This is a genomic window from Zeimonas sediminis, assembly GCF_023721795.1.
GTDB classification, from domain to species: Bacteria; Pseudomonadota; Gammaproteobacteria; order Burkholderiales; family Burkholderiaceae_E; genus Zeimonas; species Zeimonas sediminis.
Map to the genome: position 1 here is coordinate 1 of NZ_JAMQYE010000001.1, position 55,126 is coordinate 55,126.

The 55,126-nt window shown below is 70.9% G+C and carries 53 protein-coding genes and 1 tRNA gene (1 of these 54 cut by a window edge); 30 read left to right on the plus strand and 24 right to left on the minus strand.

Translation table 11 applies throughout. From position 1 onward, the window contains the following. The first annotated feature begins 358 nt into the window (after positions 1–358). A complete protein-coding gene (locus M6I34_RS00005; RefSeq protein ID WP_272483671.1) occupies positions 359–673 on the plus strand; it encodes a hypothetical protein in 315 nt (104 codons plus the stop codon). 75 nt (positions 674–748) lie between these two features. On the opposite strand, the gene M6I34_RS00010 is transcribed toward M6I34_RS00005, so the two are convergent. Beyond that, positions 749–1,684: a DMT family transporter gene (locus M6I34_RS00010; protein WP_272483672.1), complete on the minus strand. Its 936-nt coding sequence runs from the start codon at positions 1,682–1,684 to the stop codon at positions 749–751. Between the two features lie 149 nt (positions 1,685–1,833). Between M6I34_RS00010 and trxC the strand changes: the two genes are divergently transcribed. Then, positions 1,834–2,283 carry a thioredoxin TrxC gene (gene trxC, locus M6I34_RS00015; protein ID WP_272483673.1) on the plus strand — a complete coding sequence of 150 codons (450 nt, stop codon included), beginning with the start codon at positions 1,834–1,836 and terminating at the stop codon, positions 2,281–2,283. A 17-nt stretch (positions 2,284–2,300) separates the two neighbouring features. Here trxC and M6I34_RS00020 read toward each other — a convergent pair whose 3' ends face one another. The 3 genes from M6I34_RS00020 to M6I34_RS00030 all read right to left on the minus strand — a co-directional run bounded on the left by M6I34_RS00020 (position 2,301) and on the right by M6I34_RS00030 (position 5,913). Continuing rightward, the gene (locus tag M6I34_RS00020) at positions 2,301–2,732 is read right to left on the minus strand and encodes a DUF1850 domain-containing protein (protein WP_272483674.1); all 432 of its coding nucleotides are present in this window, start codon (positions 2,730–2,732) and stop codon (positions 2,301–2,303) included. 72 nt (positions 2,733–2,804) lie between these two features. Continuing rightward, a complete protein-coding gene (locus tag M6I34_RS00025) occupies positions 2,805–4,865 on the minus strand; it encodes a TRAP transporter permease (protein ID WP_272483675.1) in 2,061 nt (686 codons plus the stop codon). Positions 4,866–4,959: 94 nt separating this feature from the next. Next, positions 4,960–5,913, minus strand: a complete 954-nt coding sequence (locus tag M6I34_RS00030) for a TAXI family TRAP transporter solute-binding subunit (RefSeq protein ID WP_272483676.1) — start codon at positions 5,911–5,913, stop codon at positions 4,960–4,962. Positions 5,914–6,210: 297 nt separating this feature from the next. Between M6I34_RS00030 and M6I34_RS00035 the strand changes: the two genes are divergently transcribed. After that, entirely contained in the window at positions 6,211–6,648 is a 438-nt protein-coding gene (locus tag M6I34_RS00035) for an RrF2 family transcriptional regulator (protein ID WP_272483677.1), read from the plus strand. Here M6I34_RS00035 and M6I34_RS00040 read toward each other — a convergent pair whose 3' ends face one another. Together M6I34_RS00040 and M6I34_RS00045 are read right to left on the minus strand one after the other, a co-directional pair. Beyond that, a complete protein-coding gene (locus M6I34_RS00040; RefSeq protein ID WP_272483678.1) occupies positions 6,649–7,104 on the minus strand; it encodes a hypothetical protein in 456 nt (151 codons plus the stop codon). 10 nt (positions 7,105–7,114) lie between these two features. After that, on the minus strand, positions 7,115–8,347 hold the full coding sequence (locus M6I34_RS00045; RefSeq protein WP_272483679.1) for an SEL1-like repeat protein: 1,233 nt from the start codon (positions 8,345–8,347) through the stop codon (positions 7,115–7,117). A 165-nt stretch (positions 8,348–8,512) separates the two neighbouring features. Between M6I34_RS00045 and M6I34_RS00050 the strand changes: the two genes are divergently transcribed. Continuing rightward, positions 8,513–9,139: a sigma-70 family RNA polymerase sigma factor gene (locus M6I34_RS00050; protein ID WP_272483680.1), complete on the plus strand. Its 627-nt coding sequence runs from the start codon at positions 8,513–8,515 to the stop codon at positions 9,137–9,139. A 58-nt stretch (positions 9,140–9,197) separates the two neighbouring features. Beyond that, positions 9,198–9,494 carry a DUF4148 domain-containing protein gene (locus M6I34_RS00055; protein WP_272483681.1) on the plus strand — a complete coding sequence of 99 codons (297 nt, stop codon included), beginning with the start codon at positions 9,198–9,200 and terminating at the stop codon, positions 9,492–9,494. 80 nt (positions 9,495–9,574) lie between these two features. Here the strand turns inward: M6I34_RS00055 and M6I34_RS00060 are convergent. Both M6I34_RS00060 and M6I34_RS00065 read right to left on the minus strand, forming a co-directional pair. Then, positions 9,575–9,650 (minus strand) — tRNA-Asn (locus tag M6I34_RS00060). A gap of 74 nt (positions 9,651–9,724) precedes the next feature. Next, the gene (locus M6I34_RS00065) at positions 9,725–10,933 is read right to left on the minus strand and encodes an amino acid aminotransferase (RefSeq protein ID WP_272483682.1); all 1,209 of its coding nucleotides are present in this window, start codon (positions 10,931–10,933) and stop codon (positions 9,725–9,727) included. A 283-nt stretch (positions 10,934–11,216) separates the two neighbouring features. Here M6I34_RS00065 and uvrB point away from each other — a divergent pair, with 283 nt between their 5' ends. The 12 genes from uvrB to M6I34_RS00125 all read left to right on the plus strand — a co-directional run bounded on the left by uvrB (position 11,217) and on the right by M6I34_RS00125 (position 21,272). Further along, positions 11,217–13,304 (plus strand): excinuclease ABC subunit UvrB, encoded by a 2,088-nt coding sequence (gene uvrB / locus M6I34_RS00070; RefSeq protein ID WP_272483683.1) that lies wholly within the window; start codon positions 11,217–11,219, stop codon positions 13,302–13,304. Positions 13,305–13,390: 86 nt separating this feature from the next. Next, positions 13,391–13,882: a low molecular weight protein-tyrosine-phosphatase gene (locus tag M6I34_RS00075; protein WP_272486561.1), complete on the plus strand. Its 492-nt coding sequence runs from the start codon at positions 13,391–13,393 to the stop codon at positions 13,880–13,882. 300 nt (positions 13,883–14,182) lie between these two features. Continuing rightward, the gene (gene iscR, locus M6I34_RS00080) at positions 14,183–14,713 is read left to right on the plus strand and encodes a Fe-S cluster assembly transcriptional regulator IscR (RefSeq protein WP_272483684.1); all 531 of its coding nucleotides are present in this window, start codon (positions 14,183–14,185) and stop codon (positions 14,711–14,713) included. Positions 14,714–14,726: 13 nt separating this feature from the next. Continuing rightward, complete coding sequence (locus tag M6I34_RS00085) at positions 14,727–15,935, plus strand: IscS subfamily cysteine desulfurase (protein WP_272483685.1); 1,209 nt, start codon at positions 14,727–14,729, stop codon at positions 15,933–15,935. A 31-nt stretch (positions 15,936–15,966) separates the two neighbouring features. Then, entirely contained in the window at positions 15,967–16,389 is a 423-nt protein-coding gene (gene iscU / locus M6I34_RS00090) for a Fe-S cluster assembly scaffold IscU (RefSeq protein WP_272483686.1), read from the plus strand. Between the two features lie 17 nt (positions 16,390–16,406). Next, positions 16,407–16,730, plus strand: a complete 324-nt coding sequence (gene iscA, locus M6I34_RS00095; RefSeq protein WP_272483687.1) for an iron-sulfur cluster assembly protein IscA — start codon at positions 16,407–16,409, stop codon at positions 16,728–16,730. Positions 16,731–16,806: 76 nt separating this feature from the next. Next, the gene (hscB, locus tag M6I34_RS00100; protein WP_272483688.1) at positions 16,807–17,325 is read left to right on the plus strand and encodes a Fe-S protein assembly co-chaperone HscB; all 519 of its coding nucleotides are present in this window, start codon (positions 16,807–16,809) and stop codon (positions 17,323–17,325) included. Further along, the gene (gene hscA / locus M6I34_RS00105; protein ID WP_272483689.1) at positions 17,325–19,229 is read left to right on the plus strand and encodes a Fe-S protein assembly chaperone HscA; all 1,905 of its coding nucleotides are present in this window, start codon (positions 17,325–17,327) and stop codon (positions 19,227–19,229) included. Before hscB ends, hscA begins: the two co-directional genes overlap by 1 nt. Positions 19,230–19,299: 70 nt before the next feature. Further along, entirely contained in the window at positions 19,300–19,638 is a 339-nt protein-coding gene (gene fdx / locus M6I34_RS00110) for an ISC system 2Fe-2S type ferredoxin (protein ID WP_272483690.1), read from the plus strand. Between the two features lie 25 nt (positions 19,639–19,663). Beyond that, on the plus strand, positions 19,664–19,858 hold the full coding sequence (gene iscX, locus M6I34_RS00115) for a Fe-S cluster assembly protein IscX (protein WP_272483691.1): 195 nt from the start codon (positions 19,664–19,666) through the stop codon (positions 19,856–19,858). Between the two features lie 75 nt (positions 19,859–19,933). Further along, a complete protein-coding gene (locus M6I34_RS00120; RefSeq protein ID WP_272483692.1) occupies positions 19,934–20,935 on the plus strand; it encodes a sodium-dependent bicarbonate transport family permease in 1,002 nt (333 codons plus the stop codon). A gap of 34 nt (positions 20,936–20,969) precedes the next feature. Further along, entirely contained in the window at positions 20,970–21,272 is a 303-nt protein-coding gene (locus tag M6I34_RS00125) for a P-II family nitrogen regulator (protein WP_272483693.1), read from the plus strand. Here the strand turns inward: M6I34_RS00125 and M6I34_RS00130 are convergent. The 5 genes from M6I34_RS00130 to M6I34_RS00150 all read right to left on the minus strand — a co-directional run bounded on the left by M6I34_RS00130 (position 21,253) and on the right by M6I34_RS00150 (position 28,170). Continuing rightward, positions 21,253–22,518, minus strand: coding sequence for an MFS transporter (locus tag M6I34_RS00130; RefSeq protein ID WP_272483694.1), 1,266 nt, complete (start codon positions 22,516–22,518; stop codon positions 21,253–21,255). The genes M6I34_RS00125 and M6I34_RS00130 overlap by 20 nt on opposite strands. Positions 22,519–22,525: 7 nt before the next feature. Then, positions 22,526–24,121, minus strand: a complete 1,596-nt coding sequence (gene lysS / locus M6I34_RS00135) for a lysine--tRNA ligase (protein WP_418953406.1) — start codon at positions 24,119–24,121, stop codon at positions 22,526–22,528. A gap of 4 nt (positions 24,122–24,125) precedes the next feature. Then, positions 24,126–25,230, minus strand: a protein-coding gene (gene prfB / locus M6I34_RS00140; RefSeq protein ID WP_272483695.1) for a peptide chain release factor 2 whose coding sequence is annotated in 2 segments (ribosomal slippage) — positions 24,126–25,148 and positions 25,150–25,230 — 1,104 coding nt in all. Because the reading frame shifts where the segments join, the coding sequence is not laid out codon by codon here. 37 nt (positions 25,231–25,267) lie between these two features. After that, on the minus strand, positions 25,268–27,019 hold the full coding sequence (recJ, locus tag M6I34_RS00145; protein ID WP_272483696.1) for a single-stranded-DNA-specific exonuclease RecJ: 1,752 nt from the start codon (positions 27,017–27,019) through the stop codon (positions 25,268–25,270). Continuing rightward, positions 27,016–28,170 carry a hypothetical protein gene (locus M6I34_RS00150; protein ID WP_272483697.1) on the minus strand — a complete coding sequence of 385 codons (1,155 nt, stop codon included), beginning with the start codon at positions 28,168–28,170 and terminating at the stop codon, positions 27,016–27,018. The genes recJ and M6I34_RS00150 overlap by 4 nt, the downstream gene beginning before the upstream one ends. Positions 28,171–28,224: 54 nt before the next feature. On the opposite strand from M6I34_RS00150, the gene M6I34_RS00155 reads away from it, so the two are divergent. The 4 genes from M6I34_RS00155 to M6I34_RS00170 all read left to right on the plus strand — a co-directional run bounded on the left by M6I34_RS00155 (position 28,225) and on the right by M6I34_RS00170 (position 33,735). Beyond that, on the plus strand, positions 28,225–29,481 hold the full coding sequence (locus tag M6I34_RS00155; RefSeq protein ID WP_272483698.1) for a lipoprotein-releasing ABC transporter permease subunit: 1,257 nt from the start codon (positions 28,225–28,227) through the stop codon (positions 29,479–29,481). Then, the gene (locus tag M6I34_RS00160) at positions 29,474–30,154 is read left to right on the plus strand and encodes an ABC transporter ATP-binding protein (RefSeq protein WP_272483699.1); all 681 of its coding nucleotides are present in this window, start codon (positions 29,474–29,476) and stop codon (positions 30,152–30,154) included. Before M6I34_RS00155 ends, M6I34_RS00160 begins: the two co-directional genes overlap by 8 nt. Before the next feature lie 62 nt (positions 30,155–30,216). After that, positions 30,217–31,011, plus strand: a complete 795-nt coding sequence (locus M6I34_RS00165) for a TatD family hydrolase (RefSeq protein ID WP_272483700.1) — start codon at positions 30,217–30,219, stop codon at positions 31,009–31,011. A 120-nt stretch (positions 31,012–31,131) separates the two neighbouring features. Next, positions 31,132–33,735: a DNA internalization-related competence protein ComEC/Rec2 gene (locus M6I34_RS00170; protein ID WP_272483701.1), complete on the plus strand. Its 2,604-nt coding sequence runs from the start codon at positions 31,132–31,134 to the stop codon at positions 33,733–33,735. 75 nt (positions 33,736–33,810) lie between these two features. Here M6I34_RS00170 and M6I34_RS00175 read toward each other — a convergent pair whose 3' ends face one another. Then, on the minus strand, positions 33,811–34,593 hold the full coding sequence (locus tag M6I34_RS00175) for a 3-hydroxybutyrate dehydrogenase (protein ID WP_272483702.1): 783 nt from the start codon (positions 34,591–34,593) through the stop codon (positions 33,811–33,813). Positions 34,594–34,712: 119 nt separating this feature from the next. On the opposite strand from M6I34_RS00175, the gene M6I34_RS00180 reads away from it, so the two are divergent. Both M6I34_RS00180 and M6I34_RS00185 read left to right on the plus strand, forming a co-directional pair. Beyond that, positions 34,713–35,600 carry an alpha/beta fold hydrolase gene (locus tag M6I34_RS00180; RefSeq protein ID WP_272483703.1) on the plus strand — a complete coding sequence of 296 codons (888 nt, stop codon included), beginning with the start codon at positions 34,713–34,715 and terminating at the stop codon, positions 35,598–35,600. A 2-nt stretch (positions 35,601–35,602) separates the two neighbouring features. Further along, positions 35,603–35,950 (plus strand): RidA family protein, encoded by a 348-nt coding sequence (locus M6I34_RS00185; protein WP_272483704.1) that lies wholly within the window; start codon positions 35,603–35,605, stop codon positions 35,948–35,950. Between the two features lie 124 nt (positions 35,951–36,074). Here M6I34_RS00185 and M6I34_RS00190 read toward each other — a convergent pair whose 3' ends face one another. Further along, a complete protein-coding gene (locus M6I34_RS00190) occupies positions 36,075–37,130 on the minus strand; it encodes a Fe(3+) ABC transporter substrate-binding protein (protein WP_272483705.1) in 1,056 nt (351 codons plus the stop codon). A 148-nt stretch (positions 37,131–37,278) separates the two neighbouring features. On the opposite strand from M6I34_RS00190, the gene M6I34_RS00195 reads away from it, so the two are divergent. Beyond that, complete coding sequence (locus M6I34_RS00195) at positions 37,279–37,602, plus strand: DUF2325 domain-containing protein (RefSeq protein WP_272483706.1); 324 nt, start codon at positions 37,279–37,281, stop codon at positions 37,600–37,602. Here the strand turns inward: M6I34_RS00195 and M6I34_RS00200 are convergent. Continuing rightward, a complete protein-coding gene (locus M6I34_RS00200) occupies positions 37,575–38,159 on the minus strand; it encodes a C40 family peptidase (protein WP_272483707.1) in 585 nt (194 codons plus the stop codon). The two genes, M6I34_RS00195 and M6I34_RS00200, sit on opposite strands and share 28 nt — an antisense overlap. A 159-nt stretch (positions 38,160–38,318) precedes the next feature. On the opposite strand from M6I34_RS00200, the gene M6I34_RS00205 reads away from it, so the two are divergent. The 4 genes from M6I34_RS00205 to M6I34_RS00220 all read left to right on the plus strand — a co-directional run bounded on the left by M6I34_RS00205 (position 38,319) and on the right by M6I34_RS00220 (position 42,995). Then, positions 38,319–40,265, plus strand: coding sequence for a propionate--CoA ligase (locus M6I34_RS00205; RefSeq protein ID WP_272483708.1), 1,947 nt, complete (start codon positions 38,319–38,321; stop codon positions 40,263–40,265). A gap of 7 nt (positions 40,266–40,272) precedes the next feature. Continuing rightward, a complete protein-coding gene (locus tag M6I34_RS00210) occupies positions 40,273–41,142 on the plus strand; it encodes a YdcF family protein (protein ID WP_272483709.1) in 870 nt (289 codons plus the stop codon). A 79-nt stretch (positions 41,143–41,221) separates the two neighbouring features. Next, positions 41,222–41,632, plus strand: coding sequence for a GlcG/HbpS family heme-binding protein (locus M6I34_RS00215; RefSeq protein ID WP_272483710.1), 411 nt, complete (start codon positions 41,222–41,224; stop codon positions 41,630–41,632). 67 nt (positions 41,633–41,699) lie between these two features. Further along, positions 41,700–42,995, plus strand: coding sequence for an MFS transporter (locus M6I34_RS00220; RefSeq protein WP_272483711.1), 1,296 nt, complete (start codon positions 41,700–41,702; stop codon positions 42,993–42,995). Here M6I34_RS00220 and M6I34_RS00225 read toward each other — a convergent pair. The 3 genes from M6I34_RS00225 to M6I34_RS00235 form a co-directional block, all read right to left on the minus strand. Continuing rightward, positions 42,983–44,509, minus strand: coding sequence for an amidase (locus M6I34_RS00225; RefSeq protein WP_272483712.1), 1,527 nt, complete (start codon positions 44,507–44,509; stop codon positions 42,983–42,985). The two genes, M6I34_RS00220 and M6I34_RS00225, sit on opposite strands and share 13 nt — an antisense overlap. 61 nt (positions 44,510–44,570) lie before the next feature. Continuing rightward, the gene (locus M6I34_RS00230; protein WP_272483713.1) at positions 44,571–45,338 is read right to left on the minus strand and encodes a type III pantothenate kinase; all 768 of its coding nucleotides are present in this window, start codon (positions 45,336–45,338) and stop codon (positions 44,571–44,573) included. Positions 45,339–45,363: 25 nt separating this feature from the next. Next, complete coding sequence (locus M6I34_RS00235) at positions 45,364–46,872, minus strand: M81 family metallopeptidase (RefSeq protein ID WP_272483714.1); 1,509 nt, start codon at positions 46,870–46,872, stop codon at positions 45,364–45,366. A gap of 132 nt (positions 46,873–47,004) precedes the next feature. Between M6I34_RS00235 and M6I34_RS00240 the strand changes: the two genes are divergently transcribed. Together M6I34_RS00240 and M6I34_RS00245 are read left to right on the plus strand one after the other, a co-directional pair. Beyond that, a complete protein-coding gene (locus M6I34_RS00240; RefSeq protein ID WP_272483715.1) occupies positions 47,005–48,447 on the plus strand; it encodes an amidase in 1,443 nt (480 codons plus the stop codon). A gap of 22 nt (positions 48,448–48,469) precedes the next feature. Next, the gene (locus tag M6I34_RS00245; RefSeq protein ID WP_272483716.1) at positions 48,470–48,871 is read left to right on the plus strand and encodes an NINE protein; all 402 of its coding nucleotides are present in this window, start codon (positions 48,470–48,472) and stop codon (positions 48,869–48,871) included. Positions 48,872–48,982: 111 nt separating this feature from the next. On the opposite strand, the gene M6I34_RS00250 is transcribed toward M6I34_RS00245, so the two are convergent. From M6I34_RS00250 to M6I34_RS00270, 5 genes are all read right to left on the minus strand, one after another. After that, positions 48,983–49,558: a TMEM165/GDT1 family protein gene (locus tag M6I34_RS00250; RefSeq protein WP_272483717.1), complete on the minus strand. Its 576-nt coding sequence runs from the start codon at positions 49,556–49,558 to the stop codon at positions 48,983–48,985. A gap of 642 nt (positions 49,559–50,200) precedes the next feature. Continuing rightward, complete coding sequence (locus M6I34_RS00255; RefSeq protein WP_272483718.1) at positions 50,201–51,883, minus strand: ABC transporter ATP-binding protein; 1,683 nt, start codon at positions 51,881–51,883, stop codon at positions 50,201–50,203. A gap of 4 nt (positions 51,884–51,887) precedes the next feature. Beyond that, positions 51,888–52,829: an ABC transporter permease gene (locus M6I34_RS00260; RefSeq protein WP_272483719.1), complete on the minus strand. Its 942-nt coding sequence runs from the start codon at positions 52,827–52,829 to the stop codon at positions 51,888–51,890. Continuing rightward, a complete protein-coding gene (locus tag M6I34_RS00265; protein WP_272483720.1) occupies positions 52,829–53,770 on the minus strand; it encodes an ABC transporter permease in 942 nt (313 codons plus the stop codon). The genes M6I34_RS00260 and M6I34_RS00265 overlap by 1 nt, the downstream gene beginning before the upstream one ends. A 144-nt stretch (positions 53,771–53,914) precedes the next feature. Further along, positions 53,915–55,126, minus strand: the 3' portion of a protein-coding gene (locus M6I34_RS00270) for an ABC transporter substrate-binding protein (RefSeq protein WP_272483721.1). It continues 381 nt past the right edge of the window; 1,212 of the gene's 1,593 nt are visible here — the last part of the coding sequence; the start codon falls outside the window, past its right edge; the stop codon is at positions 53,915–53,917.

The following is a 55,126-nucleotide window of genomic DNA, read 5'->3' on the forward strand; positions in this document are numbered from 1 at the left end:
AGTAGGACATCGTCAGGCACTCCTCTCCGACGCAAAAAAGCCACCCCACAGGGTGGCTTTTTTGCTTTCCGGGCGCGTTGCTTTCGGGGTGCCTCGGCCACCGGCAGCGACACGCACCCGATCGAGGGTGGGGCAGGGGGTGGGGCAGGGGGCGGCTGATCGGCGGCGCGGGTTCGATCGGCCAGTCTCGCTCGATCGACTCCTTGGGCGTGCCAGCGGCCGAGTGTGGCGGGTCGAGCATCTGTAGTTAGTTCATCACCGGGAGTGATGACGGACATCCAGATTATTGATTGGAAATATGTATCGGCCGTCTCCATAATTCGGGTTATTGCAATGCAGCACGAATATGGAGTCCCAAATGAGCACGCTGGTTACCCATCACGACGGTCTCGATCGCGTTCTTCGCGGCGTGCAAGTGGTGGTCGAAGGGCTTTATGCCGGCTTTCGTGGTCCGGTCGGCGCGACCTCTGCCAGTGCGAATGCTGCTGTGCAGCATCCGGTCGGTGCGAGCGCGGAGCCGGCGCCTGTCGCCAAGCCGGGCGTCCTTGCCCGCTGGATCGCCGATCGGAAGCGCCGGCGTCAGGAACGCGAGTTCGAAGCCCTGCTGATGGCCGATCCGCGGATGCACAACGAGTTCATGGCCGCCAAGGCGCGGTCCGAATGGCAGGCCTGAGGCCTGTTCACTGAATTGCGGGGGCCGGGAGCCGACCCCCGAACCGATGTCTCCTCCTCCACCTCTCCGGTGGATTCAGCCCGAACCTTCCCGGTTCGGGCTTTTTTTATGGCGCGCTGCCGCGCCGGAGGTGACCAGCCAGATGCCCGGCAGCAGCAGGGCGGTGCCGGCCCAGTGGTACCAGTACGGCTGCTCGCCCAGCAGGAGCCACGTGGCCGCCGTCGCGTAGGGCGGGCCGAGATAGAGGACGACGCCGGCCCGAGCGGGGCCGAGCTGCTTCTGGATGAAGGAGTAGGCTTGGTAGGCGCCGAAGCCCGGAAGCAGGCCGGCCGCGACGACGAGCACCAGCGTCTTCGTGTCGAGCTTCGGCGGTCCGAGGACGATCGCTTCGGCGATCGTGAAAGGTGTGAGCACGACGAGGCCCGCGATGACGATCGCCGTCAGGCGCGCGAACGGGTCGAGCACGGTCGGCCTGGCCTGCAGCATCAGCGAGTAGACGGTCCATGCGCTGGCCGCAGCGACGATCCACAGGTCGCCGGGCGTGAAACGCAGCGAGAGCAGGGCGCCCGGCGAGCCCTTGAGGATGATCAGCAGCACACCGGCCACGGCGATCGCGAGTCCCAGCGTCTGGCGCGGCGAGAGCCTGTCGCCGAGCCACAGGACCGACGCGACGGCGATCAGGACCGGCGAAATCGCGTAGATCAGGCCGATGTTCATGCCGGTGGTGGTCTTCGCGCCGATGTAGACGAAGGCGCCGCAGATCCACATGCCGAGCGCGCCGAACACGAGCAGGTCGCGCCACTCGCGGCGCCAGGCAGGCCAGTTCGCCCGCAGGGCCGGCCACGCGATCGGGAGCATCGCGAGCAGGGCCACCAGCCAGCGGAAGAAGGCGAGCGCGTGCGGCTCGATGACGCCCACCGCAGACCTGGCGATCACGTAGTTGGCCGCCCACAGCGACGGGGCGACGAAGACCAGGACGTAGGCGATTCGGAGGCGGGTTTCGGGGCGCATGGCGCGGGCAGGCGGAGTCGCGGGCAGGCGGAGTTCGTCGCGGATGATGTCACGAGGCGGGGCCTTCAACGCGGCTTGAATTCCGTGATTCGGCTGCCATCTGTGAAACTGGAACCCCGGCGGAACCGGAACCCAACCAGGATCGGATCATGAACACGCAAGGCGCCTCGACGACCCAGGTCGTCTGTCCCCACTGCAATGCGGTCAACCGGGTGCCGGCCGACCGGCTCGGCGACGGACCGAGTTGCGGGCGCTGCGGCAAGCCCTTGTTCGCCGGCTCGCCGGCGGAGCTCGACGCGGAAGCCTTCGAGCGGCACGTCGCGCGCAGCGAGATCCCGGTTGTGGTCGACTTCTGGGCGCCCTGGTGCGGCCCGTGCCGGATGATGGCGCCGGCCTTCGCCCAGGCTGCCGCGCAGCTCGAGCCCTCGGCGAGGCTGGCCAAGCTCGACACCGAGCAGGCGCAGGCGGTGGCCGCCCGCTACGGCATCCGCAGCATCCCGACGATGATCGTGTTCCGCGGCGGCAGGGAGGTCGCGCGGACCGCGGGCGCGATGAGCGGGCCGGACATCGTGCGCTGGGTGCGCGGCGCCTTGCGCTGAGGCCGCGGGCGCTCGGGTCAGCCGCGTCGCTGGGGGCGATCGGGTCGCCCGGTGCGGCAGGGCAGCAGTTCGATCGTGCCGGTTGCCGGCGTTCCGGACGTCGACCGCGGAACGTAGGCGCGCAGGGGCCGGCAGCCCTGTCGCGTGCAGAGCCGCCAGTCGTCGGTGTAGTCGGATAGCGCAAGCCTGAGTCGCGAGACCTCGAGCCCCGTGCCTGATGCGTGCCAGACCCCGTCGCGCAGGACGGCGCCTTCGGGCGGTTCCATGCCGGCCCCCGAGCCGCGCAGGCGCGACTCGACGAGGCGCAGCGTTCGGCGCGCCGGGTCGATCCGCCAGTCCTCTTCCCAGCGGACCTTCTCGATCGAGTGGATCCAGTCGAGCGTGAACCGATCGACCGGAAGCGAGGCGACGATCGTCGTCGCGACCGCGAGGCACAGGCCGATCGTCACGGGCGGCTTGCCGGTCGCATCACCGGGCTCGCGCGCGGCTCGTCGCCGCGCGCGCGTGGCTGACGGGGAGGTTCACCGCCGGCGCGCGCGGAACCAGTGGACGCCTATCGCGGCCGCGCAAAGCGCGAAGCCGATCTCGTCGGTGATCGGCAGCGCGACCACCAGCATGAAGGCCCCGGTCGCCGCCAGGAGTCGCTCCGGCCACGACAGCGGCGCCCACAGGTAGCCGATGCTGGCGGCGCCCCACAGGCCGATCGCGAGCAGGGCCTTGAACAGCACGTAGGCGGTGTCGAGAAGGGTTCCGGACTGCAGCATCAGCGCCGGGGCGTAGACCGCCATGAAGGGCACGACGAAGCCGGCAATCGCGATCCGCATCGCCTGCACCCCGATCGTTAGGCCGGGCGCGCGCGCGATCGGCGACGCCGCGTAGGCGGCCAGCGCGACCGGGGGCGTCAGGTCGGCCATGATCCCGAAGTAGAAGACGAACATGTGCGAGACGATCAGCGGCACGCCCATCTCGAGCAGCGCCGGCGCCGCCAGCGAGCTGGTGATGATGTAGTTGGGGATCGTCGGGATGCCCATGCCCAGCACCAGGCAGGTCAGCATCGTGAGCAGCAGCGACAGGAACAGGCTGTGCTTGCCGAGCTCGATCACGTAGCTGCCGAAGGAAGTGGCCGCGCCGGTCAGCGTCATGACGCCGATGATCACGCCGACCAGCGAGCACGCGACGCCTACCGACAGCGCGTTCTTCGCGCCCTCGGCGAGCCCGTTCAGGGCGAGCCTGAGCACCTCGCGGCCGCTGTGCATCCAGAGGTTCGCCGCGATCAGCAGGCCGATCACCACGAACACCGCGGTGATGCCCCAGCGCAGGAACGAGGACGAGAGCAGGCCGAGCCCGATCCAGAAGATGATGCGCAGCACGGTGTTCGGCGCCCGCGAGATCGCAGCGGCGCCGAAGATCAGGATCACGGTGGCCGCAAGGCCGACCGTGCCGGAGAACAGCGGCGTGTAGCCGGCGAACAGCAGCCAGACCAGCGCTGCCAGCGGCAGGATCAGGTACCAGCTGCGCTTCACCGCAGCCCAGGGATCCGGGCATTCCTCCTTCGGTATGCCGGTCAGCCCGAGGCGGCCCGCCTCGAGGTGGACCATCCAGAAGGCCGTGGCGAAGTAGAGGATGGCCGGGATCAGGGCGGCCTTGACGATCTCGAGATAGGGAACGCCGATCGTCTCCGCCATGATGAACGCCACCGCGCCCATCACCGGCGGCATGATCTGGCCGCCCATGCTCGAGGTGGCCTCCACGCCGCCGGCGAACGCGGGCCGGTAGCCGAAGCGCTTCATCAGCGGGATCGTGAACTGGCCGGTGGTGACCACGTTCGCGACGCCCGAGCCGTTGATCGTGCCCATCAGGCCCGACGCGACGACCGAGACCTTCGCCGGTCCGCCCCGGGTGTGGCCCACGGTACCCAGCGAGAAGTCGGTGAACAGCCGGATCATCCCGGCCTGCTCGAGAAAGGTGCCGAACAGGATGAACAGGAAGATGTAGGTCGACGAGACGTAGGTGGGGATGCCGTACACGCCCTCGGTGCCGAAGGACATCTGGTTGATGACCTGGTCGAGTCCGTAGCCGCGATGCGCGAGCGCGCCGGGCAGGTGCTGGCCGAACATCGCGTAGGCGAGAAAGGTCGCGCAGATCAGCGGCAACGCGGGCCCCATGACCCGCCGGGCGGCCTCGAAGACCAGCGCAAGCACCGCGATGCCGACCCACAGGTCCATGGTGGTCAGTTCGCCGGAGCGCAGGATCAGCTCTTCCTCGAAGATCCACTGGTAGAAGCCGAGCGCGAAGCCCGCGATGCCCAGCGTCCAGCCGAACCAGTGGCTGCCGCGACCGCCCCTGGACCAGGTCGGCAGCGCGGCGAAGGCCAGCAGCATCAGGAAGCCCACGTGCAGCGAGCGCATGACCAGGCTCGACAGCGGCGCGTAGGCCGCGGTGTAGACCTGGTAGGCCGAGAAGGCGACCGCGATCCAGAAGATCGTCCGGGTCGCCCTGGGCGAGCGGTGGCCGAAGATGTTGTGGGGGTCGTCGGCTGCGGGGCTCGCGGCCCCGGTCGCCTCGCTGGCCTGAGCGGACATCGGGAGTCTCCGGACGAAACGAAAAGAGGGACGCGGCTGCCGCGTCCCTCGCAGGACTGCGCGGGCCCGCGCGGGGCGCGGGCCCGGGGGCACCTTACTTCAGGACGCCCTTCTCACGGTAGTACTTCTCGGCGCCGGGATGCAGCGGCAGGGGCATGCCCTTGACCGCGTTCTCGAGCGAGATCCGCTTGGCCGCGGCGTGCGCCGAAACCATCTGGTCGAGGTTCTCGAACAGCGACTTCGCCATCTTGTAGGCGATGTCGTCGCTGACGCCGGAGTGCGTGACCAGGAAGTTGTTGATCGCCGCGGTCGGCACGTCGGCCGCCTGGCCCTCGTAGGTGCCCGCCGGGATCATTGCCGACTGGTAGGCCGCGTCGCCGATCTTGGCGACGACGTCGGCCGGCACCGGGATGACGACGATCTTGATCGCGGTGGCCAGGTCGCGGATCGACGCGACACCGAGGCCCGCCGACTGCAGCGTGGCGTCGAGCTGGCGGTTCTTGATCAGCTCGACCGACTCGCCGAAGGGCAGGTACTCGACCTTGGAGAAGTCCTGGTAGCTCATGCCGGCGGCCTTGAAGACCGCGCGCGCGTTGAGCTCGGTGCCCGAGCGCGGGGCGCCCACCGACACGCGCTTGCCCTTCAGGTCGGCGAGCGACTTGATGCCCGAGTCGGCGCTGGCGACGATCTGCACGTAGTTCGGATAGATGGCCGCGATGCCGCGCAGCTTGTTCAGCGGCGCCTTGAAGCCGACCTCGGCATTGCCCTTCCAGGCGTCGGACAGCGAATCGCCGAGCGTGAAGCCGATCTCGCCGCGACCCGCCTGCAGCAGGTTCAGGTTCTCGACCGAGGCCTTGGTCGACTGGACCGAAGCCTTTGCCTCGGGGATCGTCTTGCCGTAGATCTGGGACAGCGCGACGCCGAGCGGATAGTAGATGCCGCTGGTGCCGCCGGTGAGGACGTTGATGAATTGCTGGGCTTGCGCGACGCCGCTCAGGCCGAGGCCGATCGCTGCGGCCGCGATGAAGCTGCGGATGTGACGCTTCATGGGGTCTCCTGTGGTCCGGATGTCCGTGTCTTGGGGCATTCATTCTCTCAAATTTTTCGCCGCCTTCCCGACGCGGCTTCCCTTCGCGTGCCCAAGGAGCCGTCCTTGCCGAGGAGATCGCGGCGGGTGCCGGGGGGATGCGCCGGGCGCAGGGGGAATCCACCGGGCGCAGGGGGGATCCACCGGGCGCAGGGGATGCACCGTCCGACGCGAGTTCCTGCGATTCGGCTAAGCTAGCGAAGGCAGCGGCGCATTGCGGGCCGGGTGCCGCCCTTTCGGTCCACCTGACAGTTCCCGATGCGCATTACCCAGCACACCGATTACGCCCTTCGCGTCCTGATGTACGTAGGCGGGAATCCGGGCAGGCTCGTGACGATCGCCGAGGTCGCCGAGCGCTTCGGAATCTCGCGCACCCACCTGATGAAGGTCGTCAACCGCCTGGTGCGCGACGGCTTCCTCTACGGCCAGCGCGGGAAGGGCGGCGGGCTGAAGCTGGGCATGCAGGCCGAGGAGATCAGCGTCGGCGAGATCATCCGCCGCATGGAGCCCGACCTGAACTTGGTCGAGTGCTTCGAACGGCGGGGCGCCTGCCTGGTCGACCGGGGCTGCCGGCTCAGGCGGGCCCTGAACGAGGCGCTCGACGCCTTCCTGGCGGTTCTGGACCGCTACTCGCTGAAGGACCTGCTCGACAGTCCGGCCACGCTCAGGCTGGTGACGGTGGCGCGGCCGGATTGATCAGCGCCGCCGTCCGAACATCAGGCCGAGCAGCGCGCCCGCGATCGCGTCGAGCAGCACGATCGCGAGCGCGGCGCGCAGCATCGTGCCGGTCAGAAGGCTGGTGACGTCCCGGCCTCCGACGTCGGCGTCGTAGACGGCTCCCCCGGGAGCGAGCAGGCCTACCAGCATCACGTAGTCGAACAGCCAGTAGCCGAGCAAGCCGAGGAGCAGGGCGAGAACGGCGACCCGGATGCGCACGTCGAGCGTGCAGCCTCTTCGCTGCGACGTGGTCCACGCGGCCGCCGGGGCGGCGACGAGCGCCCCGATGTCCGGTCCGCCCAGCGGCCACCAGAGCTGCCGTGCGAACAGGTAGCCGAGGCCGACCGCCAGCGCGGCAGCCAGCGCCGCCGCGACCAGGCCGGCCAGCAGGCCGCTCCCGAACGCCGTGCCGGGGGGCACCGGGCTCGACGCCATCAGGGCGCCGCTACCTTGCCGCCGGCCGCGCGCCGCCGGCGGCCTCGAACCTGCCGCGCCATTCGCGCGCCAGCGCCTTCGCCTGGTCGATCTGCCTGGACGTCATCGTCGCCTCGAGCGACTTCAGCGGTTCGGCCGCCTCGGCGTGACCGGCCGCCTGCGCGAGCGCGAGCCACTGGTGCGCCCGCACCGGGTCCTTCGCCACGCCTTCGCCCTGCAGATGCGCGAGGCCGACCCGGTATTGGGCGCGCGGGTCGCCCTGGTCGGCAGCCTTGCGAAGCCACCAAGCCGCCTCGAACGGATCCTTGGGCACGCCCCGGCCCTCGGCATGTCGCACGCCCAGCAGGTACTGGGCCTCCCGCGAGCCGTGCTCGGCGGCCTTGCGCCACCAGACGATCGCCATCGACTCCGACTGCGGCGTGCCACGGCCGGCCGCGTACATCTCGCCCAGGTGGAACTGCGCTTCCGCGACGCCCTGCCGGGCCGCCTGCTCGAACAACCGGAAGGCCTCGGCCTCGTTGCGGGGGGTGCCGCGGCCTTCGGCAAGCATCAGGGCCAGCTCGCTGGATGCCTGGGTGTGCCCCTTCTCCGCTGCGAGCCGCAGCCATCGGATCGCTTCCTCGTCGTTGCGGGCCTGCATCGAGGTTGCTGCGAGCAGGGTGCCGAGCTTCCACTGGGCCTCGACATGGCCCTGTTCGGCCGCCTTGCGCAACCACGCCAGTGCCTGGGCCTCGTTCCTCGGCACGCCGGTCCCCTGCAGGTGCATCTGGCCGAACTCGAACTCGGCGCGAGGCAGGCCTTGCGCGGCGGCCTTGCCCAGCCACTCGGCCGCCAGAGCCGGGTCCCGCTGCAAGCCCTTGCCTTGCGCGTACATCCGGCCGAGATCGGCCTGTGCTTCGTGGTAGCCCTGCTCGGCGGCGCGCCTGTACCAGGCGACCGCCTCGGCCTCGTGACCGTGGGACTCGTTCCAGCGGCCGACCATCAGCTGGGCCTGCAGGTCTCCATCCTGGGCGAGCCTGGTCAGCTCCTTGAACGCGATCTCCCCGAAGAGGCGTTCCCAGAAACGGCGCTGATAGTCGGCGGCGTCGCTTCGCGCCCGGCGCGCCGCTTCCTCGCGCGCCAGTTCCTCTTCGCGGATCGCGCGCTCGATCAGGCCGCGCAGCGAGGTTTGCGCGTTCGCGAAGGGCGCGGCAAGGATGGGAATCGCCAGTGCGGCAGCGAATAGCAGGGCTGGCCAGCGCATCCGGTTCTCCGGCCCGAGATGGTTGCGATCCTGCCTACTCTAAGCGATTCGGCGGGCCCGATGCTTGCGCTGGCGCATGGGCGCGGATCGGCGCATCATCTATTTTTGCGCGTGCGACTCGCCGCGGGGCCGCGGCGGGGCGTCGCGCTCGGGGCGGGCCCGAAGTTGGGGCAGTCTGACAAGCAGGTTTCCGGGGAGCTGGCGCTGCTGCGGGCGCGCCTGGTTCGATACGCGCGCCTGCTGACACGCGATGCCGCCACTGCCGAGGATCTCGTCCAGGACACGCTCGTCGCCGTCGTCCTGCGCCGCTCGGCACCCAGGGGCGAGGCCAGCATCACCACCTGGGCGATCGGCATCCTGAAGCACAAGGCCGCCGACTGGTGGCGCTCCCGGGAGAGCCGCTGGGCGACCAACCTCGAGGTCGAGGATGGCGACGAGCCGCTCGACGCGCTGTGTCGCGACTGCCAGCATCTCGGCTTCTGCGTGTCGCTCGCGGCCGAGCCCGAGGCTGCGCTCGAGCGCCGCGAGCTGGCGGCAGCCATCGCGCGTTGCGCGTCGCGCCTGCCGGCGGTGGCTGCGCAGGTCTTCATCCTGCACGAGTGCCTCGGCTTCGACACGGTCGAGGTCTGCGCCCAGCTGGGGTTGTCGCCGGCCAACTGCCGGATGCTGTTGCATCGCGCGCGAACGACGCTGCGCAAGTGCCTCGAGCACGACTGGCAGCCCGGGCACGGTCGCTCGGCGGAACGGTCGTCACGACTGCCCGCGGCGCAACGACCAACACCGCGACGGTAAGGCGCGATGCCGAAGGGCCGGTCGCGCACGTCGACATCCATCCCTGAGGAGAATGATGATGAGAGCGCTGTTGTTCACCGCGCTCGTCGCGGTGTCGTCCACGGCGTCCGTCGTGGCGCAGGAGATCGTGGAGTTCGAAGACCACTTCGTGTCGCGACTGACGCGGGCCGAGGTGATCCAGGACCTCGGCCGCGCGAGGTCGCATGGCGAGATGGTCACGGCGGGGGAGATCTCCGCGTTCGCGGATGACGAGGCGCGCGCGCCGCGCGACGTCGCCGCGGTCCGCGCCGAGGCAGGCGAGGCTGCCCGCAGTGTCGCCGCGGGAACCGTCTACAGTGCCGAGAACAGGAACTGAGGCGGCCTCCGGGCCGGGCCAGACGTCCGGGACCGGGCAAAAGAAAAGGCCGCATCGCTGCGGCCTTTTTCCCTGCAATCTGGCTCCCCGACCAGGGCTCGAACCTGGGACCTGCGGATTAACAGTCCGTCGCTCTACCGACTGAGCTATCGGGGAACAGCCGGTAATTATAGCCAGACTTTCCGGTTGCTGTCGAATCGCATTCCGGAACCTCGCGGCGCTGTTGCCGCTTAGCCTGCCACCACCTTCGCGATCGCGTCGGCCACCGCGTCGATGTTCTTGCTGTTCAGCGCGGCCAGGCAGATCCGGCCGGTGCCGATCGCGTAGATCCCGAATTCCTCGCGCAGGCGGTCGACCTGCGCCGACGTGAGCCCCGAGTACGAGAACATGCCCCGCTGCCTGGTCACGAAGGAGAAGTCCTGCTTCACGCCGCGCTCCTTCAGCTTCGCGACGAGCTGCTCGCGCATCTGCCGGATCCGCTCGCGCATGCCGGCGAGTTCCTGCTCCCACAGCTTGCGCAGTTCGGGCGTGGACAGCACGGCCGCGACGATCGCGGCGCCGTGGGTCGGCGGGTTCGAGTAGTTGGTGCGGATCACCCGCTTGACCTGGCTGATCACCCGGGCGGTCTCGTCGCGGTCGAGCGTGACGATCGACAGCGCGCCGACCCGCTCGCCGTACAGCGAGAACGATTTCGAGAACGAGCTCGAAACGAAGAAGGGCAGGCCGGAGTCGGCGAACAGTCGCAGCGCAGCCGCGTCCTCTTCGATGCCGTCGCCGAAGCCCTGGTAGGCCATGTCGAGGAAGGCGACGAGCTCGCGCGCGCGAACCGCCTCGACGACCTGCTTCCACTGCTCGAGCCCGAGATCGACGCCGGTCGGGTTGTGGCAGCAGGCGTGCAGCACCACGATCGAACCGGCGGGCATCGCGTTCAGCGCGGCGAGCATGCCGGCGAAGTTCACGTCATGCGAGGCGGCGTCGTAGTACGGATAGGTATTGACCTTGAAACCGGCGCCCTCGAACAGCGCGCGGTGGTTCTCCCAGCTCGGGTCGCTGATCCAGACCTCGGCGCCCGGATTCAGCCGCTTCAGGAAGTCGGCGCCGATCTTCAGGCCCCCGGTTCCGCCGAGCGCCTCGAAGGTCGCGACCCGGCCGGCGGCCAGCAGCGGCGAGTCCTTGCCGAACAGAAGGTGCTGCACCGCCTGGTTGTAGGCGCCGAAGCCTTCGATCGGCAGGTAGCCGCGCGCCGGAGCGGTTTCGAGGCGGGATTTCTCGGCTTCCCGCACCGCGGCGAGCAGCGGCAGCTTGCCGTTGTCGTCGTAGTAGACGCCGACGCCGAGGTTCACCTTGTTGGTGCGCGTGTCGGCGTTGAAGGCTTCGGTCAGTCCCAGAATCGGGTCACGAGGGGCCAACTGGACGGCGGCGAACATCGACTGGCTCATGGCGATCGACCAAGTTCCTGATTGTTAAGGTTTTTTACGTAATGAAACACAAGTATCTGCACAAGAAATGTGCAGGGCACTAGCTTTTTGGGGGGCGGGAAGCGATAATTCGTCTTTGGCTGAGCGGCGGCGAAATCGCCGATTGGCCGGGATGAAAAGCCCTTGCCGGCTCGTGGTTTGCTGCCGGATTCCGCAACGCCGGGAATCCTGCGATGTCATGCGGCGGCGCAGCAAGCGCTCTATTTGTCAAGTCTAACACGCTGCCTCCGGAAACCTCGCCCAGATGACCGATCTCGCGCTCGACAGCACGAAGTTCGTCAGCTTCCCGGGAAGCCCTTTCCGGCTGTACCAGCCCTTTCCCCCGGCTGGCGACCAGCCGGAGGCCATCGCGCGCCTGGTCGAGGGCATCGAGGACGGCCTGAGCTTCCAGACGCTGCTCGGCGTGACCGGCTCGGGCAAGACCTTCACGATGGCCAACGTCATCGCGCGGCTCGGGCGCCCCGCGCTGGTGCTCGCGCCGAACAAGACGCTGGCGGCGCAGTTGTACGCGGAGATGCGGGAGTTCTTCCCGAACAACGCGGTCGAGTACTTCGTTTCCTATTACGACTACTACCAGCCCGAGGCATACGTGCCTCAGCGCGACCTGTTCATCGAGAAGGATTCGTCGATCAACGAGCACATCGAGCAGATGAGGCTGTCGGCGACCAAGTCGCTGCTCGAGCGCCGCGACACGGTGATCGTCGCGACCGTGTCGTGCATCTACGGCATCGGCAATCCGAACGACTATCACGCGATGGTGATGACGCTGCGCGTGAAGGACCGGATGTCGCAGCGAGACGTGCTGCAGCGGCTGGTGTCGATGCAGTACAAGCGCAACGAGACCGATTTCGTGCGCGGCAGCTTCCGGGTGCGCGGCGACACGATCGACATCTTCCCGGCCGAGCATGCCGAGCTCGCTGTGCGGGTCGAGCTGTTCGACGACGAGGTCGAGAGCATCCAGCTCTTCGACCCGCTGACCGGCCGGGTGCAGCAGAAGATCCCGCGCTTCACCGTCTACCCGTCGTCGCACTACGTGACGCCGCGGGCAACGGTGCTGCGGGCGATCGAGACGATCAAGGAGGAGCTGCGCGAGCGGCTGGCCTTCTTCAACGCGCAGGGCAAGTTCGTCGAGGCGCAGCGCCTCGAGCAGCGCACCCGCTTCGACATCGAGATGCTTCAGGAGCTCGGCTTCTGCAAGGGCATCGAGAACTACACGCGGCACTTGTCGGGTGCGGCGCCCGGCGAGCCGCCGCCGACGCTGGTCGACTATCTGCCGTCCGACGCGCTGATGATCGTCGACGAGAGCCACGTCACGATCGGCCAGCTCGGCGGCATGTACCGCGGCGACCGCTCGCGCAAGGAGACCCTGGTCGAGTACGGTTTCCGGCTGCCCTCCGCGCTGGACAACCGGCCGCTGACCTTCGAGGAGTTCGAGTCGAAGGTCCGCCAGTGCGTGTTCGTTTCCGCCACGCCGGCCGACTACGAGGCGCGCCAGTCGGGCCAGGTCGTCGAGCAGGTGGTGAGGCCCACCGGCCTGGTCGATCCCCTGGTCACGGTGCGGCCGGCGACCACGCAGGTCGACGACGTGTTGTCGGAGATCCGGGCCCGGGTCGGGCAGGGCGAGCGGGTGCTGGTCACCACGCTCACCAAGCGCATGGCCGAGGACCTGACCGACTACCTGGGCGAGCACGGCGTGAAGGTCCGCTATCTGCACTCGGACATCGACACGGTCGAGCGGGTCGAGATCATCCGCGACCTGCGGCTCGGCACCTTCGACGTGCTGGTCGGCATCAACCTGCTGCGCGAGGGGCTCGACATTCCCGAGGTCTCGCTGGTCGCGATCCTCGATGCCGACAAGGAAGGGTTCCTGCGTTCGGAGCGCAGCCTGATCCAGACGATCGGCCGGGCGGCGCGCAACCTGAACGGCACGGCGATCCTCTACGCCGACCGGGTCACCGACTCGATGCGCCGCGCAATCGACGAGACCGAGCGCCGGCGCGCGAAGCAGGTGGCGTTCAACGCCGAGCACGGGATCGTGCCGCGCGGCGTCAGCAAGCAGATCCGCGAAATGATCGACGGCGTCTGGGACCCGCAGCAGGCACGCCAGGAGCTGAAGGCGGCCGAGCAGCAGGCCGGCTACGGGGTGATGTCGGAGAAGGCCGCCACGAAGGAGATCAAGCGGCTCGAGAAGCTGATGCTCGAGCACGCGAAGAACCTGGAGTTCGAGAAGGCCGCGCAGGTGCGCGACCAGCTCGCCGCATTGAAGGAGCGGTTTTTCGGCTCGGACGGAGGAAGCAACGTCGTTCCGTTCGTGGCCGGCAAGGCCGCTTGAATGGCGCCCCGGAAGGGGCGCGAAGAAAGAATCCTGTTTTCGAGTCTGGAGCTGAAATGGCAAAACGTGAACCGATCTCGCTGGCAATGAACACCCGCATCCTGTTCGTCTGCATGGGCAACATCTGCCGCTCGCCGATGGCCGAGGGGGTGTTCCGCCAGATGGTGCGGCAGGCGGGCCTCGACGAGGTGGTGCAGGTCGCATCGGCCGGCACGCACGCCTTCCACGCCGGCGAGGCGCCCGACAAGCGCGCCCAGGTCACCGCGGCCAAGCGCGGTTACGACATCTCCGACCTGCGCGCCCGCCGGGTCAAGGACAAGGACTTCGAGGATTTCGACATGATCCTCGCGATGGACTGGGACAACCTGGCCCTGCTGCAGCAGATGGCCCCCAAGAGCGCGCACCACAAGCTGCAGCTGCTGATGCGCTTCGCCAGCGACCACGAGTCGGCCACGATTCCCGACCCGTACTACGGCAACCAGCAGGGCTTCGAGCAGGTGCTCGACTACATCGAGGACGCCTGCAACGGCCTGCTCGAAGTCGCCAAGCGCCGCGCCACGCAGGTTGCCGCGGCCTGACATTGCGGGCCATGTGTGGCCCGCAATGTCAGTCCCGGATTGCACCGCAATCCGGCGGCGGCAAGCGGCCTGACTCTGCAGGCCCCGAGCGACCCGGCACGCCGGGTCGCTCGCTCCTCGGCGTTGCGCGCGCTCCTGTAAGGCACGCCGGTCGGCATCGACGATACCCGAGTGGAGCGGATGGGTTTTTGTCCACGACAAACCCCCTTCCATTGCCACCAAATCTCGACTAAAATACTCGGAATATCGCAGCCGCGATGGTCCGAGGCACCGACTGGCCTCTACCTCACTGGAGCAAGCATGAGACTGACCACCAAGGGACGTTTCGCGGTCACCGCCATGATCGACCTGGCGATGCGTCAGCATCAGGGTCCCGTCACGCTGGCCGGCATCAGCCAGCGCCAGAAGATCTCGCTGTCCTACCTCGAGCAACTGTTCGGCAAGCTGCGCCGGCACGAGCTCGTCGAGAGCACGCGCGGGCCGGGCGGCGGCTACACGCTGGCGCGTCCGGCCAAGAGCGTCACCGTGGCCGACATCATCTTCGCGGTCGACGAGCCCCTCGACGCGACCCAGTGCGGCGGCAAGGAAAACTGCAACGACGACGGCCCGTGCATGACGCACGAGCTCTGGTCGAACCTGAACAAGCGGATGATCGAGTACCTCGACTCGGTCTCGCTCGGCGAACTGGTCGAGCAGCAGCGTGGCCGCGAGGCGCAGAACCGCCAGCCGCGCGAGATCTCGGTGCTCAAGGAGCATCGCGCCGCGCTCGAGTTCCCGACCTCCACGCTGCAGCCGATCAAGCTCGACAACGGCCGCATCACGACCATCTGATCAACCGATCGCCATGCGACTCCCGATTTACCTTGACTATTCCGCAACGACGCCGGTCGATCCGCGTGTCGTGGACAAGATGGTTCCCTGGCTGTACGAGCACTTCGGGAATCCCGCCTCCCGCAGCCATCCGTACGGCTGGGAGGCGGAGAAGGCGGTCGAGGAGGCGCGAGGCCAGGTTGCCGCGCTGGTGAACTGCGATCCGCGCGAGATCGTCTGGACCTCGGGGGCGACCGAGTCGATCAATCTCGCGCTGAAGGGTGCCGCGCACTTCTACAAGGAGCGCGGCCGCCACCTGGTCACGGTGCGCACCGAACACAAGGCCACGCTCGACACGATGCGCGAGCTCGAGCGCCAGGGCTTCGAAGTCACCTATCTCGAGGTTCGGCCCGACGGCCTGATCGACCTCGACGCGTTCGTGGCGGCGCTGCGGCCCGACACGATCGTCGCGTCGGTCATGTACGTGAACAACGAGATCGGGGTGATCCAGGACGTCGCCAGGCTGGGCGAGATCTGCCGCGAGCGCGGCATCGTGTTCCACGTCGACGCGGCACAGGCCACCGGCAAGCTGCCGATCGACCTCGGCGCGCTGAAGGTCGACCTGATGTCGTTCTCGGCGCACAAGACCTACGGCCCCAAGGGCGTCGGAGCGCTCTACATCCGGCGCAAGCCGCGCGTGCGGATCGAGGCGCAGATCCACGGCGGCGGCCACGAGCGCGGGTTCCGCTCGGGCACGCTGCCCACGCACCAGATCGTCGGCATGGGCGAGGCCTTCCGGATCGCCCGCGAGGAAATGGCCACCGAGAACGAGCGCGTCCGCATGCTGCGCGACCGTCTGCTGAACGGGCTCTCGCAGATCGAGGAGGTCTACGTCAACGGCGACCTCGAGCAGCGGGTGCCGCACAACCTGAACATGAGCTTCAACTACGTCGAGGGCGAGTCGCTGATCATGGCGATCAAGGACATCGCGGTGTCCAGCGGATCGGCCTGCACCTCGGCGAGCCTGGAGCCGTCCTACGTGCTGCGGGCGCTCGGTCGCAGCGACGAACTGGCGCACAGCTCGATCCGCTTCTCGGTCGGCCGCTTCACGACCGAAGAAGAGGTCGATTTCGCGGTCGACCTGATCCGCAAGCGCGTCGGCAAGCTGCGCGAGATGTCGCCGCTGTGGGAGATGGTCCAGGAAGGCATCGACCTCGACACGGTCCAGTGGGCCGCCCACTGACAGGAACGAAACGAAGTCCGGAGATTCGGCAATGGCCTACAGCGAAAAAGTCATCGATCACTACGAGAACCCGCGCAACGTCGGCGCGCTCGATCGCAACGACCCTCAGGTCGGCACCGGCATGGTCGGCGCGCCGGCCTGCGGCGACGTGATGAAGCTGCAGATCCGCGTCAACGACGCCGGCATCATCGAGGACGCCCGCTTCAAGACCTACGGCTGCGGCTCCGCGATCGCCTCGTCGTCGCTGGTCACCGAATGGGTCAAGGGCAAGTCGCTCGACGAGGCGATGGCGATCCGCAACACGCAGATCGCCGAGGAACTGGCGCTGCCGCCGGTCAAGATCCACTGTTCGATCCTGGCCGAAGACGCGATCAAGGCCGCGGTCGACGACTATCGCCGCAAGCACGGCGAGGCGGCGCCGGCCGCCGAGGCCGACGGCCGCCAGGCGGCCTGAACGAAGGAGGAACGCACATGGCTGTCACGCTCACCGAAGCTGCCGCCCGGCACGTGTCGGGCTACCTGGCGCGCCGCGGCAAGGGCATCGGCCTTCGCGTCGGCGTGCGCACCACCGGCTGCTCGGGCCTCGCCTACAAGCTGGAGTTCGCCGACGAGGCCGACCCGACCGACCTGTCCTTCGAGAGCCACGGCGTGAAGGTCTTCGTCGACCCGAAGAGCCTTCCGTACATCGACGGAACCGAGCTCGACTTCGCTCGCGAGGGCCTGAACGAGGGCTTCAAGTTCAGGAACCCGAACGTCGCGGCCGAGTGCGGTTGCGGCGAATCGTTCACGGTCTGAGCAGGACCACGATGGCGGCCTTCCGGGCCGCCTCGCTACCAGGGGCGGCCTGACAGCCGCCTCTTTGTTTTGTCCGATGGAAGCGCTGCGCCGCAACTACTTCGAGCTGTTCTCGCTGCCCGCCTCGTTCGCGCTCGACCCGCCTGCGCTGGAGTCGGCCTGGCGCGCCCTGCAGGGCGCGGTGCATCCCGACCGCCATGCCGGCGCGCCCGAGTCGCAGCGCAGGCTCGCGATGCAGCTCGCCGCGCACGTCAACGAGGCGGTGCGCACGCTTCGCGATCCCTGCCGGCGGGCGGAGTATCTTTGCGCGCTGAACGGCGTGTCGGTCGAGGCCGAGTCGAACACCTCGATGCCGGCGGCGTTCCTGATGCAGCAGATGGATTGGCGAGAGCGGCTCGAGGAGGCGCGCGACGCAGGCGACGAGGTCGGACTGCAGGCGCTGCGCGTCGAGCTCGGCAACGAACGCGAGCGCTTGCTCGAGGGCCTGGCCGATGCGATCGACCGGCGCGGCGAGTTCGTGGCAGCGGCGGGCCTCGTGCGGCAGCTGATGTTCGTCGAACGCTTCGGCCAAGGCATCGATTCGATGGATTCCTGATGGCTCTCCTGCAGATTTCCGAACCCGGCATGTCGCCCGAGCCGCACCGGCGGCGACTCGCGGTGGGCATCGACCTGGGCACGACCAACTCGCTGGTGGCCGCGGTGCGCTCCGGCGCGGCCGACGTGCTGCCCGACGCCGGCGGCGGCGTGCTGCTGCCCTCGGTCGTGCGCTACGGCCCCGACGGCGCGGTGTCGGTCGGGGCCGAGGCCGCCGCCCAGGCGGCGGCCGACCCGCGCGACACGATCGTCTCGGTCAAGCGCTTCATGGGCCGCGGGCTCGCCGACGCGCAGGCGCTGCGCACGCCCTACGAGTTCGTCGACGCGCCGGGCATGGTCAGGCTGCGCACGCGGGCCGGCGACCTGAGCCCGGTCGAGGTTTCGGCCGAGATCCTCCGGGTGCTCAGGGCGCGGGCCGAGGACACGCTCGGCGGCGAGCTGGTCGGCGCGGTCGTCACGGTGCCGGCCTACTTCGACGATGCGCAGCGGCAGGCCACCAAGGACGCGGCCCGGCTGGCGGGCCTCGAGGTGCTGCGCCTGCTGAACGAGCCGACCGCGGCGGCGGTCGCCTACGGTCTCGATGCGGGCGCCGAGGGCACCTACGTCGTCTACGACCTCGGCGGCGGCACCTTCGACGTCTCGATCCTGCGCCTGTCGCGCGGCGTGTTCGAGGTCGTCGCCACCGGCGGCGACTCGGCGCTCGGCGGCGACGATTTCGACCGCCGCATCGTCGAGTGGGCGCTGCGCGAGACCGGCCTCGCGCCGGCCGACAGCGCATCGCCGATCGACGACGCCTTGGCCGCGGGCAGTCTGTCGGCGGGCGACCTGAGAGCGATGGCCAACGAGGCGCGGCGCGCCAAGGAAGCGCTGAGCGAGGCCGAGGCGGACACTTTCTCGGTGCAGTTGTCCGACGCGACCCGCGTGCGCCTGCCGCTGGCCTCGGCGCGCTTCGAGGCGCTGACGGCCGACCTGCTGGAACGCACGCTGGCGGCGACGCGCCGGGCGCTGCGCGACGCGAGGCTCGCCGCGGCCGACGTCGACGGCGTGGTGCTGGTCGGCGGCGCGACCCGCATGCCGCAGGTTCGGCGGGCCGCTGCGAAGCTGTTCGGCCGCGAGCCGCTCGACAGCATCGACCCCGACCGCGTCGTGGCGCTCGGCGCGGCGATGCAGGCCAACCTGCTGGCCGGCAACGGCGGCGACGACTGGCTGCTGCTCGACGTGATCCCGCTTTCGCTCGGCCTGGAGACGATGGGCGGGCTGGTCGAGAAGATCGTGCCGCGCAATGCGACGATCCCGACCGCGCGCGCGCAGGACTTCACCACCTTCCGCGACGGCCAGACCGCGCTGGCGATCCACGTGGTGCAGGGCGAGCGCGAGCTGGTGTCCGATTGCCGCTCGCTCGCTCGCTTCGAGCTGCGAGGCATTCCGCCGATGGCTGCCGGCGCCGCCCGGATCCGGGTCACCTTCCAGGTCGACGCCGACGGCCTGCTGTCGGTCACCGCGCGCGAGCAGTCGAGCGGCGCGGCGGCCTCGGTCACGGTCAAGCCCTCGTTCGGGCTGTCCGACGAGGAGATCGCCTCGATGCTGCAGGGCTCCTTCGCCGCGGCAGGCGACGACATGAGGCTGCGCGCGCTGCGCGAGCAGCAGGTCGAGGCCGAGCGCCTGCTCGAGGCCACACTGGCGGCGCTGGCCGCCGACGGCGACCTGCTGTCTGCGCCCGAGCGGGCCGACGTGGAGGCGCTGATCGCACGGCTCGGCGCCGCTCGCGAGGGCACCGACACCGCCGCGATCCGCAAGGCGATCGAGGCGCTTGCCGGTGGCACCGAGGCCTTCGCGGCGCGCCGGATGGACCGCGCGATCGGTCTTGCCCTGACCGGCCGGCGGCTCGACGAGATCGGCCGCTGACCCTGCCTGCAGCGAGACTTCCACCCCACGGATCACCCCTTGCCGGCCGCCCCGCGCGGCCATCGAAGAGATGCCCAGGATCACCGTTCTGCCCCACGAAGCCCTTTGCCCGCAGGGCGCCGAGTTCGACGCCGAGCCGGGCGCCGTGCTCTGCCGCGAGTTGCTCGATCACGGCATCGCGATCGAGCACGCCTGCGAGCTGTCCTGCGCGTGCACGACCTGCCACGTGGTCGTGAAGCAGGGCTTCGCCTCGCTCGACGCCTCGGAAGAGGAGGAGGACGACATGCTCGACAAGGCCTGGGGCCTGACGGCACAGTCCCGCCTGTCCTGTCAGGTGCGCGTGAAGGCTGCCGACCTGACCATCGAGATCCCGAAGTACACGATCAACCACGCCCGCGAAGAGCACTGAGCCTCCCGGTGCCAGGAGCAGCGACATGAAGTGGACCGACGTCCAGGCGATCGCGATCGAGCTCGCCGAGGCCCACCCCGACATCGACCCGAAGTCGGTGCGTTTCACCGACCTGCACCGATGGGTGCTCGAGCTGCCCGGCTTCGACGACGACCCGAAGCGCTCCGGCGAGAAGATCCTCGAAGCGATCCAGCAGGCCTGGATCGACGAGGCCGATTGAGGACGGAGCGGGGCCGGTGAGCCTGGGGCCGGTTGCGCCGGTCCCGGACGATCCGCCCGCGAGGCGAGACCCGCGATGACGCTCGACCCGGTCGTCCTGTTCTTCCTGCTCGGGGTGGGTGCCCGGCTGGCGCGCTCCGACCTGCGCCTGCCCGACGCGCTCTACGAGACGCTGTCGATCTACCTGCTGCTGGCGATCGGCCTGAAGGGCGGGGTGGAGCTCGCCCGGCAGGACCTGCTCGCGCTGCTGCCGGTCGCGGCCACTGCCTTCCTGCTGTCGGCCGCGATCCCGCTGATCGCGTTCCCGCTGTTGCGCGGCCCGGTGCGGCTCGCGCGTCCCGATGCCGCTTCGATCGCCGCCCACTACGGCTCGGTTTCGGTCGTGACCTTCGCGGTCGCTCAGAGCGTGCTCGCGCGTGCCGGCGTCGAGGCGCCGCCCGAGTTTGCCGTGCTGGTCGCGATCATGGAGGCGCCCGGCATCGTCGTCGGGATCATGCTCGCACGGGGCCTCGGCAGCCGGCGAGCGGCCGGCGCGGCCGGCGCGGCCGGGGCGGCCGGGGGCGACGCGGCGACGGCCGGTGCGGGAATGCGCTGGGCACCGCTGCTGCACGACGCGATCTTCGGCAAGGCGGTCTACCTGCTGCTGGGCGGCCTGGCGATCGGCGCGCTGGTCGGCGAGGCCGGGCTCGCGCCGCTCAAGCCGGTGTTCGGCGACCTGTTCCGCGGCGCACTCGCGCTGTTCCTGCTCGAGATGGGGCTGGTCGCGGGCGGCCGGCTCGGGGACCTGCGCCGCGCCGGTCCCAGGCTGGTGAGTTTCGCGCTGCTGGCGCCGCTGCTGTTCGGCTCGATCGGCCTGCTGGCCGGCAAGCTTCTCGGGCTCGGCGTGGGCGGCATCACGCTGCTGGCCACGCTGGCCGCTAGCGCCTCGTACATCGCGGCGCCGGCGGCGATGCGGGTCGCGGTGCCCGAGGCCAACCCGGCGCTGTCGATCGGCGCCTCGCTCGGCGTCACCTTCCCGTTCAACGTGACCGTCGGCGTCGGGCTGTACCTTTTCATCGCGCAACGGCTCGCGGGGTAGCGCCGGAAGCGGGGCGAGCGGAGGACGAGGATCGATGGACAAGCACCCGAGGAAGCTGCTGGTCGTGGTCACCGAGGCGGCGATCGAGAAGGCCGTCGTGCAGGACGCCCGCCGGCTCGGCGCGCACGGCTACACCGCGTCGGCGGTGCGCGGCGGCGGGCTGCAGGGCGAGCGCGAAGGCGCCTGGGAAGCCGACCGGTCGGTCGAGCTGAAGATCGTCTGCGGGGTCGACACGGCCGAGCGGATCGCCTCGCACCTTCTCGCCACCTACGCGCCGAACTACGCGATGACGGTCTGGCTGGCAGACGTCCAGGTGTTCAGGGCCGAGAAGTTCTGATCGTCGCGTCCTGCGGGCCCCAGCGGCGAGCGACGAGGGCCAGCGCCGCGATCGCCGCGAGCGCGCCGGCCGACAGCACGGCGAGCAGCCAGAGCCCGGCTCGCGGCCCGAACGCCTCGACCAGCGCCGAGAAGGCGACCGGCGCGGCCGCCGCCACCGCGAACGCCGGGCCCGCCACCGTGCCCAGCAGCTCGCCGTAGCCGCGGCTGCCGAAGACCGCCAGCGGCAGCGAACCGCGCACGATCGTCATCAGGCCGTTGGCGCAGCCGTAGAGGATCACGAACAGCGCCGCGGCCGCGCCCGAGCCCGGCCAGGCCAGCGCCACGACGAAACCGGCCGGCACCAGCGCGACCGAGGGCGGGGCGGTCGCGAGCGCGCTGAAGCGGCTCTGCAGCAGCATCTCGACCAGCCGTGCGGCGACCTGCGCCACGCCCATCAGCGCGGCCGCCGACACGACCACCGCGGTGCCGAGGCCGAGCCCGTCGAGCAGGCCGGGCAGGTGGGCGGCCATCGTCGAGGCCACGAACGCGTGCAGCGTGAAGGTCGAGCCGATCAGCCACAGGGCGAGCCTGCGCTGCGGATCCGAGAGTCCCATGCCCGGGTGAGGCCGGGGCGGATTCGGGGCGCCGCCGCCGGCGCCCGCCGCGTCGTGCCGGCCGCCGGCGAAGCGCCAGTGCAGCGGCAGGCAGACCGTGAGGTTCAGCACCGCGTAGGCGACCAGCGTGGCCCGCCAGCCGAACTGCGCATCCAGGAAATGCCCGATCGGCCAGAAGACGGTCGAGGCCAGCCCGCCGAGCAGCGTCAGCAGCGAGATCGCGCGGCGCGCGCCGGCTCCGGCCAGCGCGGTCAACGCGGCGAATGCGCCGTCGTAGAGGATCGAGCGCAGCGCGAGCCCCAGCAGGGTCCAGCCGGCGAGCAGCCCGACCAGGCCGCGCGCCGCGGCGAGCGCCAGCAGGCCGGCGGCCGCGATCGCCGACGCGGCGCTCATCACCTTGCGCGCGCCGAGCCGGTCGATCAGGCGGCCGGCCGGACGGGCAGTGAGCCCGGCGACCAGCAGGCCCCAGGAGAAGGCGCCGAGCACCGTGGTCTGGCTCAGCCCGAGGCCGTCGGCGGTGGGCGCGGCCAGCACCGCCGGCATGTAGTGGGTGGTGCCCCAGCCGACGATCTGCGTGGCGCCGAGCGCCGCGATGACCGGTCCGAGGGCCGGGTGCCGGTCGTCGGCCTGCGGCGCCCCGGCATCGGCCATCGGCGTCTCAGTCTTCGCGCTTGAGCGCCGGGAACAGCACCACGTCGCGGATGCTCGGGCTGTCGGTCAGCAGCATGACCAGCCGGTCGATGCCGATGCCGCAGCCGCCGGTGGGCGGCATGCCGTATTCCAGCGCGCGGATGTAGTCGGCGTCGAAGTACATCGCCTCCTCGTCGCCGGCGTCCTTGGCGGCCACCTGCGCGTGGAAGCGCTCGGCCTGGTCCTCGGGATCGTTCAGCTCGGAGAAGCCGTTGGCGATCTCGCGGCCGGTGATGAACAGCTCGAAGCGCTCGGTGATGCCGGGCCGCGAATCGGAGCTGCGGGCGAGCGGCGACACCTCGACCGGATAGTCGATGATGAAGGTCGGGTCCCAGAGCTGGCCCTCGGCGACCTCCTCGAACAGCGCGAGCTGCAGCGCGCCGAGCCCGGCGTTGGCGAGCGGCGGCAGGTCGACCGCCGCGCCCAGCCGCTTCAGCTCGCCGCGCAGGAAGCCGGCGTCCTGCAGCTGGGCCGGCATGTACCGAGGCGCGTACTTGGCGATCGCGCCGGTGATCGACAGTCGCTCGAAGGGCCGGCCCAGGTCGATGCTGCGTCCCTGGTAGCTGACCGTGGTCGAGCCGGTGGCCGCGCGCGCCGCGTCGCGGATCACTTCCTCGGTGAAGTCCATGATCCACCGGTAGTCGGTGTACGCGGCGTAGAACTCCATCATCGTGAACTCGGGGTTGTGCCGCGGGCTGATCCCCTCGTTGCGGAAGTTCCGGTTGATCTCGTAGACGCGCTCGAAGCCGCCGACGATCAGCCGCTTCAGGTACAGCTCGGGCGCGATCCGCAGGAACATCTGCTGGTCGAGCGCGTTGTGGTGCGTGACGAAGGGCCTGGCCGCCGCGCCGCCGGGGATCGGGTGCAGCATCGGCGTCTCGACCTCGAGGAAGCCGTGCGAGGCCATGAAGCTGCGGATCGCGCCCATCGTGCGGCTGCGCGCCACGAAGGTGTCGCGCGACTCGGGCGTGACGATCAGGTCGACGTAGCGCTGCCGGTAGCGCAGCTCCTGGTCCGCGATGCCGTGGAACTTGTCGGGCAGCGGCCGCAGCGACTTGGCGAGCAGCCGGATCGACGTGCAGCGCACCGACAGCTCGCCCTTCATCGTCTTGAACAGCACGCCCTCGCAGCCGACGATGTCGCCGAGGTCCCAGTGCTTGAAGGCCTCGTGCACCTCGGCGCCCACGCCGGCGTCGTTCAGCCACAGCTGGATGCGGCCGTCGGCGCCGGCGCTGCTGGTGGCCGAGCCGTCCTGGATCGTCGCGAAGCTGGCCTTGCCCTGGACGCGCTTGAGCACGATCCGTCCGCCCAGCGTGACCGCGACGTTCTCGGCCTCGAGCTGCTCGCGGGTCTTGAAGCCGTAGTGCTGGTGCAGGGCCGCCGCCCGGTGCGCCGGGCGGAAGTCGTTCGGGAACGCGATGCCGCCTTCGCGCAGCCGCGCCAGCTTGGCGCGGCGCTCGGCGACGATCGCGTTGTCCTCGTGCGCCGGCGGCGCGGCCCGGTGCTCGTCGCTCTCCGGAGAGGCGGGGGCCGTGGAAGGCTGCTCGTGCGTGGGGGCGGTCAAGGCGTCAGACTCCCTGCTTCAGGCTGGCGGTGATGAAGGCGTCGAGGTCGCCGTCGAGCACCGCGCGGGTGTTGCTGATCTCGACGTTCGTTCGCAGGTCCTTGATCCGCGAGTTGTCGAGCACGTAGGAGCGGATCTGGTGGCCCCAGCCGATGTCGGCCTTGCCGGCCTCGATCTTGTCCTGCTCGGCGCGGCGCTTGCGCATCTCGTGGTCGTAGAGCCGCGCGCGCAGCATCTTCATCGCCGAGTCGCGGTTCGAGTGCTGCGAGCGGTCGGTCTGGCACTGCACGACGATGCCGGTCGGGTTGTGCGTGATCCGCACCGCCGACTCGGTCTTGTTCACGTGCTGGCCGCCGGCGCCCGAGGCGCGGTAGACGTCGATGCGCAGGTCGGCCGGGTTGATCTCGACCTCGAAGGAGTCGTCGACCTCCGGGTACACGAACACCGAGGCGAACGAGGTGTGCCGCCCGCCGCTGGAGTCGAACGGCGACTTGCGCACCAGCCGGTGGATGCCGGTCTCGGTGCGCAGGTAGCCGTACGCGTACTCGCCGGAAACCTTGATCGTGGCGCCCTTGATGCCGGCGACGTCGCCCTCTGACTCCTCGAGCACCTCGGTCTCGAAGCCCTTGCGCTCGCAGTAGCGCAGGTACTGGCGCAGCAGCATCGAGGCCCAGTCCTGCGCCTCGGTGCCGCCGGCGCCGGCCTGGATCTCGATGAAGCAGTTGCTCGGGTCGGCCGGGTTGGAGAACATGCGGCGGAACTCCAGGTCCTCGACCTGGCTCTCGACCGCCTGCACGTCGGCCTCGACCGCCGCCAGCGTGTCGTCGTCGTCTTCGCCGCGCGCCATCTCGAAGAGCTCGCCGCTGTCGGCGAGCCGCGCGTCGATGTCGATCAGGCGCTCGACCACGCCTTCCAGGGACTTCTTCTCCCGGCCGAGCTCCTGCGCCCGCGCCGGGTCGTTCCAGATGTCCGCGCTCTCGAATTCGCGGTTCAGGACCTCGAGCCGGTTCTTCTTCCGGTCGAAGTCAAAGATACCTCCGGAGTTCCGCGGCCCGCTCGCGCAGGTCGCCGATCAGGGAATCGATCTGATTCAGGCGTTCGGCTTCCATGGCGTGCTCCTTTCTGCAATTCGTGAAAAACCCGACATTATAGGGCCGGCGCGACCGCCTCGATCACCAGCTGCACCCGGGCGCGGCCCTGCCAGTCGTCGCGCAGCAGGCGGTAGGCGAGCAGCGCATCGGACGGCACCGGCTCGGTGCGCCCGAAGGCGATCGCGTCGAGCCGCTGCGCGCCGTGGCGCAGCGCGAGCTTCAGGTGGCGCTCGCCGACGATCGTCTGGCGCTCGACGACGAAGCGGTCCGAGAACAGCGGCTCCGGGAAGCCCTGGCCCCAGACCTGCGCCTCGATCTCCTCGAGCAGGTCCAGGCCGATGCGGCCGGGCTCCAGGCCGCCGTCGGTGGCCAGCACCCTCGCGAAGCAGGCCGGATCGGCGAGCTCGGCGAGCGCCTCGTCGAAGGCCGCGGCCAGCCGCGCGACGCCGTCGGCTCGCATCGACAGCCCGGCCGCCATCGCGTGGCCGCCGAATCGCAGCAGCAGGCCCGGCTCGCGCTTGTCGACCAGGTCGAGCACGTCGCGCAGGTGCACGCCCGGGATCGAGCGGCCGGAACCGCGCAGCACCGCCGGATCCGCGCTCGACGGCGCGAGCGCGATCGCAGGGCGGTGCAGGCGCTCCTTGACCCGGCTGGCGACCAGGCCCACGACGCCCTCGTGCCAGCCCTCGCGGAACACGACGACGCCCAGGCCGCCTTCGGCGAGCGAGTCGAGGTCGGCCATCGCCTCGTCGCGCATCGTGGCCTCGATCTTCCTGCGCTCGCGGTTCATCGCGTCGAGCTCGCTGGCGAGTTCGTCGGCGCGGGCCTCGTCGTCGGTCAGCAGGCATTCGATGCCCAGCGTGGCGTCGGCCAGGCGCCCCGCGGCGTTGATCCGCGGGCCCAGCGCGAAGCCGAGGTCGGCGCTGACCGCGCGGCGCGCGTCGCGCCCGGCGACCCGGAGCAGCGCGCGGATGCCGGCGCAGGCGCGACCCGCGCGGATCCGCCGCATGCCGGCCGCGACCAGCAGGCGGTTGTTGCGGTCGAGCCTGACCAGGTCGGCGACCGTGCCGAGCGCGACGAGGTCGAGCAGGTTCTGCAGCGGCGCGTCGGCCGGGCTGGCCCGGCCGCTCGCGCCGGCCGCTGCAGCCGGCCCCGCGGGCTGCGCCGCGGCGCGCCGGCGCAACTCGGCCCGCAGCGCGATCAGCAGGTAGAACATCACGCCGACACCGGCCAGGTTGCGGCTGCCGAAGCCGCAGCCGGGCTGGTTCGGATCGACGATCGCGTCGGCCTCGGGCAGCTCGGGGCCGGGCAGGTGGTGGTCGGTGACGATCACCCGCATGCCGCGCGCGCGCGCCGCGCGGACCCCGTCCACGCTGGCGATCCCGCTGTCGACGGTGATCAGCCAGTCCGGCTTGCCCAGCCGCGGGTGGGCGGCTGCGAGTTCGACGACCGCCTCGCCGAGTCCGTAGCCGTGTTCGAAGCGATTCGGCACCAGGTAGTCGACCCGCGCGCCGAGCATTCGCAGCCCGCGCACCGCCACCGCGCAGGCGGTCGCGCCGTCGCAGTCGTAGTCGGCGATCACGCAAAGGCTCTCGCCGGCGGCGATCGCGTCGGCCAGCAGCGCGGCCGCCTCGGCGAGCCCCTTCATCGTGTCCGGCGGCAGCAGGCCCTCGAGCCCTTCTGAGAGCTCGGCCGGCGCGGCCACGCCGCGCGCGGCCAGCAGCCGCGCCAGCACCGGGGAAAGCCCCGCGCCCACCAGGCTCGCATAGGCCGGCTGCGGGACCGGCCGCACCTCGATCGCGGTCATCGGCAGCCGGCCAGCAGGCCGGCGAGCGATCGCCGGCGCCACACCGCCCAGCGATCGGCCGGGCCGGGCGCGAACTCGAGCAGGTCGCGCTCGCCGGCGAGCACCAGCGCCTGGACCCGCTCGCCCGCGGCCGCCAGCCGTCCGACCAGCGAATCGAGCCGCAGCCAGGCCTCGCGCCAGGCCTCGGCATCGGCGCGGGCGACCGCGACACGCCACCAGCCCGGGTCGAGCAGGATCGCCTCGGCGTTCTCCTGGATCGCCACCAGGCGCGCGAAGTCTTCCGGCGGGGCGAGCGGATCGAGCGCGCTGACCTCGCTGCCGGCCGACAGCGAGAGGCCGGCGACCGCGTCGTCGGCGGTGACCACCGCGTCGAACGCGCGCCTGCCCGCCACTCCCGGACTGCCTTCCAGCCACACGCTGTTCAGCGCGGGCCGGCCGTCGGCTTCCCGGGCCAGGTTGACCGGGTGCTCGAACCACAGCATCTGCAATTCGTTGACGATCGCGCGCCACTGGCGAGCGGCCTCGCCCTCGGGCTGCCAGGCGTCGATGTTGCGTCCCGAGGCAAGCCTCGCACTGCGGCAGGCCAGCCCGGCCAGCGCGTTCAGGCGGGCGCGACCGGCCTCGCTGGCCGCTTTCAGCGTCCAGGCGTGCGGCGCCTCGGGCGACCAGACCAGCCCGTCGTCGGCGAACAGCCGGTTCGCCGCGCCGGCGAGCGCCGCCGCTTCGTCGGCGCCGATCTCCCCGGCCTGCGGCGTGGCGAGCACCAGATGGTCCAGGCCAACGTGCAGGTGCACCGGCCGGACCAGCAGCGTCGGCGAGTCCGGCAGGACCGGGGGAGCCGCCAATGCGCCGGACGCGGCGGGCGCCGCGCCGCGGACCGCGTCGCCGCCGGCCAGCGCGTGCGCCGCATGGGCGGCGATCGTGGTGCCGGGCGCGGCGGCGAAGCGCGCGCGCAGCCAGGCTTCGTCGGGCAGCTCGCTGGGGGTCAGCGAGTCGTCCCGGAGGCGCTGCGCCGCGCGGGCGCGCGCGAGCAGGCGCGCCGCGGCGCCGTCGTCGGGCGGCGCGTGGCGGGCGAGCAGGGCAGGGCGGGCATCGTCGTCGGCGCCGCCCGGCAGGGCGAGCGCGCCGGCGCACAGGATCGTGATCGTCACGACCGCATTTTAGGGCCTCGCGCCAGGGCGCTGTGGCAAACTGCCGCGTCCGTCATGCATACCCCCTACGAACTCTTCATCGGCCTGCGCTACACGCGGGCCAGCCGGCGCGCCGGGCGGCGCAACGGCTTCATCTCCTTCATCTCGGCGCTGTCGGTGGCCGGGATCGCGCTCGGCGTGGCTGCGCTGATCGTCGTGCTGTCGGTGATGAACGGCTTCCAGAAGGAGGTCCGCGATCGCATGCTGTCGGTGCTCTCGCACGTCGAGGTGTTCGCCGGCCGCGAGCCGCTTCACGACTGGCAGAAGGTGCTCGCCGACGCGCGCAAGCATCCGAGGGTGATCGGCGGCGCGCCCTACGTGGCCGGGCAGGCGATGCTCACCGTGGACGACAGCGTGCGCGGCGTGCTGGTGCGCGGCATCGACCCCGCGCTCGAGCCACAGGTCGCCGAATTCGCGGCGAAGATGGATCGCGGCGCGCTTTCCGAGCTCAGGCCCGGCGAGTTCGGCGTGGCGATCGGCCGCGAGCTGGCCAGCCAGCTCTTCCTCGACGTCGGCTCGAAGCTCACGCTGATCGCGCCGCAGGGCACCGCGACCCCGGCGGGCCTGGTGCCGCGGCTGCGCCAGCTGACCGTGGTGGCCGTGTTCGCGGCCGGGCACTTCGAGTACGACTCGAGCCTGCTGCTGATGAACATCGACGACGCGGCCAGGCTGTTCCGGGTCGACGGCGTGACCGGCGTGCGGCTGAAGACCGACGACATGATGCAGGCGCCGCGGGTGGCCGCCGACCTGACGCGGATGCTGACCGGAGACCTGTACGTGCGCGACTGGTCGGCCGAGAACCGGAACTGGTTCGCCGCGGTGCAGATCGAGAAGCGGATGATGTTCATCATCCTGACGCTGATCATCGCGGTCGCCGCGTTCAACCTGGTGTCGATGCTGGTGATGACGGTCACCGACAAGCAGGCCGACATCGCGATCCTGCGCACGCTGGGCGCCTCGCCCGCCTCTATCATGAAGATCTTCGTGGTGCAGGGCGCTTCGGTGGGCCTGCTCGGCACGCTGTCGGGCGTGCTGCTCGGCGTGCTGCTCGCGTTGAACGTCGGGCAGGTGGTCGGCTTCGTCGAGTCGCTGTTCGGCTTCGAGGTGCTTCCCAAGGGCATCTACTTCATCAGCCACCTGCCGAGCGATCTGCGCGCCGAGGACGTCGCGCGGATCGGGCTGACCGCCTGCGTGCTGGCACTGGGCTCCACCCTGTACCCGAGCTGGCGCGCCTCGCGCGTGCGGCCCGCCGAGGCGCTGCGCCATGAGTGAGACGGCGGTCCTGGCCTGCAGCGGCCTGCGCAAGACCTACCGGAACGGCGAGATCGCGGTGCCGGTGCTGCACGGCATCGACCTGGCGATCGGCGCCGGCGAACGCGTTGCCGTGGTCGGGGCATCGGGCTCGGGCAAGAGCACGCTGCTGCACCTGCTCGGCGGCCTGGATGCGCCGAGCGAGGGCGAGGTGCGCTGGCTCGGCGAGCCGATCGCGGGCCTCTCGCAGGCCGAGATCGGCGCGCGGCGAAACCGGCTGCTGGGCTTCGTGTACCAGTTCCATCACCTGCTGCCCGAGTTCACCGCGCTGGACAACGTCGCGATGCCGCTTCGGATCCGGCGGATGCCGCCGGGGCAGGCCCGCGACGCCGCCCGCGAGATGCTCGGCCGGGTCGGGCTCGCGGCGCGGGTCTCGCACGTGCCGGGCCAGCTGTCGGGCGGCGAGCGGCAGCGGGTCGCGCTCGCGCGCGCGCTGGTCACGCAGCCGCGGGCAGTGCTGGCCGACGAGCCCACCGGCAACCTCGACAGCGCGACGGCGGCCGGGGTGTTCGCGCTGATGAACGAGCTGGCCTCGCATTTCGGCACCGCCTTCGTGGTCGTGACCCACGACATGGGCCTCGCCGAACGGCTCGACCGGACGATCACGCTGCGCGACGGCCGCATCGCTGAATAGCGGCGCTCGCGCGGCTGCGTGAGCGGGCTGCACCGGCCCGCCGGGCCTGCGACAATCGGTCCATGCTGATCGACACTCACTGCCACCTCGACGCGGCCGAGTTCGACGCCGACCGGGACCGGGTCGTCGACGCAGCGATCGCGGCCGGCGTCGGCCTGATCGTCGTGCCGGCCGTCGATGCGGGCAATTTCGCCACGGTGCGCGCGCTCGCGCACTCGCGGCCCGGCATCGCCTACGCGCTCGGCATCCACCCGATGTACGTCGACCGCGCGCGGGACGACGACCTGGCCTCGCTCGGGCGCGAGGTCGAGGCGGCAATCGCCGATCCGCGCTTCGTCGGAATCGGCGAGATCGGGCTCGACCACTTCGTGCCGGGGCTCGATCGCGACAGGCAGCTGCGTTTCTTCGAGGCCCAGCTCGCGCTGGCCGCCGAGTTCGGCCTGCCGGTGATCCTGCACCTGCGCCGCGCGCAGGATGCGATCCTGAAGCAGCTGCGCCGCTACCGGCCGCCCGGCGGCATCGCTCACTCTTTCAACGGCAGCGCGCAACAGGCGGGGCAATTCGTCGACCTCGGCTTCGCGCTCGGCTTCGGCGGCGCGATGACCTTCGACCGGGCCCTGCGGATCCGGGGGCTCGCGGCAAGCCTTCCGGCGCGGGCGCTGGTCGTGGAAACCGACGCGCCCGACATCCCGCCGGCCTGGCTGGCGGGCGGCCGCAACGAGCCGGCCGAAACGGCAAGGATCTGCGCCGAACTCGCCGCGCTGCGCGGCGAATCGCCCGAGGCGGTTCGCGCGCAGACCGGCGCGAACGCGCTGCGGGTGCTGCCGAGGCTCGCCGGAGTGGCCCCGCTGGCCTGACGACGCAGGGCCCGCGGATCGGCCATCGGGATCGGCCATCGGGATCGGCCATCGGGATCGGCCATCGGGATCGGCCATCCGGCCGATGCGCGCGGGTCGGCCTTCGGCCAGCATGGGCCGATGCACGACTGGCCGTCATTGCAGCGGTTCGGCGGGCTCGCCCGGTTCAGCCGGCTCGGCGGGCTTGCCCTGCTCGGGCGCCTCGAGCCCTGGTTGCCCCCGTTGCCGCTGGCCGTGCTCCTCGCTGCGCTGGCCGTGCACCGATTGCCCGCGCTGCCGCCCGCCGGCGTGGCGAGCGCGGCGATCGTCGCGGGGCTGGCCTGCCTCGCCGCGGCACGTCGCGAGGGCCTGGCGGCGCTGCGCCTGGCGGGTCTCTTCGTCGCCGCGGCGGGCTGGACCATGCTGCGTGCCGACCTGGCGCTCGGCGCGCGGATCGTCGCCGCCCAGGAGGGCGTCGACTTCGTCGTGCACGGGCACGTGACCGGAATGCCGCAGTCCTTCGAGCGGGGCGAGCGGTTCACGTTCCGGATCGAGTCCTGCGTCGATCCGGCCACCGCGCGAGCCCCGGCTTGCCCGGCCGGACTCGACGTCCGGCTCGCCTGGTACCGGCATTTCGGAGCGGGCCGATCCGGCGCGTCGCGATCCGGCGCGGCAGGCCCCGAAGAGCCGCCGCCGGCGCCGCTCGCCGACTCGCCCCGGCCGGGCGAGCGATGGCAGCTCACGGTCCGCCTCAAGCGGCCGCATGCGCTGCTCAACGCCAATGCGTTCGACGCCGAGCTGCGCGCGCTCGAGGAAGGCATCGCGGCCACCGGCTACGTGCGCGCCGGCCGCGACCCGGCCTGGCCCAACCGCCGGCTCGCCGGCCGCAGCTGGCGCCCCGGTCCCGCGATCGAGGCGCTGCGCACGGTCCTGCGCGACGCGATCCTGGCCGCGCTGGCCGACCGTCGGGCCGATGCGGCCGGCGTGGTCGCGGCGCTGTCGGTCGGCGACCAGGCGGCGATTCCCGGTCGCTGGTGGGACACCTTCAACCGGACCGGCGTCGGGCACCTGATGAGCATTTCCGGCCTGCACATCACGATGCTCGCCGGCATGGCCGGCGGCCTCGCGCGCCGGGCGCTTCGCCATCCGGCGATCGGGCGATCGGCGATGCTGGAGCGCTTGCCGGCCGACCGGCTGAAGTGGGGCTTCGCGCTGGCGGTGGCCTTCGGCTATTCGGCGCTGGCCGGCTGGGGCATCCCGGCCCAGCGCACCTGCTGGATGCTGGCCGTGGCCGGCTTCTCGCTGCTCGGCGGGCGAAGCCAGTCGCTCGCCCGCCTGCTCGCGCTGTCGGCGGCGGTCGTCACGCTGCTGGACCCCTGGGCGCCGCTGTCGGCGGGGTTCTGGCTGTCGTTCGCCTCGGTGGCGGCAATCGTCTGGTACGGCACCCGGGAGGTGCCGGTGCCGAGCGCCGGCCGGCACGCGTCCCGGAGCTGGCGCGCCCGGCTCGGCTCCACCCTTGCCGATGCGATCCGCACGCAGTGGGCGGCGACCCTGTCGCTGCTGCCGCTCGGCGCGCTGTTCTTCTCGAGCTTCTCGCTGGTCGGGCCCCTGGCCAATGCCTTCGCGATCCCGCTGGTGTCGATCGTGATCACGCCGCTGGCCCTGCTCGGCACCGCGCTGCTGATGCCCTTTCCGCCGCTCGGTTCGGCGGTGCTGGCCGGTGTCTGCGCGGCGACCGGCTGGCTGCTCGACGCGCTGGTCCCGCTGGCCGAGCCGCGATTCGCGATCGCGGTGCTGCCGGCACCGCCCTGGCCGGTCACGCTCGCCGCTGCGGCGGCAATTGCGGCGCTGCTCGCCCCCTTCCGCCTGCCCGGGCGGCCCGCTGCCTTCGCCGCGCTGCTGCCCTTGTTCGCGCAGGCCGATGCGCGGCCGGCGCCGGGCAGCCTGGTCGTCAATGCGCTCGACGTCGGGCAGGGCTCGGCGATCGTCGTCGAGACCCCGGCCGGACGGCTGCTCTTCGACACCGGGCCGCGCTATGGCGGCGGGTCCGAGGCCGGCGCGCGCGTGCTCGTGCCCTGGCTGCGTGCGCGCGGCATCGAGCGGCTCGAGGCGGTCGTCGTTTCGCACGCCGACGACGACCACGCCGGCGGCAGCGCCAGCGTGCTGGCCGGCGTGACCGTCGACTGGGTCGCCAGCTCGCTGGACGACGATCACCCCGCGCTGGCCGGCGCGGCGACGCGCCACCGCTGCTGGCGCGGGCACCGCTGGCGCTGGGGCGAGGTCGACTTCGAGTTCCTGCACCCGGGCCCCGAGCGGACCACGTCCCGGAAGTCGGAAACGAACGCGAGCAGCTGCGTGCTGCGGATCGCGTCGCCGGCAGGCGTCGTGCTGCTGACCGGCGACATCGAGAGCGCCCAGGAGCGTTTCCTGGTCGAGAAGCTCGGGTCCGACGCGCTGCGGGCCGACCTGCTGGTCGCTCCGCACCACGGCAGCAACGGATCCTCGTCGCTGCCCTTCCTGCGCGCGGTGGCGCCGGCGCTGGCGATCGCCCAGGCCGGCTACCGCAACCGCTTCCGTCACCCCGGCGACAAGGCGCAGGCCCGCTACCGGGCGGCCGGGATCGAGCTGCTGCGCACCGACCGGGACGGCGCCGTCTCGGTCACGCTGCGCGGTGCGGGCCGACCGCCGCTCGTGACCCGGCTGCGCCGGGACGATCGTCGCTACTGGCGGATCCGGGTGGACTGACCGCGGGGCGAACGCTCCCGGAGGTGCGATGCCGCGAGTGACCGACGTCGGGGGATCGCCCGCAGCCGGCCTGGTCTACTGCGCGGTCCAGCCGCCGTCCATGGCCCAGGCCACGCCGCGCACCTGGCTGGCGGCGTCGGAGCACAGGAACACCGCCAGCTCGCCGAGCTGCTGCGGCGTCACGAACTCCTGCGAGGGCTGCTTCTCGGAGAGCAGCGCCACCTTGGCCTCGTCGACGCTGATGCCGGCGGCGGCCGCTCGCGCGTCGATCTGCTTCTGGACCAGCGGCGTCAGCACCCAGCCGGGGCAGATCGCATTGCAGGTGACGCCGGTGCGCGCGGTCTCGAGGGCCACCGTCTTCGTGAGCCCGACGATGCCGTGCTTGGCGGCGATGTAGGCCGCCTTCTCGACCGAGGCGACCAGCCCGTGCACCGAGGCGATGTTGATGATCCGCCCCCAGTTGCGCTCGCGCATGCCAGGCAGCGCGCAGCGGGTGGCGTGGAAGGCCGCCGACAGGTTCAGGGCGATCACCGCGTCCCAGCGGTCCGCCGGAAAGCTCTCGACCGGCGCCACGTGCTGGATGCCGGCGTTGTTGACCAGGATGTCGATCGCGCCGTGCCGCGCGACCAGCCGCGAAACCAGCGACTCGACCTCGGCGGTCTTCATCAGGTCGGCGTGCTCGAACTCGACCTTCACGCCGTGCCGCTTTTCCATGTCGGCGCGCAGCCGCTCGATCTCGGCGGCGTCGCCGAAACCGTTCAGCACCACGTTGGCGCCTCGCGCGGCCAGCGCGTCGGCGATGCCCAGGCCGATTCCGCTCGTCGAGCCGGTGACCAGTGCCAGCTTGCCTTCGATCATCTTCGCTCCCTTGTACAATTCCCGGGATTCTAGTCCTCCGGCGCTCGCCGTCCCTTGCCCGGTAGCGGGTGCCGATCGCGGCACCGCCCGCGCCCCGCCCCGAGCCGACCCAGCCCGCGATGCAGTCCGAAACGCCCCAGCTTCCCGAACCCGTCCTGCGGCACGTCACCTGCGCCAGTCCGAAGGGGCTGCACCGGCTCGCCTACTGGCAGTGGGACGCCCGCGAAGGCGGCCCGGCGGGGAAGGGCACCATCGTCTGCGTGCACGGGCTCACCCGCAACGGGCGCGATTTCGACGCGCTGGCGGCGCGGCTCTCGGAGCGCCACCGGGTGGTCTGCCCCGACATCGCCGGGCGCGGACGCTCGGACCGGCTGGCCGACCCGATGCTCTACGGCATCCCGCAGTACCTGGCCGATTGCGTCACGCTGATCGCGCGCCTCGACGTCGACAAGGTCGACTGGGTCGGCACCTCGATGGGCGGCCTGATCGGCATGACCCTGGCCTCGCTGCCGGGCAACCCGATCGGCCGCCTGGTGCTCAACGACATCGGCCCGCACATCGACCCGGCGGGCCTCGAGCGGATCGCCGGCTACGTCGGCGACGACCCGTCGTTCGACAGCTTCGAGCAGGGCGAGGCTACGCTGCGCGAACTGATGCGCGACTTCGGCCCGCACACCGACGCGCAGTTCCGGCTGCTGTCGCGGCACTACGTGATCCGCAAGGGCGAGCGCTGGGGCTACCACTACGACCCGGCGATCGCGGTGCCGTTCCGCGCGCTCGCCGGCCTTCCGCAGCCCGACCTGTGGCCGATGTGGGACGCGATTGCCTGCCCGACGCTGGCGATCCGGGGCGCGAACTCCGACATCCTGCCCGCGCAGGTGGTGGCGGCGATGAGCGCGCGCGGCCCGCGCGCCCGGGTCGTCGAGTTCGACGGGGTCGGCCACGCGCCGACCCTGATCGCCGACGAGCAGATCGCCGCGGTGCAAGATTTTCTCAACGAGGAGTGAACATGACGATCCAGCGTCTGCACGTGGGCAAGCGCATGTCCGAGGCCGTGATCCACAACGGCACCGTCTACCTGGCCGGCCAGGTTGCCGAGGATCCGAAGCAGGATGTCGTCGGCCAGACCCGCCAGGTGCTCGCGGCGATCGACCGCCTGCTGGTCGAGGCCGGCACCGACAAGACCCGGATCCTGCAGGCGCAGATCTTCCTGGCCGACATGGCCGACTTCGCCGCGATGAACTCGGTCTGGGACGCCTGGGTGCCCGAGGGCCACACGCCGGCGCGCGCCACCGTCGAGGCGAAGCTCGCAACGCCGGACTACAAGGTGGAGATCAAGGTGATCGCCGCCTGCTGAGCGAGGCTGCGATCGCCAGCGGCCGGGGCGAATCCGGTCGGTGGCCGAACGCAGGAAGGCGCGCCCTCTGGCGCGCCTTTTTCGTTTCTCGCAGCCGCGCCGATACGGCGCGGACGGGCCGCGCTCAGCGCCAGCCGACCCGGTCGACGATCTTCGCCGCAGTGACCTGCGCGCGCCCGATCGAGGCGACCGACAGGTCGTCGGCCTTGAACTCGCCGAGCGAGCGCAGCGCCGCATTGGTGGACTGCACGCCCTTGGCGGCGGGCCACTCGTTGCTGCCGTCGGCGAAGTAGCGCTGGGCGCTGTCGCTGGCCAGGTACTCGAGGAAGCGGATCGCGGCCTCGCGATGCGGCGCGTTCTTCGCGACGCCGGCGCCCGACACGTTGACGTGGGTCCCGGTCGTGGCCTGGTTCGGCCAGATCACCCCGACCTTCTCCATCACCGCGCGGTCCGCCGGCTTGTCGGACTTCATCAGGCGCACCAGGTAGTAGCTGTTGCTCAGCGCGACCTGGCACTCGCCGCTCGCGACCGCTCGGACCTGGTCGGTGTCGCCGCCGCGCGGCTTGCGCGCGAAATTGGCCACGACGCCGCTCGCCCATTGCTCGGCCTTCTGCTCGCCCACGTGCTCGGAGATCGCACCGATCAGCGACAGCATGTACGGATGCGCGCCCGATCGGGTGCACACCTTGCCCTTCAGCTCGGGGCGGGCGAGGTCCTCGTAGTTGCGCACCATGTCGGGGTTCACCGACGCCTTGTTGTAGACGATCACGCGCGCGCGGGTCGCGAATCCGTACCACTCGGCGCCCTTGCCGTCGTCCTTGCCGCGCAGGTGCGCCGGGATGCGCTCGTCGAGCAGCTTCGACTTGACCGGCTGGAACAGGCCTTCGATCTGGGCCTTCCAGAGCCGGGCCGCGTCGACCAGCAGCACGACGTCGGCAGGGCTGTTGGCGCCCTCGTTGCGCAGGCGCTCGAGCAGCGCCTCGTCGCCGGCCTCGATCCGGTTGATCTTGATGCCGGTCTGCTTCGTGAATTCGGCGTACAGGGCCTCGTCGGTCTGGTAGTGGCGGGCCGAGTAGAGGTTCAGCACCTTGTCGGCCTGGGCCGAGGCGGCGGGCGCCGCCAGCGAAAGCGCGGCCGCCAGCGCGGCGGGCAGGGCGGAGGAGAGGGTCTTTCGGATCATGGTCGTGTCGTCGTCGGTGATCTGACTGTGGATGGAACGACCTCAGGTTAATACAAACGAGAAAGATTCGCAATACAGTTGACGCGATGTCTGCGAATGATGAGGATTCGCATTAGCATCGGGGCGAACCGGGAAGGAGCGAATCACGATGAAGGCACTGATCGTAGGAGCCGACAGGCTGGGGAACATCCCGGAACTGCTGGCGGGTCACGGGATCGGGATCGCCCGTCACGTGTCCGGCAGGGACCGCGCCGCGCAGCGCGCGGATCCGAGCATGCCGGCGGGCATCGACCTGCTGATCCTGTTCACCGACTTCCTCGGGCACAACGTGATGCGCGGCTACCGCGAGGCGGCCCGCCGGCAGGGCGTGCGAATCGTCGCTTGCAGGCGTTCGGTGTGCAGCCTGAAGTCGGCGCTGGCCGGGAGCGGCGCCGAGGCGAAGGCTCAGAGCTCGCCGAGCTCGATCCGCTGAGCGGCGGGCAATGACTGGCGCGGCCGCTCGAACGCCGCGGCCGGCGCGTGGTCGTCGGCGGCGAGCAGCCTGCGGGCGCCGTTGAAGCGCCTGGACCAGTAGCCGCTGTCGAGCGACTCGACGCGCACCTGCTTGCCCCTGGAAGGGGCGTGCACGAACTGGTTGTCGCCGATGTAGATGCCCACGTGCGAGAAGGCGCGGCGCAAGGTGTTGAAGAAGACCAGGTCGCCGGGCTTCAGCTCGTGCCGGCTCACCGCTTCGCCCTCGCGGCTCATTTCGACCGAGCGGCGGGGCAGCACCTTGCCTAGGGTTTCCTCGTACACCAGCCGTACCAGGCCGCTGCAGTCGAGGCCGCTGTCGGGGGAGTTGCCGCCCCACTTGTAGTTGACACCGAGCAGCGACAGCGAGCGCAGCACCAGTTCGGTCGCGGCATTCGGGCGCTGGCCCTCGGCCACGGACGGCTCGGCGGCCAGCGTCACGGCGGCCGGCTCGGCCGCGAGCGCGCGCCCCGGCTGCACGGCGACGGCCGCGAGCAGGATGGCCGAAGCCAGGAACATCTTCGAACGAATCGGTCCGCCGCGCATCGGCGAAGCGTAAACGATCGATTTTCCCCTTGTCAAAAACGCGCCGGTAAGCCCCGCGCAAGCCTCGTCCGTAGAATGTCCGGCACAGGCATCGGCCCGCGCCGGACGCGGGCGAGCATTCAGGAGGGGACGATGAGCGCAGCGCAGGCACCGGGCCCGGGCAACGTCGGGGCCGCCGATCAGGCGGCCGGGCTGGCGGCATTCCACCGGCGATCGATCGAGGACCGCGAGGGCTTCTGGGCCGAGCAGGCCAGGCTGATCGACTGGCACGTGCCCTTCGAGCGGGTGCTCGACGATTCCCGGTTGCCGTTCACCCGCTGGTTCGTCGGCGGGCAGACCAACCTCTGCCACAACGCGGTCGACCGTCACCTGGCCACGCTCGGCGACCGGCCGGCGCTGATCTGGGAGTCCTCCGAGGTCGACCAGTCGCGCACGCTGAGCTTTCGCGAGCTGCACCGCGAGGTCAACCGGATGGCCGCCGCGATGCAGGAGCTCGGCGTGGGGCGCGGCGATCGGGTGCTGATCTACATGCCGATGATCGCCGAGGCGGTCGTCGCGATGCTCGCCTGCGCCCGGATCGGCGCGATCCATTCGGTGGTGTTCGGCGGATTCGCCTCGCACAGCCTGGCCAGCCGGATCGACGACGCCGAGCCCAGGCTGATCGTCAGCGCCGACGCCGGCTCGCGCAACGGCAAGGTGATCGCCTACAAGCCGCTGCTCGACGAGGCGCTCGAACTCGCCAGTCACTCGCCGAACGCGGTGCTGCTGGTCGACCGCGGCCTGGCGCCGATGGTCCGCGTCGACCGGCGCGACCACGATTGGGCCGCGCTGCGCGAGAAGCACCTGGACGCCGAGGTGCCGGTCACCTGGCTGGAGTCGAACGAAGTCAGCTACACGCTGTACACCTCGGGCACCACCGGCAAGCCCAAGGGCGTGCAGCGCGACGTCGGCGGCTACGCGGTCGCGCTGGCGGCGTCGATGAAGCACATCTTCTGCGGCCAGGCCGGCGAGACCTACTTCTCGTCCAGCGACATCGGCTGGGTGGTCGGGCACTCCTACATCGTCTACGGCCCGCTGATCGCCGGCATGGCCACGATCGTCTACGAAGGCACGCCGTTGCGCCCGGATCCCGGCATCCTCTGGCGTCTGGTCGAGAAGCACCGGGTCACCTTGATGTTCTCGGCGCCGACCGCGATCCGGGTGCTGAAGAAGCAGGATCCTTCCTGGCTCAAGCGCCACGACATCTCGTCGCTGCGCGCGCTGTTCCTGGCCGGCGAGCCGCTCGACGAACCCACCGCCAGGTGGATCGCCGAGGGGCTGGGCTGCCCGGTCATCGACAACTACTGGCAGACCGAGACGGGCTGGCCGATCCTGACGCTCGCACACGGCATCGAGAAGACCCCGCCGCGCTTCGGCTCGCCCGGCATGCCGATGTACGGCTACGACGTGCGCCTGCTGCACGAACGCACCGGCGAGGAGGTCGGCCCCGGCGAGAAGGGGGTCGTGGCGATCGTCCCGCCGCTGCCGCCGGGCTGCATGCAGACGGTCTGGCGCGACGACGAGCGCTTCGTGAACACCTATTTCGCCAGCATTCCGGGGCGCCAGGCCTATTCGACCTTCGACTGGGGCATGCGCGACGCCGACGGCTACTGGTTCATCCTCGGCCGCACCGACGACGTGATCAACGTCGCCGGCCACCGGCTCGGCACCCGCGAGATCGAGGAGAGCCTGTCGAGCCATCCGGCCGTGGCCGAATGCGCGGTCGTCGGCGTGGCCGATGCGCTGAAGGGACAGGTCGCCGTGGCCTTCGCGGTGCTGAAGGATCCGTCGCGGGTGCAGGCCGACGCCGACCGGCTCGCGCTCGAAGGCGAGCTGATGGCCACCGTCGATCGCCAGCTCGGGGCGGTGGCGCGCCCGGCGCGGGTCCACTTCGTGACGATGCTGCCCAAGACCCGCTCGGGCAAGGTGCTGCGCCGTTCGATCCAGGCCCTCTGCGAAGGCCGCGAGGCCGGCGACCTGACCACGATCGAGGACGCCGCCGCGCTCGACCAGGTGCGCGCCGCGCTCGCGCCGCGCTGAGGCGGCCGTGGAGATCGAAAGCGTCCTGGCCTGGCTCGGCCAACTGCCCGGCCAGCTGTCGGTGCTCGCCGCCGGCCTGGCGTCAGGCGTCGACGCGGCGCTGCCGCGCCGGCTTCTCGGCGCGCTGTTGCTGCCGCCCGCCCTGCCGCTGCTGGTCGCGGCGCTGGGGCTGCTGCTGCTGCGCCGATCGCCGCGCGCCGGCCGCCTGCTCGCCTGGCTGGGCCTGCTCGCCGCCTGGGTGTTTTCGTCGGGCGCCGGCGCGTGGTGGCTCGCGTCGCTGGCCGAGGGCGGCGCGCAACGCGGCCAGACCGTCGAGTCGCTGCGCGCGGCGATGGCGGGCCGCGAGCCGCCTCAGGCGATCGTCATCCTGGCCGGCGGCAGCCGCCGCGACGGACGCGAAACGCCGGACAAGGCGCTCGTCAGGCCCCTGACGCTCGAGCGGCTGGCGCACGGCGCCTGGGTCGCGCGCACGACGCGCCTGCCGGTGCTGGTCAGCGGCGGGGTGTCGCGCGAGGGCATGGCCAGCGAGGCCTCGCTGATGAAGCGCGCGCTCGAGCAGTCGTTCGGCACGCCGGTGCGCTGGGTCGAGGAAAGCTCGCGCGACACCGGCGAGAACGCCCGCAACGCGGCCGAGATGCTGGGCAAGGCAGGGGTGCGCCGCGTGATCCTGGTCACCCACGCCTATCACATGCCGCGCGCGGAATCCTCGTTCCGCAAGGCCGGCCTGGCCGTGCTGCCGGCGCCGCACGGGTTCGCCGGCGGCGATTTCGAGTTCGGCCTGCAGGACCTCGTGCCCTCGGGCAGCGCGGCGGCGCTCGCCTACCGTGCGTCGCACGAAGTGCTGGGTCGGCTCTGGTACCGCCTGACGGGTCGCTGAGGGGAGGGCCGATGCGCAGCGGAGCGGGCCGATCGATACAATCGGCGCTTTTTCGCCCCCTGCCAGGAATCGAGCCAGCATGAACACGAAGCCCTTCCTCAGTACCGACGACGCCCGCGCGATCGCCGCCGCCGCCGAGGCCGAAGCCCGCCGCAACGGCTGGGCCGTCACGATCGCGGTGGTCGACGACGGCGGCCACCTGCTCTGGCTGCAGCGCCTGGACGGCGCCGCGCCGATCTCGAGCTACATCGCGCCCGCCAAGGCGCGCACCGCCGCGCTCGGCCGGCGCGAGACCAAGGGCTACGAGGACATGATCAACGGCGGCCGCTACTCCTTCCTGTCCGCGCCCGAGATCGAGGGCATGCTGGAGGGGGGCGTGCCGATCGTCGTCGACGGCCACTGCGTCGGCGCGGTCGGCGTGTCGGGCGTCAAGTCGAGCGAGGACGTCCAGATCGGCAAGGCGGGCATCGCGGCGCTGAAGCTCGGCTGAACGGCTGGCGGCCCGGGGCAGGCGCACCGCCCCGCATCACTCACCTCACTGGAGGCTGCGACGCACGATGGCGATCTTCGACAAGGATGCGCTGAACCCGGGCGTCGCGCCGCGCGAGGTCTTCGCGTGGTCGATGTACGACTTCGCGAACTCGGGCTTCACCACGGTGGTGCTGACCGCGGTGTTCAACGCCTACTTCGTCGGCGCGGTGGCCGGCAACGCGCCCTGGGCCACGCTCGCGTGGACCGGCGCGCTGGCGCTGTCCAGCCTGCTGGTCATCCTCACGATGCCGGCCATCGGCGCGTGGGCCGACGCCCGCGCGGCCAAGAAGCCGCTGCTGCTGCTCTCCACGCTCGGCTGCGTGCTCGGCACGGCGGGGCTCGCGCTCGCGCAGCCGGGCAGCGTGGTGATGGCCATGCTGCTCGTGGTCGTCGCGAACTGGTTCTACAACACCGGCGAGTCCCTGGTCGCGGCCTTCCTGCCGGAACTCGCGAGGCCGCACGCGCTGGGCAGGGTGTCGGGCTGGGGCTGGAGCTTCGGCTACTTCGGCGGCATGCTGACCCTCGGCCTGTCGCTGGCCTGGGTGATGTCGGCCCAGGCGCGCGGCGAGGGCGCCGCCGACTTCGTGCCGGTCACGATGCTGATCACCGCGGCGGTCTTCGCGATCGCGGCAGTGCCCACCTTCGCGCTGCTGCGCGAGCGTGCGGTGCCGCAGGCCGGGGCGGCCGGCGCGGGGCTGGGCGACGCGCTCGCGCGGCTTCGCCGAACCTGGCGCGAGTCGGGGCGCTTCGTCGACTTCCGCAGGCTGCTCGTCTGCGGGGCCTTCTACCAGGCCGGCATCGCGGTCGTCATCGCGCTGGCGGCGGTCTACGCCGAGCAGGTCATGCGTTTCACGCAGACGCAGACGATGGCGCTGGTCTTCGTGGTCAACATCGCGTCGGCGCTGGGCGCGTTCGGCTTCGGCTACCTGCAGGACCGTCTCGGGCACCGGCGCTCGCTGGCCTTCACCCTCGTCGGCTGGATCGCGATGGTGCTGGTCGCCGGACTGGGCAGCAGCCTCGCGATGTTCTGGCTGGCCGCAGTGCTGGCCGGCCTGTGCATGGGCTCGAGCCAGTCCTGCGGACGGGCCATGGTCGGGGCGCTGGCGCCGGCCGGCCGGCTCGCCGAATTCTTCGGGCTGTGGGCGCTGGCGGTGCGGGTCGCGGCGATCGTCGGCCCGCTGACCTACGGCCTGGTGACCTGGCTCACCACCGGCAACCACCGGGTGGCGATCCTGTGCACCGGCCTGTTCTTCGTGGTGGGCCTGCTGCTGCTGGCCGGCATCGACATGGCCCGAGGCGAGCGGGCCGCTCAGCGTCGATAGGGCGCGAAGGCCGGCCAGGGGCGCGCCCGCTCGATCTGCGCGGCCGCCTGCAGCACGCGGTGGTCCTCGCCGAAGCGGCCGGTCAGCATCACGCCGATCGGGAGATTTCCCTCACCGCGCGCGAACGGGACCGCCGCCGAAGGCTGGCCGGTGGCGTTCGCGAGCGGCGTGAACGGCGAGTAGCGGATGATCCCGTTCGGGCCGATCCGGTACTCGATGAAGTCCGGGTGGCTCATCGCGATGCGGCCGAGTTCGATCGGCGGGCTGGCCAGCACCGGGCTCAGCATCAGGTCGTAACCCGAGTCCGGGCTCCCGTCGCCGTGCATGAAAGGACCCACCTGCCGGGTGAGCCGGTGCAGCGTGGACAGCGACTCCAGGTAGCGCGGGCCCGACAGGCTGCGGCCGAAGGCCACGGCCGAACGGGTCGTGGGTTCGAGCTCGTTTTCGCCGGCAGGCCGGCCGCGCTTGCGCTCGAAGACGTCGACCGCCATCGCGGTGCCGCTGGCGATCACCTCGAGCATCGGCTCGAGCACGTCGAGCGTGCGCACCGGCGGCGCGCTCTCTTCGACGACGTGACCGAAGGACTCGAGCAGCCGGGCAGCCTCGCGGACTGCCGCCTCGACCTCGGGATGCACCGGTTCCCCGTCGAAGGTCCGCCAGGTGCAGGCGATGCGCAGCGGCGCCCGCCGACCTGCCGGCGCATCGAGCCAGGCAAGCGCCTCTTCGACCTCGGCCAGGTAAGAGGCCGGGCGGGCGGGGGACGCGTAGGGCGCACCGATGTCGGCACCCGCCGAGACGTCGAGCGCGAGCGCGCTGTCGCGCACCGAGCGGGTCACGAAGTGCTCGGTCGCGAGCCCGCCCCAGCCTTCGCCGGCCAGCGGACCCGCCGGGATCAGGCCGCGGCTGGGCTTCAGGCCGAACAGGCCGCAGTTGGTCGCCGGAATCCGGATCGAGCCGGCGCCGTCCGACGCGTGGGCGATCGTGACCATGTCCGAGGCGACCGCCGCAGCGGCGCCGCCGCTCGAGCCGCCCGGGCTGTGCCGGGTCGACCACGGATTGCGGGTCGGCCCGCCGTAGGCGAGCGCCTCGGTCGAGGGGCTGATGCCCATCTCCGGGCTGGTGGTCCGGCCGAAGAGGACGAAGCCCGCGCGGCGATAGCGCTCCACCAGCGCGCCGTCGACCGGCCAGTCGATGCGGCCGAACAGCCGCGAGCCCATCGTCGACGGAATCCCGATCGCCGGGGTAGACAGGTCCTTCAGCAGGCTGGGCACGCCGAGGAACGGACGCTGGCGGCGCAGGGCCTGGATGCCGCCGGCGTTCTTGCGGGCCTGAGCGAGTTCCGCGTCGATCGCGCGCGCCTGCTCGCGTGCCAGCTCGTAGACCGGGTTGCAGACCGCGTTGATCTCGGCGTTCACCGCCTCGCAGCGGGCGATGGCCGCGTCGAGGGCCTCGAGGGCGCCGAGCTGGCCGGCGGCGATCCGCTCGGCGAGGGCGATTGCGTCGTGATCGGGCATGGGTGGGGAGGGAAGGGGGAAGCGGGAAGGGGGAAGGCTCAGGATCGCGTGCGCAGGCGGCTCAGGGCAGCGAGGCGGCGATCTGGTAGAGGCCTTCCAGCACCAGGTTCTCGTGGTAGGTGAACTCGATCGTCAGCCGGGGGCCCAGCGTGCGGGCCGCACCGCCGGAGATGATGCAGCGAAGGTCCGGATGCTTGCGCTTGTGCAGGAAGTACAGGCGCTCGACCGCGCCGGCCTGCGCATGCGCGCAACCGGACGCGATCGCGTCGACCGTCTGCCTCGGGTAGTCCACGTAGTCGCCCTGCGCGTCGGGCAGGGTCGCGGTGTTCAGGTGCAGCGCGCGGACCATCAGGCCCAGGCCGGGCATGATCCCGCCGCCGACGAACTCGCCTTCGGCGGTCAGCAGGTCCATCGTGGTGGCGGTGCCGCACACCACGACCAGCGCGGGGCGCTCGCCGAGGATCGCGCGCGCGCCGATCATCGCGGCCCAGCGATCCACGCCCAGCGCGGCCGGGTTCAGGTAGCCGTTGCGCACGCCGCACTGCTCGGCCTTCGAGGTCACCCAGTGCGGTTCCGGGGCGTCGGGCCAGACCTCGAGCGCGCGCAGCACCGGGTTGACGACCCGGGTGCCCGCCACGTTGGCGATGACGATCTTCGACGGCGTCGGCAGGCGACGCCACTCGGCCATCACCATCGAGGTTTCCTCGTGCAGCACCCGTCCGAAGAGCTGGGCCCGGTCCAGCGCCAGCGCGCGGCCTTCGGCCGGCGCCTCGCCATAGGTGCCCCACTTCAGGAAGGTGTTGCCGATGTCGATCAGCAGGTAGCTCATGGTGGGGGGCAGTGTAAACCGGGCTTCAGGCGCCGCCAAAAACCGGCCCGAGCGGCCGCATCCGGATGCCGGGGCGCAGGCGGGTCCAGCGGAAGTCGGCCGGGTCGGCGAGCGCCGGGCCCGGCGAGCGCACCACCAGCACTTCGCGGGCGATCGGCTGGAAGTCGGCGCGGAAGTGCACCGAGCTCTTCAGCGCCACGATCCGCTGGCGGATCGGCTCCACGCCAAGGTGCCGGAACATCTCCTGGTCGCCGGCCTGGCACTTGCTCGAAGCGAGCACCACGCGCATGCCGGGCGCGGCTTCCGAGCGCAGTAGCGCCATCGGGCCGAGCTGCATCCGGAAGCCCTTGAACATCGGCCCGGTGCAGGTGAAGCGGCCGTCGCCGATCCGCTCGACGGTGAACCGCCCGGCCAGCGGAACGTGGCCGGGCACGCCGGAGATCTCGCCCAGCGCGAAATCCAGCGTGGCGCCCTGGCCCGCCTCGTGGGCGCGGCGCGCCGACGGCGGGTCGATCAGCATGCCGAGCACCGCGTCCTGCGCGCGATGCCGGATCAGCGCCGCCAGCAGCCCGGTCGTGTCGCCGTTGCCGCCGGCGCCCGGATTGTCCTGCGTGTCGGCCAGCACCACCGGCGCGCCCGGCGCGCCGCGGGCCATCGCGCGCTCGACCGCCTCGTCGGGCGTCAGCAGGGCCAGCGCGAAGTCCTTCTCGGCGTCGGCGACCGCGCCGGCCATCTCGTCGACCGCCGCGCGGGTCGCGGCTTCGCTGTCGCCGTAGCCGACCACCGACATTCCGCACTCGGGGAAGTCGGCCATCGGGAAGCCCGGCGCGAACGACAGCGCCACGCCGCTGCGCTGCTCGATCCGCTCCAGCAGCGCGTACAGCCCGTTGGCCGGCTCGATGAAGGTGCTCTGCGACGGGATGCCGGTCAGGTAGTCGAGCGTGCGGTAGGCCTTCGCGAAGCGCCGGCCGGTCGCCAGCATCCGCGTCAGTAGGCCGGCGGCGCGGGCGCCGGTGGCCGCCATGTCCACGTGCGGGTAGGTGCGGTAGATCGATAGCGCGTCGGCGTGGGCCACCATGCCGCGGGTCACGTTGGCGTGCAGGTCGAGGCTGGCCACGACCGGCACGTCGGGCCCGACGATCTCCCGCACGCGGCGCAGGATCTCGCCCTCGCCGTCGTCGTGGTGCTCGGTGACCATCGCGCCGTGCAGGTCGAGGTAGACGCCGTCGACCGGCAGCGCCGCGCGCAGCCGCTCGGTCAGCGCGCCGACGATCCGCTCGAAGGCATCGACGGTCACGTGCGCCGACGGCGAGGCCGCGGCCCAGGCGAGCGGCACCAGCGAATGGCCGGCCGCGCGCAGCGCCTCGATCGCGCCCTGCACCGGGATGTTGGCGCCGGCGACCGCGTCGAACAGCGAGTCGCCGACCTGTACGCCGGGCCAGCCGCCACCGTCCTCGAAGGCAGCGTAGTCGGCCTTCGAAGGCGCGAAGGTGTTCGTCTCGTGCTGCATGCCGCCTACGGCGATCCGTGCCATTTCCGCTGGTCCTGTCGTGTCGATTTCCGGATCCGCGAGCGTAGAGGAAGGCGCGGCGCCGCGCCACTTTGCTACGCTGCGAGCGGAACGCCGTCCGCGGCGAGCGGCCATGCCATCCTGGAGACCCCACCGATGAAGCACGACGAGATCGCCTGGCTCGGCGCCGAAGAGCTCACCAAGGCCTATCGCGACCGCGAGCTGTCCCCGGTCGACGCGACCCGCGCGATCCTCGACCGGATCGACGCGCTGAACCCCCGGCTCAACGCCTACTGCCTGGTCGATCACGAGTCGGCGATGAGCGACGCGCGGGCCTCCGAGGCGCGCTGGCTCCGCGGCGAGCCGCTCGGCCCGATCGACGGCGTGCCGGCCTCGATCAAGGACCTGATCCTCACGAAGGGCTGGCCCACGCTGCGCGGTTCGCTGACCACCGACCCGGCCGGGCCGTGGGACGTCGACGCGCCGGCCACCGCGCGGCTGCGCGAGGCCGGCGCAGTGCTGCTCGGCAAGACGACCACGCCCGAGTTCGGCTGGCGCGGCAGCACCGATTCGCCGGTCTACGGCATCACCCGCAACCCGTGGCGTCTCGACACCACGCCCGGCGGCTCGTCCGGCGGGGCGACGGCGGCGGTCGCCGCCGGCCTGGGGCCGTTCGCGGTCGGCACCGACGGCGGAGGCTCGGTGAGGATCCCGGCCGCGTTCACCGGGACCGTGGGCCTGAAGGCGCACTTCGGTCGCATCCCGGCCTACCCGCTGTCGCCGATGGGCACAGTGGCGCACATCGGCCCGCAGACCCGCACGGTTGCCGACTGCGCGCGGCTCTTCGAGGTGATCGCGCGCCCCGACAGCCGCGACTGGATGTCCCTGCCGCCCACCGACCGCGACTGGAGCGCCGACGTCGCGGCCGGCCGGCGCGCCGACGGGATCAAGGGCCTGCGGATCGCCTACAGCCCGCGGCTCGGCTACGTGAAGTGGGTCGACGCCCGGATCGAGCACGCGCTGGATGCCGCCGCGAAGAAGTTCGCCGAGCTCGGCGCGATCGTCGAGCGGGTGGACCCGGGCTTCGACGACTGCGCCGACGTGTTCCGCGTGCACTGGTTCAGCTCGGCGCGCCACCTGCTGCACCGGCTGCCGGAGGAGAAATTGCAGAGGCTCGACCCGGGGCTTCGCGAGGTGATCGACTACGCCGAGCGCTACACGATCGCCGACTTCATGGACGCGCAACTCAAGCGCGCCCAGATCGCGCTGGCGATGGCCAGGCTGGCCCAGCGCTACGACCTGATGCTGACCCCGGCCACCGCGGTACTGCCCTTCGCGGTGGGGCGCGTGATGCCCGAGCCGCCCAACGGGCTGGACATCGGCATGGTGCAGGACTGGACCTGGTGGACGCCGTTCTCCTACCCGTTCAACCTGACCCAGCAGCCGGCGATCGTTCAGCCCTGCGGGTTCAGCGACGACGGGCTGCCGATCGCGCTGCAGCTGGTGGCGCCCAACCATCGCGAGGACCTGTGCCTGCGCGCGGCGGCGGCGTACGAGGCGGCGACCGACTGGCACAAGGTGCGGCCGCCGATCGCCTGACGCAGGCAAGGGGGAGACCGGCATGACCCAGGTCCCGGACACGCACTCGAAGGTCGTCGGCTACGCGCTGTGGATCTTCGGATTCACCGGCTCGCACCGCTTCTACTACGGCAAGCCGGTGACCGGGACGATCTGGTTCTTCACGCTGGGCCTGCTCGGAATCGGCTGGCTGATCGACCTGTTCCTGATCCCCTCGATGGACCGGCAGGCCGACTTCCGTTTCCACGACGGGCCGATCAACTATTCGGTGGCGTGGATCCTGCTCACCTTCCTGGGCCTGCTCGGCGTGCACCGGATGTACATGGGGAAGTGGCTGACCGGCATTCTCTACCTGCTCACGCTGGGCCTGTTCGGCCTGGGCTGGCTGTACGACTACTGGACGCTGAACGAGCAGATCACGGTGCGCAATCGCGAGCGCGGCTAGGGCGAGCGGGGCGGCGCCTCGCCTTGCGGCGTGCGCCCGGGCCTGCGCCTCGCCTTGCGGCGTGCGCCCGGACCTGCGCCTCGCCTTGCAGCGTGCGCCCTGGAGGTCGTGCTAGAAGCCCAGTCGCTCGCCCGCGCCCAGCAGCGTCGCGATACCCAGCACCGTGAAGATCGCCGCCGCGATGCCGTGGACCAGCTTCACGTGCAGACGGTGGGCGATGCGGTCGCCGAGCACGACGGCCGGCACGTTGGCGATCATCATGCCGAGCGTGGTGCCGGCCACGACGGCGACGAAGGCGTGGTACTGGGCGGCCAGCGCCACGGTCGCGATCTGCGTCTTGTCGCCCATCTCGGCCAGGAAGAAGGCGACCAGCGTGGTGCCGAACACGCCCATGTGAGCGAGCTTCGCGTCCTTCTCGTCGAACTTGTCGGGCACGAGGATCCAGGCGGCCATCGCCAGAAAGGACAGGCCGAGCACCCAGCGCAGCGTCTCCGGGCTCATCAGCGAGGTGATCCAGGTGCCGATCGCGCCGGCGAACGCGTGGTTGGCGATCGTGGCCACCAGGATGCCCAGTACGATCGGCCAGGGCTTGCGGAACTTGGCGGCGAGGATGAAGGACAGCAGCTGCGTCTTGTCGCCGATTTCCGCGAGCGCGACGATACCCGTCGAAACGAGAAAGGCTTCCAATCGAGCGATCCCTGTTTGGGTGGCTCTCCGAAGAAGCCGCGCATTCTACCGGAGCCGCCAGTGGGCGCGCGCCCGGGCCGGTCGGGGACGAGCCCGCGCTCGGGCGCCGGTGCTGCGCCCCGCTTCGCGGGGTTCGCTCGCCTTCGTCGTCCGCGGCGGCTCGGGCGCAACTCGCGGTCCCTGCGGGACCGCTCAGACAGCGCCCTCGCTGATCGCCGCTCCCTTCCGAAGCGCTCGCCTTGCACAGGCGCCCGAGCGCGGGCTCGTCCCCGACCGGCCCTGGATGTCGTGCTCTTCGTCGGGCGTGACGAAGCACGTCCCGACGGCATCGCCAGCCGCGGTGTCGCCCTGGCAACCAAGGCCGCGACGCTACAGCGTTCGCGGCCCGCTGACCGACCGAACGTCGGAACCTCCAGGGCAGGGAGCAGGGGCCGGCTTTTCCGGACACTGTGCCAGCCGAGCGCTTCGGAAGGGAGCGGCGATCAGCGAGGGCGCTGTCTGAGCGATTCCGACGGAATCGCGAGTTGCGCCCGAGCCGCCGCGGACGACGAAGGCGAGGGCAGCCCCGCGAAGCGGGGCCGCAGCACCGTGTCCGGAAAAGCCGGCCCCTGCTCGCTGCCCGGGCGCAGGCCCCCCGAGCGGTCAGCCCGTCGCGAACGCGAAGTCTCGGCCCGGCGCCGCCGCGAACAGCGCCTTCGTGTACTCGTGCTTCGGATTCCCGAACACCTCGCCCGCCGGCCCGTACTCCACCACCTGCCCCTTCGACATCACCATCACGTGGTCGCAGACCTGCGCGGCCACCCGAAGGTCGTGGGTGATGAACAGCATCGCCAGGTGCAGCCGGTCGCGGATCTCGTCGAGCAGCCGCATCACCTGCGCCTGCACCGACACGTCGAGTGCCGACACCGCCTCGTCGGCGATCAGCAGCTCGGGCTCCATCGCCAGCGCTCGGGCGATGCAGATCCGCTGCCGCTGGCCGCCGGAGAACTGGTGTGGGTAGCGGTCGAGCGCGGCGGGGTCCAGCCTGACCAGCTCCATCAGCTCGCGGGCGCGGGCCATCGCCTGGCTGCGCGGCGTGCCGTAGTTCAGCGGCCCCTCGATGATCGACTCGCCGACGGTGCGGCGCGGGTTCAGCGACCGGTACGGGTCCTGGAACACGACCTGGATGCGCCGGCGCAAGGGCCGCAGGTCGCGGTGCGACATCCGCGCGATGTTCTCGCCGCTGATCTCGACGCTGCCGGAGGTGGGGTCGATCAGCCGCGCGATGCAGCGCGCCACCGTGGACTTGCCCGAGCCCGATTCGCCTACGATGCCGAGCGTCTGCCCGCGCCTGATCTGCAGCGACACGTCGGTGGCCGCGCGCACCTCGTGCCTGGCGCGCAGGAAGCCGCCGCTCGAGTAGACCTTCGCGAGCTTGTCGGTCTTCAGCACGACGGGTGCGGACTCGTCGGCGCCGCGGTGCTTCGGGTGGATGCCGGGCACCGAGCCGATCAGCATCTTCGTGTACGGATGCTGCGGGTCGGTCAGCACCGCCTGCTTGGTGCCGGTCTCGACCATGTCGCCCAGGCGCAGCACCGCGACCCGGTTCGCGATCTCGGCGACCACGCCGAAGTCGTGGGTGATGAACAGCACCCCGGTGCCGTGCTTGTGCTGCAGGTCGGCGATCAGCCGCAGGATCTGCGCCTGGGTGGTCACGTCGAGCGCGGTGGTCGGCTCGTCGGCGATCAGCAGCACCGGCTCGAGGATCAGCGCCATCGCGATCATGATCCGCTGGCGCTGGCCGCCCGAAAGCTGGTGCGGGTAGGAGTCGTACATCCGGTCGGGGTCGGGCAGGCCGACCTCCTCGATCACCTGGCGCACCCGCTGTCGCCGCTCGGCGGCGCCCAGCTTCGTGTGCATCGCCAGCACCTCGTCGATCTGCGCGCCGCAGCGCATGACCGGGTTCAGCGCGGTCATCGGCTCCTGGAAGATCATGGACATGCGCACGCAACGCAGCTCGCGCAGCCGCGCCTCGCTGGCCCGCGCGATGTTCTCGCCTTCGAGCAGGATCTCGCCGCCGAGCACCGGCAGCTGCTTGGGCAGCAGCCCCATGACCGCCTGCGCGATCACCGACTTGCCCGAGCCGGACTCGCCGACCAGGCAGACGATCTCGCCGCGGTTCACCGTGAGACTCACGTCGGCCACCGCCCGCTTGCGGTCGCCACCGCGGGGCAGCGCGATCGACAGGTCGCGGATCTCGAGGACGGGCCCGTTCCCCGGTGCGCCGGGCGCCTGGCCGGCAGCGGGCGCGTCGCGGGTTTCCTTGTTCATTTCGGAAGCGTTCATTGCGTTACACCCGCTTGGCCATCTTGGGGTCGAGCGTGTCGCGCAGACCGTCGCCGAGGATGTTCACCGCCAGCACGGTGACTGCCAGGAAGATGCCGGGGAAGAACACGTTGTGCGGATACTGCTGGAACTGCACCCGGCCCTCGGCCATGATGTTGCCCCAGGTCGGGATGTCGGTCGGCAGGCCCACGCCCAGGAAGGACAGGATCGCCTCGACCAGGATGGCCGACGCGCAGATGTAGGTGGCCTGCACGATCAGCGGCGCGATCGTGTTCGGCAGGATGTGGCCGAACATGATCTTCCAGCCCGGCGTGCCGAGCGACAGCGCGGCCTCCACGTAGGGCTCCTCGCGGATCGTGAGCACCAGCGAGCGCACCAGCCGCGTGACCCGCGGGATCTCCGGGATCGCGATCGCCACGATCACGGTCATCAGGCTGGCCTTCCACAGCGCGACCAGCGCGATCGCGATCAGGATGCCGGGGATCGCCATGATCCCGTCCATCACCCGCATCAGCGGGCCGTCGAGCCAGCGGATGTAGCCCGAGCCCAGGCCCGCCAGCACGCCGAGGAAGGTCGAGACCAGCGCGCAGGCGATGCCCACGATCAGCGAGACCTGGGTGCCGTAGATCACGCGGCTGTAGATGTCGCGACCGAAGGAGTCGGAGCCCATGATGAACTCGTGGGCGACCATTTCGCCTTCCATCGTCATGATCTCGCCGGTCTCGCCGGGCAGCAGGTCGCGGCTGGACGGGTCGAACAGCGTCGGGTCGACGGTGCCGAGCACCGGCGCGGCCAGCGCGATCGCGACCAGCACGGCCAGCGCCACGCCGCCGATGCGCACGCTCCAGTTGCGCGAGAGCCGCTTCCAGACCGAGGGGCGCTCGACGATGTCGGCCGCTTCGACCGACAGCGTGTCGTCGGCCGGGGTCGTTTGAGCTTGGGTCATCAGTAGCGGATCCTCGGGTCGAACACCAGGTACGAGAGGTCGACGAGCAGGTTGATCAGCACGTAGACGAACGAGAAGAACAGGATCACGCCCTGGATCGTCGGGAAGTCGCGCGCGAGCACCGCGTCGACGGTCAGCCTGCCCAGCCCGGGGATGCCGAACACCGACTCGGTGACCACGACCCCGCCGATCAGCAGCGCGATGCCGATGCCGATGACCGTCACGATCGGCACCGCCGCATTGGCCAGCGCGTGGCGGATCAGCACCCGCATCTCGGGCAGGCCCTTGGCGCGCGCGGTGCGCACGTAGTCCTCGGTCAGCACCTCGGCGACCGCGGCCCGGGTGACGCGCGCGATCAGCGCGATGTAGATGACCGCCAGCGCCAGCGCCGGCAGGATGATGTGCCGCAGGAAGGGCAGGATGCCGTCGGCCAGCCGCGAGTAGCCCTGCACCGGCAGCCACTCGAGCTTGATCGACACCAGCCAGATCAGCAGGTAGCCGAGCACGAACACCGGCAGCGAGAAGCCGAGCACCGAGAAGCCCATCAGCGCGCGGTCGATCCAGCCGCCGTGCCGCCAGGCGGCAAGAACGCCGAGCGGCACCGACACGGCGACCGCCAGCACGATGGTCACGAAGGCGAGCGCGAAGGTCGGCTCCAGCCGCTGCGCGATCAGCTCGGTGACCTGCATCTTGAAGTAGTAGGACTCGCCGAGCTCGCCCTGCAGCAGGTTCGAGAACCAGATGCCGAACTGCACCGGCAAGGGCTTCTCGAGCCCCAGCTGCTCGCGGATCTGCTGGATGTTCTCGGGGCTCGCGGCGTCGCCGGCGATGATCGCGGCCGGGTCGCCGGGCGTGAGCCGGAGCATAAGGAAGACGAGCACCGCCACGATCAGCAACACCGGGATCGTGGCCGCGATCCGTTTGATCAGAAAACCTGTCATCGATTCGTTTCCGGAGGGAAGGGCGGCGCGCGCGCCGCCGGCGCCCGAAACGGCACGGGGCCGGACTCAGCCGGCCCCGCGGTCAGGCCGCCGGTCCGAAGACCGGTGCGGCAGCGCCCGCTGCGGGGCGCCGCCGCCGGGACCTCACTTCTGGATGTTCCAGTAGAAGTTGCCCGGGCCCGAAACCACGCCCTTGACGCCCTTGCGGACGGCCGCCGGCTGCACGTACTCGCCGAGCGGCGCGTGCGTGCCGTACTCGAAGGCGGCCTTCTGGATCTGCTGGGCCAGCGACTTCTTCTTGGCGTCGTCGGTCTCGCGCGCGAACTGGTCGCGCAGCTTCTCGATCTCGGGCGAGTTGGCCCAGCCGAACCAGGCCTTGTCGCCGCCGGCGCCGATCGCCGCGTTGGTCAGCGGATTCCAGATGTCGGGCGCGACCCACGCGGTGGCGAAGATGTTCCAGCCGCCCTGGGCCGGCGGGTCCTTCTTCGCGCGGCGCGAGACCAGCGTGTTCCAGTCCATCGACTGCAGGTCGACCTTGAAGCCGGCCAGGCGCAGCAGCTGGGCGGCCACGTCGGGCAGCTTGGTGATCGAGGCCAGGTCGGTCGGCTTCATGACCACGATCGGCGTGCCGTCGTAGCCCGAGGCCTTCAGCATCTCCTGCGCCTTCTTCAGGTTGCCCTTGCCCAGGTTCTGGGCCTCGGCGCCGGCGTTCGACGCGTAGGGCGTGCCGCAGGTGAACATCGACGCGCAGACCTTGTACAGCTTCGGATCGCCGACCTGCGCCTTCAGGAAGGCCTCCTGGTTGAGCGCCATGATCGCCGCCGCCTTGACCTTCGGATTGTCGAAGGGCTTGTGCAGGTGGTTGAAGCGCAGCATGTACTGGAAGCCGAGCGGGTTGTTGTCGACGATCTCGACGTTCGGGTCGGCGCGCAGCGCGGCGTAGGACTCGAAGGCCGGCTGCTCGATCATGTCGACCTCGCCGCGGATCAGCGCGTTGACCTGCTGCTGCGCGTCGCGCAGCGCCAGGTTCCACTCGACCCGGTCGACGTAGACCTTCTTGCCGCCGGCGGTGCCCGACGGCGGCTCGTTGCGCGGCACGTACTTGTCGAACTTCGCGTAGACCGCCTTGTCGCCCGGCTTGTACTGGTCGCGAACGAACACGTACGGGCCCGAGCCGGTGTAGTCGTCGATCTGCTTGTCGGCCGGGGTCTCGGCGACCCGCTTCGGCATGATGAAGGGCACGTTCGACGAGGGCTTGCCGAGCGCCTCGAGCACGAAGCCGCAGGCCTCGCGCAGGAAGATCCGGAAGGTGTCCGGGGCAGGCGAGTCGAGCCGCTCGACGAAGGTGAACAGCTT

What these genes read in the sequence shown, in the direction of transcription:
- M6I34_RS00055 (WP_272483681.1), top strand. Translation starts at nt 9,198, where the DNA reads ATGAGAGCGCTGTTGTTCACCGCGCTCGTCGCGGTGTCGTCCACGGCG.
- trxC (WP_272483673.1), top strand. Translation starts at nt 1,834, where the DNA reads ATGAACACGCAAGGCGCCTCGACGACCCAGGTCGTCTGTCCCCACTGC.
- M6I34_RS00075 (WP_272486561.1), top strand. Translation starts at nt 13,391, where the DNA reads ATGAACACCCGCATCCTGTTCGTCTGCATGGGCAACATCTGCCGCTCG.
- M6I34_RS00180 (WP_272483703.1), top strand. Translation starts at nt 34,713, where the DNA reads ATGCAGTCCGAAACGCCCCAGCTTCCCGAACCCGTCCTGCGGCACGTC.
- recJ (WP_272483696.1), bottom strand. Translation starts at nt 27,019, where the DNA reads ATGACCGCGATCGAGGTGCGGCCGGTCCCGCAGCCGGCCTATGCGAGC.
- M6I34_RS00220 (WP_272483711.1), top strand. Translation starts at nt 41,700, where the DNA reads ATGGCGATCTTCGACAAGGATGCGCTGAACCCGGGCGTCGCGCCGCGC.
- M6I34_RS00215 (WP_272483710.1), top strand. Translation starts at nt 41,222, where the DNA reads ATGAACACGAAGCCCTTCCTCAGTACCGACGACGCCCGCGCGATCGCC.
- M6I34_RS00170 (WP_272483701.1), top strand. Translation starts at nt 31,132, where the DNA reads ATGCACGACTGGCCGTCATTGCAGCGGTTCGGCGGGCTCGCCCGGTTC.
- iscU (WP_272483686.1), top strand. Translation starts at nt 15,967, where the DNA reads ATGGCCTACAGCGAAAAAGTCATCGATCACTACGAGAACCCGCGCAAC.
- M6I34_RS00160 (WP_272483699.1), top strand. Translation starts at nt 29,474, where the DNA reads ATGAGTGAGACGGCGGTCCTGGCCTGCAGCGGCCTGCGCAAGACCTAC.
- M6I34_RS00010 (WP_272483672.1), bottom strand. Translation starts at nt 1,684, where the DNA reads ATGCGCCCCGAAACCCGCCTCCGAATCGCCTACGTCCTGGTCTTCGTC.
- M6I34_RS00165 (WP_272483700.1), top strand. Translation starts at nt 30,217, where the DNA reads ATGCTGATCGACACTCACTGCCACCTCGACGCGGCCGAGTTCGACGCC.
- M6I34_RS00035 (WP_272483677.1), top strand. Translation starts at nt 6,211, where the DNA reads ATGCGCATTACCCAGCACACCGATTACGCCCTTCGCGTCCTGATGTAC.
- M6I34_RS00240 (WP_272483715.1), top strand. Translation starts at nt 47,005, where the DNA reads ATGAAGCACGACGAGATCGCCTGGCTCGGCGCCGAAGAGCTCACCAAG.
- M6I34_RS00045 (WP_272483679.1), bottom strand. Translation starts at nt 8,347, where the DNA reads ATGCGCTGGCCAGCCCTGCTATTCGCTGCCGCACTGGCGATTCCCATC.
- M6I34_RS00175 (WP_272483702.1), bottom strand. Translation starts at nt 34,593, where the DNA reads ATGATCGAAGGCAAGCTGGCACTGGTCACCGGCTCGACGAGCGGAATC.
- M6I34_RS00125 (WP_272483693.1), top strand. Translation starts at nt 20,970, where the DNA reads ATGGACAAGCACCCGAGGAAGCTGCTGGTCGTGGTCACCGAGGCGGCG.
- M6I34_RS00260 (WP_272483719.1), bottom strand. Translation starts at nt 52,829, where the DNA reads ATGACCCAAGCTCAAACGACCCCGGCCGACGACACGCTGTCGGTCGAA.
- M6I34_RS00195 (WP_272483706.1), top strand. Translation starts at nt 37,279, where the DNA reads ATGAAGGCACTGATCGTAGGAGCCGACAGGCTGGGGAACATCCCGGAA.
- M6I34_RS00120 (WP_272483692.1), top strand. Translation starts at nt 19,934, where the DNA reads ATGACGCTCGACCCGGTCGTCCTGTTCTTCCTGCTCGGGGTGGGTGCC.
- M6I34_RS00235 (WP_272483714.1), bottom strand. Translation starts at nt 46,872, where the DNA reads ATGGCACGGATCGCCGTAGGCGGCATGCAGCACGAGACGAACACCTTC.
- M6I34_RS00025 (WP_272483675.1), bottom strand. Translation starts at nt 4,865, where the DNA reads ATGTCCGCTCAGGCCAGCGAGGCGACCGGGGCCGCGAGCCCCGCAGCC.
- M6I34_RS00265 (WP_272483720.1), bottom strand. Translation starts at nt 53,770, where the DNA reads ATGACAGGTTTTCTGATCAAACGGATCGCGGCCACGATCCCGGTGTTG.
- M6I34_RS00190 (WP_272483705.1), bottom strand. Translation starts at nt 37,130, where the DNA reads ATGATCCGAAAGACCCTCTCCTCCGCCCTGCCCGCCGCGCTGGCGGCC.
- hscA (WP_272483689.1), top strand. Translation starts at nt 17,325, where the DNA reads ATGGCTCTCCTGCAGATTTCCGAACCCGGCATGTCGCCCGAGCCGCAC.
- M6I34_RS00085 (WP_272483685.1), top strand. Translation starts at nt 14,727, where the DNA reads ATGCGACTCCCGATTTACCTTGACTATTCCGCAACGACGCCGGTCGAT.
- M6I34_RS00225 (WP_272483712.1), bottom strand. Translation starts at nt 44,509, where the DNA reads ATGCCCGATCACGACGCAATCGCCCTCGCCGAGCGGATCGCCGCCGGC.
- uvrB (WP_272483683.1), top strand. Translation starts at nt 11,217, where the DNA reads ATGACCGATCTCGCGCTCGACAGCACGAAGTTCGTCAGCTTCCCGGGA.
- M6I34_RS00245 (WP_272483716.1), top strand. Translation starts at nt 48,470, where the DNA reads ATGACCCAGGTCCCGGACACGCACTCGAAGGTCGTCGGCTACGCGCTG.
- M6I34_RS00230 (WP_272483713.1), bottom strand. Translation starts at nt 45,338, where the DNA reads ATGAGCTACCTGCTGATCGACATCGGCAACACCTTCCTGAAGTGGGGC.
- hscB (WP_272483688.1), top strand. Translation starts at nt 16,807, where the DNA reads ATGGAAGCGCTGCGCCGCAACTACTTCGAGCTGTTCTCGCTGCCCGCC.
- M6I34_RS00040 (WP_272483678.1), bottom strand. Translation starts at nt 7,104, where the DNA reads ATGGCGTCGAGCCCGGTGCCCCCCGGCACGGCGTTCGGGAGCGGCCTG.
- M6I34_RS00205 (WP_272483708.1), top strand. Translation starts at nt 38,319, where the DNA reads ATGAGCGCAGCGCAGGCACCGGGCCCGGGCAACGTCGGGGCCGCCGAT.
- M6I34_RS00005 (WP_272483671.1), top strand. Translation starts at nt 359, where the DNA reads ATGAGCACGCTGGTTACCCATCACGACGGTCTCGATCGCGTTCTTCGC.
- iscA (WP_272483687.1), top strand. Translation starts at nt 16,407, where the DNA reads ATGGCTGTCACGCTCACCGAAGCTGCCGCCCGGCACGTGTCGGGCTAC.
- M6I34_RS00155 (WP_272483698.1), top strand. Translation starts at nt 28,225, where the DNA reads ATGCATACCCCCTACGAACTCTTCATCGGCCTGCGCTACACGCGGGCC.
- M6I34_RS00065 (WP_272483682.1), bottom strand. Translation starts at nt 10,933, where the DNA reads ATGAGCCAGTCGATGTTCGCCGCCGTCCAGTTGGCCCCTCGTGACCCG.
- M6I34_RS00255 (WP_272483718.1), bottom strand. Translation starts at nt 51,883, where the DNA reads ATGAACGCTTCCGAAATGAACAAGGAAACCCGCGACGCGCCCGCTGCC.
- M6I34_RS00185 (WP_272483704.1), top strand. Translation starts at nt 35,603, where the DNA reads ATGACGATCCAGCGTCTGCACGTGGGCAAGCGCATGTCCGAGGCCGTG.
- M6I34_RS00130 (WP_272483694.1), bottom strand. Translation starts at nt 22,518, where the DNA reads ATGGCCGATGCCGGGGCGCCGCAGGCCGACGACCGGCACCCGGCCCTC.
- iscR (WP_272483684.1), top strand. Translation starts at nt 14,183, where the DNA reads ATGAGACTGACCACCAAGGGACGTTTCGCGGTCACCGCCATGATCGAC.
- iscX (WP_272483691.1), top strand. Translation starts at nt 19,664, where the DNA reads ATGAAGTGGACCGACGTCCAGGCGATCGCGATCGAGCTCGCCGAGGCC.
- M6I34_RS00030 (WP_272483676.1), bottom strand. Translation starts at nt 5,913, where the DNA reads ATGAAGCGTCACATCCGCAGCTTCATCGCGGCCGCAGCGATCGGCCTC.
- fdx (WP_272483690.1), top strand. Translation starts at nt 19,300, where the DNA reads ATGCCCAGGATCACCGTTCTGCCCCACGAAGCCCTTTGCCCGCAGGGC.
- M6I34_RS00200 (WP_272483707.1), bottom strand. Translation starts at nt 38,159, where the DNA reads ATGTTCCTGGCTTCGGCCATCCTGCTCGCGGCCGTCGCCGTGCAGCCG.